The organism is uncultured Veillonella sp., from assembly GCF_937981445.1.
Lineage (GTDB): Bacteria > Bacillota > Negativicutes > Veillonellales > Veillonellaceae > Veillonella_A.
In genome coordinates, this window is record NZ_CALJON010000001.1 from 1 (window position 1) to 57,671 (window position 57,671).

Annotated in this window: 49 protein-coding genes (1 of these 49 running past the window's edge); 46 read left to right on the forward strand and 3 right to left on the reverse strand. The window is 40.1% G+C overall.

Features of this window, described 5'->3' with window-relative positions:
- Positions 1 to 167 precede the first annotated feature (167 nt).
- Positions 168 to 332: a YvrJ family protein gene (locus tag Q0376_RS00005; RefSeq protein ID WP_298702933.1), complete on the forward strand. Its 165-nt coding sequence runs from the start codon at positions 168 to 170 to the stop codon at positions 330 to 332.
- 257 nt (positions 333 to 589) lie between these two features.
- Here the strand turns inward: Q0376_RS00005 and Q0376_RS00010 are convergent, their stop codons facing one another.
- From Q0376_RS00010 to Q0376_RS00020, 3 genes are all read right to left on the reverse strand, one after another.
- The gene (locus tag Q0376_RS00010) at positions 590 to 1,132 is read right to left on the reverse strand and encodes a DUF805 domain-containing protein (RefSeq protein ID WP_298702934.1); all 543 of its coding nucleotides are present in this window, start codon (positions 1,130 to 1,132) and stop codon (positions 590 to 592) included.
- A gap of 202 nt (positions 1,133 to 1,334) precedes the next feature.
- On the reverse strand, positions 1,335 to 1,850 hold the full coding sequence (locus tag Q0376_RS00015) for an ECF transporter S component (RefSeq protein ID WP_298702935.1): 516 nt from the start codon (positions 1,848 to 1,850) through the stop codon (positions 1,335 to 1,337).
- Between the two features lie 2 nt (positions 1,851 to 1,852).
- Positions 1,853 to 2,713, reverse strand: a complete 861-nt coding sequence (locus tag Q0376_RS00020; protein WP_298702936.1) for a pyridoxamine kinase — start codon at positions 2,711 to 2,713, stop codon at positions 1,853 to 1,855.
- Between the two features lie 495 nt (positions 2,714 to 3,208).
- On the opposite strand from Q0376_RS00020, the gene Q0376_RS00025 reads away from it, so the two are divergent.
- From Q0376_RS00025 to Q0376_RS00245, 45 genes are all read left to right on the forward strand, one after another.
- Positions 3,209 to 4,138, forward strand: a complete 930-nt coding sequence (locus Q0376_RS00025) for an ABC transporter permease (protein ID WP_298702937.1) — start codon at positions 3,209 to 3,211, stop codon at positions 4,136 to 4,138.
- A gap of 11 nt (positions 4,139 to 4,149) precedes the next feature.
- Positions 4,150 to 5,043 (forward strand): ABC transporter permease, encoded by an 894-nt coding sequence (locus Q0376_RS00030; protein ID WP_298703007.1) that lies wholly within the window; start codon positions 4,150 to 4,152, stop codon positions 5,041 to 5,043.
- A complete protein-coding gene (locus Q0376_RS00035; RefSeq protein WP_298702938.1) occupies positions 5,040 to 6,188 on the forward strand; it encodes an ABC transporter ATP-binding protein in 1,149 nt (382 codons plus the stop codon). The genes Q0376_RS00030 and Q0376_RS00035 overlap by 4 nt, the downstream gene beginning before the upstream one ends.
- Positions 6,185 to 7,297 (forward strand): ABC transporter ATP-binding protein, encoded by a 1,113-nt coding sequence (locus Q0376_RS00040; protein ID WP_298702939.1) that lies wholly within the window; start codon positions 6,185 to 6,187, stop codon positions 7,295 to 7,297. Before Q0376_RS00035 ends, Q0376_RS00040 begins: the two co-directional genes overlap by 4 nt.
- 82 nt (positions 7,298 to 7,379) lie before the next feature.
- Positions 7,380 to 8,183: a serine hydrolase gene (locus Q0376_RS00045; RefSeq protein ID WP_298702940.1), complete on the forward strand. Its 804-nt coding sequence runs from the start codon at positions 7,380 to 7,382 to the stop codon at positions 8,181 to 8,183.
- Positions 8,184 to 8,192: 9 nt separating this feature from the next.
- Entirely contained in the window at positions 8,193 to 9,803 is a 1,611-nt protein-coding gene (locus Q0376_RS00050; protein ID WP_298702941.1) for a peptide ABC transporter substrate-binding protein, read from the forward strand.
- 245 nt (positions 9,804 to 10,048) lie between these two features.
- Positions 10,049 to 10,978, forward strand: coding sequence for an LD-carboxypeptidase (locus Q0376_RS00055; RefSeq protein ID WP_298702942.1), 930 nt, complete (start codon positions 10,049 to 10,051; stop codon positions 10,976 to 10,978).
- Positions 10,979 to 11,056: 78 nt separating this feature from the next.
- Complete coding sequence (locus Q0376_RS00060; RefSeq protein ID WP_298702943.1) at positions 11,057 to 12,244, forward strand: amidohydrolase; 1,188 nt, start codon at positions 11,057 to 11,059, stop codon at positions 12,242 to 12,244.
- A 94-nt stretch (positions 12,245 to 12,338) separates the two neighbouring features.
- Positions 12,339 to 13,895 carry an ABC-F family ATP-binding cassette domain-containing protein gene (locus tag Q0376_RS00065; RefSeq protein ID WP_298702944.1) on the forward strand — a complete coding sequence of 519 codons (1,557 nt, stop codon included), beginning with the start codon at positions 12,339 to 12,341 and terminating at the stop codon, positions 13,893 to 13,895.
- Positions 13,896 to 13,995: 100 nt separating this feature from the next.
- The gene (gene folE, locus Q0376_RS00070) at positions 13,996 to 14,586 is read left to right on the forward strand and encodes a GTP cyclohydrolase I (protein ID WP_298702945.1); all 591 of its coding nucleotides are present in this window, start codon (positions 13,996 to 13,998) and stop codon (positions 14,584 to 14,586) included.
- Positions 14,555 to 15,388 (forward strand): dihydropteroate synthase, encoded by an 834-nt coding sequence (gene folP / locus Q0376_RS00075; RefSeq protein ID WP_298702946.1) that lies wholly within the window; start codon positions 14,555 to 14,557, stop codon positions 15,386 to 15,388. Before folE ends, folP begins: the two co-directional genes overlap by 32 nt.
- A 1-nt stretch (position 15,389) precedes the next feature.
- Positions 15,390 to 15,752 (forward strand): dihydroneopterin aldolase, encoded by a 363-nt coding sequence (folB, locus tag Q0376_RS00080; protein WP_298702947.1) that lies wholly within the window; start codon positions 15,390 to 15,392, stop codon positions 15,750 to 15,752.
- Positions 15,752 to 16,267 (forward strand): 2-amino-4-hydroxy-6-hydroxymethyldihydropteridine diphosphokinase, encoded by a 516-nt coding sequence (gene folK / locus Q0376_RS00085; RefSeq protein ID WP_298702948.1) that lies wholly within the window; start codon positions 15,752 to 15,754, stop codon positions 16,265 to 16,267. Before folB ends, folK begins: the two co-directional genes overlap by 1 nt.
- A gap of 304 nt (positions 16,268 to 16,571) precedes the next feature.
- Positions 16,572 to 16,913 (forward strand): cell division protein FtsL, encoded by a 342-nt coding sequence (gene ftsL / locus Q0376_RS00090; RefSeq protein ID WP_298702949.1) that lies wholly within the window; start codon positions 16,572 to 16,574, stop codon positions 16,911 to 16,913.
- Positions 16,914 to 17,007: 94 nt separating this feature from the next.
- A complete protein-coding gene (locus tag Q0376_RS00095; protein ID WP_298702950.1) occupies positions 17,008 to 17,487 on the forward strand; it encodes a S1 domain-containing RNA-binding protein in 480 nt (159 codons plus the stop codon).
- Between the two features lie 53 nt (positions 17,488 to 17,540).
- Entirely contained in the window at positions 17,541 to 18,437 is an 897-nt protein-coding gene (locus Q0376_RS00100; protein ID WP_298702951.1) for a phosphatase, read from the forward strand.
- A gap of 54 nt (positions 18,438 to 18,491) precedes the next feature.
- Positions 18,492 to 19,940: a tRNA lysidine(34) synthetase TilS gene (gene tilS / locus Q0376_RS00105; RefSeq protein WP_298702952.1), complete on the forward strand. Its 1,449-nt coding sequence runs from the start codon at positions 18,492 to 18,494 to the stop codon at positions 19,938 to 19,940.
- Positions 19,937 to 20,476 carry a hypoxanthine phosphoribosyltransferase gene (hpt, locus tag Q0376_RS00110; protein WP_298702953.1) on the forward strand — a complete coding sequence of 180 codons (540 nt, stop codon included), beginning with the start codon at positions 19,937 to 19,939 and terminating at the stop codon, positions 20,474 to 20,476. Before tilS ends, hpt begins: the two co-directional genes overlap by 4 nt.
- A 135-nt stretch (positions 20,477 to 20,611) precedes the next feature.
- Complete coding sequence (gene ftsH / locus Q0376_RS00115) at positions 20,612 to 22,570, forward strand: ATP-dependent zinc metalloprotease FtsH (protein WP_298702954.1); 1,959 nt, start codon at positions 20,612 to 20,614, stop codon at positions 22,568 to 22,570.
- A gap of 79 nt (positions 22,571 to 22,649) precedes the next feature.
- Positions 22,650 to 23,633, forward strand: coding sequence for a biotin--[acetyl-CoA-carboxylase] ligase (locus Q0376_RS00120; protein ID WP_298702955.1), 984 nt, complete (start codon positions 22,650 to 22,652; stop codon positions 23,631 to 23,633).
- A gap of 1 nt (position 23,634) precedes the next feature.
- Entirely contained in the window at positions 23,635 to 24,402 is a 768-nt protein-coding gene (locus Q0376_RS00125; protein ID WP_298702956.1) for a type III pantothenate kinase, read from the forward strand.
- On the forward strand, positions 24,386 to 25,381 hold the full coding sequence (dusB, locus tag Q0376_RS00130; protein WP_298702957.1) for a tRNA dihydrouridine synthase DusB: 996 nt from the start codon (positions 24,386 to 24,388) through the stop codon (positions 25,379 to 25,381). The genes Q0376_RS00125 and dusB overlap by 17 nt, the downstream gene beginning before the upstream one ends.
- Before the next feature lie 237 nt (positions 25,382 to 25,618).
- A complete protein-coding gene (gene greA, locus Q0376_RS00135) occupies positions 25,619 to 26,092 on the forward strand; it encodes a transcription elongation factor GreA (RefSeq protein WP_298702958.1) in 474 nt (157 codons plus the stop codon).
- Between the two features lie 37 nt (positions 26,093 to 26,129).
- Complete coding sequence (gene lysS / locus Q0376_RS00140) at positions 26,130 to 27,656, forward strand: lysine--tRNA ligase (RefSeq protein WP_298702959.1); 1,527 nt, start codon at positions 26,130 to 26,132, stop codon at positions 27,654 to 27,656.
- Positions 27,657 to 27,826: 170 nt separating this feature from the next.
- The gene (gene serS / locus Q0376_RS00145) at positions 27,827 to 29,107 is read left to right on the forward strand and encodes a serine--tRNA ligase (RefSeq protein WP_298702960.1); all 1,281 of its coding nucleotides are present in this window, start codon (positions 27,827 to 27,829) and stop codon (positions 29,105 to 29,107) included.
- Positions 29,108 to 29,181: 74 nt separating this feature from the next.
- Entirely contained in the window at positions 29,182 to 29,826 is a 645-nt protein-coding gene (gene fsa, locus Q0376_RS00150; RefSeq protein WP_298702961.1) for a fructose-6-phosphate aldolase, read from the forward strand.
- A 105-nt stretch (positions 29,827 to 29,931) separates the two neighbouring features.
- The gene (gene glpX, locus Q0376_RS00155) at positions 29,932 to 30,897 is read left to right on the forward strand and encodes a class II fructose-bisphosphatase (protein WP_298702962.1); all 966 of its coding nucleotides are present in this window, start codon (positions 29,932 to 29,934) and stop codon (positions 30,895 to 30,897) included.
- A 194-nt stretch (positions 30,898 to 31,091) separates the two neighbouring features.
- The gene (gene murA / locus Q0376_RS00160) at positions 31,092 to 32,351 is read left to right on the forward strand and encodes a UDP-N-acetylglucosamine 1-carboxyvinyltransferase (RefSeq protein WP_298702963.1); all 1,260 of its coding nucleotides are present in this window, start codon (positions 31,092 to 31,094) and stop codon (positions 32,349 to 32,351) included.
- Complete coding sequence (locus Q0376_RS00165; RefSeq protein WP_298702964.1) at positions 32,323 to 33,498, forward strand: rod shape-determining protein; 1,176 nt, start codon at positions 32,323 to 32,325, stop codon at positions 33,496 to 33,498. The genes murA and Q0376_RS00165 overlap by 29 nt, the downstream gene beginning before the upstream one ends.
- 620 nt (positions 33,499 to 34,118) lie before the next feature.
- Positions 34,119 to 36,317 carry an ornithine decarboxylase gene (gene speC / locus Q0376_RS00170; RefSeq protein ID WP_298702965.1) on the forward strand — a complete coding sequence of 733 codons (2,199 nt, stop codon included), beginning with the start codon at positions 34,119 to 34,121 and terminating at the stop codon, positions 36,315 to 36,317.
- A gap of 22 nt (positions 36,318 to 36,339) precedes the next feature.
- Positions 36,340 to 37,668 (forward strand): putrescine-ornithine antiporter, encoded by a 1,329-nt coding sequence (potE, locus tag Q0376_RS00175; RefSeq protein ID WP_298702966.1) that lies wholly within the window; start codon positions 36,340 to 36,342, stop codon positions 37,666 to 37,668.
- Between the two features lie 328 nt (positions 37,669 to 37,996).
- The gene (locus tag Q0376_RS00180; protein ID WP_298702967.1) at positions 37,997 to 38,899 is read left to right on the forward strand and encodes a LysR family transcriptional regulator; all 903 of its coding nucleotides are present in this window, start codon (positions 37,997 to 37,999) and stop codon (positions 38,897 to 38,899) included.
- 86 nt (positions 38,900 to 38,985) lie between these two features.
- Positions 38,986 to 40,458: a lysine--tRNA ligase gene (gene lysS, locus Q0376_RS00185; protein ID WP_298703008.1), complete on the forward strand. Its 1,473-nt coding sequence runs from the start codon at positions 38,986 to 38,988 to the stop codon at positions 40,456 to 40,458.
- A gap of 213 nt (positions 40,459 to 40,671) precedes the next feature.
- Entirely contained in the window at positions 40,672 to 42,012 is a 1,341-nt protein-coding gene (locus tag Q0376_RS00190) for a phosphodiester glycosidase family protein (protein WP_298702968.1), read from the forward strand.
- A 110-nt stretch (positions 42,013 to 42,122) separates the two neighbouring features.
- Positions 42,123 to 42,425 (forward strand): biotin-requiring enzyme, encoded by a 303-nt coding sequence (locus Q0376_RS00195; RefSeq protein ID WP_298702969.1) that lies wholly within the window; start codon positions 42,123 to 42,125, stop codon positions 42,423 to 42,425.
- A 13-nt stretch (positions 42,426 to 42,438) separates the two neighbouring features.
- Positions 42,439 to 44,544, forward strand: a complete 2,106-nt coding sequence (locus Q0376_RS00200) for a SpoIVB peptidase S55 domain-containing protein (RefSeq protein ID WP_298702970.1) — start codon at positions 42,439 to 42,441, stop codon at positions 44,542 to 44,544.
- 243 nt (positions 44,545 to 44,787) lie between these two features.
- A complete protein-coding gene (locus Q0376_RS00205; protein ID WP_298702971.1) occupies positions 44,788 to 45,549 on the forward strand; it encodes an ABC transporter permease in 762 nt (253 codons plus the stop codon).
- 31 nt (positions 45,550 to 45,580) lie between these two features.
- Positions 45,581 to 46,336: an ABC transporter ATP-binding protein gene (locus Q0376_RS00210; RefSeq protein ID WP_298702972.1), complete on the forward strand. Its 756-nt coding sequence runs from the start codon at positions 45,581 to 45,583 to the stop codon at positions 46,334 to 46,336.
- Entirely contained in the window at positions 46,336 to 47,640 is a 1,305-nt protein-coding gene (locus Q0376_RS00215) for an MlaD family protein (protein ID WP_298702973.1), read from the forward strand. The genes Q0376_RS00210 and Q0376_RS00215 overlap by 1 nt, the downstream gene beginning before the upstream one ends.
- Positions 47,641 to 47,657: 17 nt before the next feature.
- Positions 47,658 to 49,145: a TolC family protein gene (locus Q0376_RS00220; RefSeq protein WP_298702974.1), complete on the forward strand. Its 1,488-nt coding sequence runs from the start codon at positions 47,658 to 47,660 to the stop codon at positions 49,143 to 49,145.
- 188 nt (positions 49,146 to 49,333) lie between these two features.
- Entirely contained in the window at positions 49,334 to 53,641 is a 4,308-nt protein-coding gene (locus tag Q0376_RS00225; protein ID WP_298702975.1) for a translocation/assembly module TamB domain-containing protein, read from the forward strand.
- A 58-nt stretch (positions 53,642 to 53,699) separates the two neighbouring features.
- Entirely contained in the window at positions 53,700 to 54,335 is a 636-nt protein-coding gene (locus tag Q0376_RS00230) for a sigma-70 family RNA polymerase sigma factor (RefSeq protein ID WP_298702976.1), read from the forward strand.
- A 334-nt stretch (positions 54,336 to 54,669) separates the two neighbouring features.
- A complete protein-coding gene (locus Q0376_RS00235) occupies positions 54,670 to 55,347 on the forward strand; it encodes a hypothetical protein (RefSeq protein WP_298702977.1) in 678 nt (225 codons plus the stop codon).
- A 59-nt stretch (positions 55,348 to 55,406) separates the two neighbouring features.
- A complete protein-coding gene (locus Q0376_RS00240; RefSeq protein WP_298702978.1) occupies positions 55,407 to 57,593 on the forward strand; it encodes an outer membrane protein assembly factor in 2,187 nt (728 codons plus the stop codon).
- Between the two features lies 1 nt (position 57,594).
- Positions 57,595 to 57,671, forward strand: the beginning of a protein-coding gene (locus Q0376_RS00245; protein ID WP_298702979.1) for a hypothetical protein. It continues 1,198 nt past the right edge of the window; only the first 77 of its 1,275 coding nucleotides appear in the window; its start codon is at positions 57,595 to 57,597; the stop codon falls past the right edge of the window.

Here is a 57,671-nt window from a genome sequence, read left to right on the forward strand (position 1 = left end):
CGTCCGCTACAGGACGCCTTTTTGCATTGTGCATAGTGTATAACTTGTATTGTGCATAGTGTATAACTTGTATTGTGCATAGTGTATAACTTATATTGTGTCATGGTGTATAGTTTATATAGTTGACAAAGTATTTCTTTTGTAATGTATATTACAGAGGAGGTGTTATGATGGAAGAGCTTTTGACGGCAGCGGCTAATTATGGATTTCCTATGGTAGTGGCATCGTATTTATTACTTCGCTTAGAGCAGAAAATGGACTCCCTCAGTGAATCGATTACAGAACTAGTTACTACCTTAAGGGCACAACAAGGCATGAGGCAAAGTAAGTAGAAATCCAAAGCAAGCAAGATGTGTAAGCATTGAGCGTTATAAGCAGGTAGGCGTTGAGCACATGGGGGTATAAAAAGCCCTAGATGCATTAGCTGTAATGTATCTAGGGCTTTTGTTGTACCTATATGAATAATTTTTGTGGTTAGATGTAATGTGCCAATGGGTCTAATGTACCAATGACTAATGTGTCATTGACTAGTGTACCAATGACTAATGTATCAATGACTAACGTGTCATTGACTAATGGATTGATGATTTTACGTATTAGCCGGTTTGCGCCGTGCTGTACGACGTTTTGGTTTATTTGAATTAGGCCAAGTTGGGGGCAAGCCATAAACATTGGGCTTAGGACTACCAGGAATGAATAAGAGGAAACCATTCACTGTCCAGGTAATGAGCAAGAATATAAAGTTAAAGGATTTTATATTGCTATATGGATAGGTGAAAGCCATGAGTAGGCACCAAAGGATACCTACAAGGCCGTGGATATTGAGGTCTTGAAAGCGACGTGCATAGAGCACGTAAAAAAATGTAAGTAAAATACAATGGCCGAAAAATGTGAGTGTTTTCACGGCATAATAGGAAGCCAACACAACTACATTTTCTGTCATAGTGGAGATTAAATTGTTAAAAAAGCCTGAAACTACAGTGAGGCCAATGAGTCCAATTAAGAATTGTAAGCGATTTAATCGACCTTGTAAGGCTAAAATTTTTATTTTATGCGTATAGGCCCAGCGTGTAATGGCTAAAGCCAGTATGCCCATCAAGAGGGTGAGACCTATATTTATCCAAATATCCATGCAATCGTCCTTTTCAACTATACTTTTAATTCTATAATTATAACATAAAATGAAGAACAGATAAAGAAAGGAGCACAGACCTAAGTCTGCGCTCCTTTTTGTGTATAGGAAAGATGGAATATTTTATTAAACGCACTGAATTTTAAACTGTTCGCTTCTGTTGTTGAGGGGCCAGCTTATTTTCCATTGCGAAACATCCGAATTATTTCCGATTACGAATGCTCCAAATAGCTGGGATTAAGAAGATGGAAACAAGAAAGCCCACCCCGCTAGTAATAAAGCTTGCTGGTAAGCGAACAATAGCCATTTCATAACTATTGTATACATCGGCCCAGGCTACGAAATATCCGGCAGCAGTCCAAATAGCACCTAGCACAATGGCGAGGATGATACGAGCAAAGAGTGCTTTGGTTAAGGCTTTCTTCTGAGGCCATAAGCCTATTACAATATAACCCACTAGAAGGCCACAAATACCTTTAATGACAATAGAATACAAGGTATACACATATTTGCCTGCAATCATATCGAAAATGGCTGATCCTAAAGCAGCGGAGATGCCACCATAGATACCGCCAAAGAGTGATGATATGGTGAAGAGTGCCGCCGATCCTAGATGTACCATGCCACCGGTAGGTAGGGGAATAAAAATAAATGTAGCCAACACCATTAAAGCAGAGAGCATACCAATATATACAATATCACGGATAGAGAATTTCATGATTATGCCTCCCGTTTAACGAGTTTTGTAAGCTCGCCTAGTAATGGTTCGAATAAGAGACCATTTCGCATGGATCCAATAGTATCATGAGTATATTTTACTGCATCAGTTGTAAAATTAGCAGCAATGGTAGCACTTTCATGGGTGGAATAGCCTTGTAATAAGCAGCCTGTTAATACAGCAGTAAAAATATCACCCGTACCATGAGCTTTTACTGGCACTAGCTTGGTGTTAATGAAGTCTAAGGAATTGGTTTCTCCATCGTAAATGGCCACGACTGCCTTATCTTCATGAGGTACACCAGACATGATGACATGGCGTGGTCCCATTTTGTGAAGGCGTTCACAAATCATACGAATTGTGTCATCGGTCACTTTTTTTGGTTCATATGGCAAGTCCAATAGGAAGGTTGCTTCGGTGTAATTAGGTTTAATAATTTGAGCATGGCTAATAAGCTTACGCATTTCTTCAATCATTGTTTGATTGTAAACGGAGTATAAATGACCATCGTCAGCCATAGCTGGGTCTACGATGATGGGTGTCTGTTCATTGCCAAAGCGCTCAATGGCTTCGATAACAATGTGGATTTGTTCAGGAGAGGCTAAGAAACCACTTTGAATGGCATCAAAGGTAATGTCATTTTTTACCCAACAATCCATAAATGCACGAAGATGTTCGGAAAAGTCGACCATTTCATAATGCTCATATTCTAAGTGATTACATAAAAGAGCTGTTGGCAATGGTGCTGCTTGAGACCCTAGGGCACTAATAATAGGCATGGCCACGGTTAGGGAGCAACGACCGATGGAGCTCATATCTTGGATAGATAATACCGTTGGAACTGGATTTTTAACTGAATTCATAATAAGCCTCATTTCTGTATGTTAAATTTCTATTAGTATTGTAAAAAACATAGTGTCATGTGTAAATATACAGAAAATTAAAAATGAATAGGACAGATTGGGGCAGTACAATAAATTTGAACGCCTTACTCAATGAAAGTATTACATATAAATGAAACTATTATATAGAGATGATACGCCTTATACATATGATAAAGGGTATATATACATATTAAGCAGTATGTGTAGCATTTAAAAAGTGCATGTAAATTTTAAGAAGTGAATGCAAAGGTATATGAAATGTATATATTATACAAAATTTTAAGTATACTGGAATCTTGAGGGAGTATTGTATAATAGGGAAGTGGATATAAATGATAATGGACGTAAATAATAATGGACGTAAATGATAGTGGACATAATTGATAGTGAGCATAAATGGAAATGTTCATAAATGACAATGTTTATAAATGACAATGACTATACTATAGTTAGGTATTGAGGAGTGTGACGCTTGTGGCACAATATATAGTTAAACGATTATTGGGGGCGCTCGTTGTAATGTGGGCGATTATTACCATTACTTTTTTGTTAATGAGAGCTATTCCTGGGGGACCTTTTACAGAGGAAAAGAAATTACCGCCTCAAATTAAGGCCACCATTGAAGCGACTTACCATTTAAATGATCCGCTGTGGCAGCAATATACAGATTATATGAGTCATGTGGCACAATTTGATTTAGGACCATCGTATAAATATATTGGGCGTAGCGTAAATGAAATTATCGGTGAAAGTTTTCCTATATCAGCTCAATTAGGTTTTGGTGCGTTAGCCTTTGCTTTAGTAGGGGGCCTCTTAGCTGGTATAGGCAGTGCCTTACGTCCCAACACTTGGCTCGACTATATTATCACCATTGGGTCCACCATTGGTATATCAGTACCGACCTTTATTATTGGTGCTGTGCTGGTGTATTGGCTGGGTTTTGTATGGCCCATTTTTCCTGTAGCCTTGTGGAAAGGGCCGGCTTACATGGTGTTGCCCATTATTACATTAGGGGCGCAGCCTATGGCTTTTATAGCACGTTTGATGCGGAGTACTATGCTAGATGTATTGCAACAGGAATATATTAAGACAGCTCGTGCAAAGGGCTTAAGTATGTACCAGATTATATGGAAGCATGCGCTGCGCAATGCCATTTTACCGATTCTTACTTATATTGGACCTTTGGCTGCCGCTCTTTTAACGGGGAGCTTTATTGTGGAAACCATCTTTGCGATTCCTGGTTTGGGGAAATATTTTGTAACCTCCATTTATAATCGCGATTATACCGTTATTTTAGGGGTAACCATTTTTTACAGTGCTTTAGTAGTCGGTTTTAACTTATTGGTGGATTTAATATATCCTTTAGTAGACCCACGGATTACTATGGAAGAGGAGGATGCATGATGAAATATACAATGGATGATTTTGCACCCTTAGGCGCTGTAGATCAAGACGATAATCAAGTATATATAAAGAGGCCTTCACCATGGCAAAGGCTTAAGCAAAATCGCTTGGCTTTAGTCGGTTTATGCATTATTGTGTGCATGATTGTGTTAGCTATTATAGGGCCGTGGTTTTCGCCTTATACCTATGCGGATCAAAATTTAGCTTTGGCTAATGAGGCGCCATCCAGTGACCATTGGTTTGGCACTGATACATTGGGGCGTGATATATATGTACGCGTTGTATACGGTGCGCGCATTTCCTTAGCTGTAGGCTTTGTGGCAGCGGCTATTAATTTAGTGATTGGTGTTGTTTATGGTAGCATTGCTGGCTATATGGGGGGCAAAGTAGACCGTCTTATGATGGGTCTAGTAGACATACTTTATGGTATTCCTTTGCTTTTGTATGTAATTTTACTTATGGTTGTTTTATCGCCTGGTTTGACATCTATTTTTCTTGCTCTTGGTATTGCCTATTGGCTTACCATGGCCCGCATTGTGCGAAGTCAGATTATGGCTCTTAAAAATGAAGAATATGTTTTAGCGGCGCGTGCTATGGGCGTGTCAAAATGGCGTATTTTATTTCGCCATATGTTACCTAATTGTTTAGGCCCGATTGTAATTACTATGACGCTAGCAATTCCAGAGGCTATTTTTACAGAGGCTTTTTTGAGCTTTATTGGCCTTGGTGTTAGTGCACCGATGGCCAGTTGGGGCGTACTTGCTGCAGAAGGGATTAACTCCATGCGATCCTATCCATTTCAGCTGATTGCGCCAGCCTTAGCAATTGGGATTACCATGTTAGGCTTCACTTTCTTTGGCGATGGCCTTCGCAGCGCATTAGACCCTAAGGAGGATGTAAAATGAGGAATATAGTCACCTTAGAGGATTTACATGTCACATTTAATACATTTTCAGGCCCTGTTTCAGCGGTTAGGGGCGTGTCCTTGCAATTGAGACCTGGTGAAGTACTAGGCCTTGTGGGGGAATCAGGTTGCGGTAAGTCGGTTACCTTACAGGCTCTAATGGGCCTCTTACCTCGCACGTATGCTAAACTGAATGTAAAACAGTTAGCCCTTGATAAACAAGATTTGACCGATGCTGATGAGCATACTTGGGAGCAGCTTAGAGGTACCACTGTAGGCATGGTCTTTCAAGATCCTATGACAGCGTTAAACCCTTTGCTTACGATTGGCACGCAATTAAAAGAGTCTGTGGCGCTATATAAAAACAGAAATCGCCAAACAATTAGTACTGAGTCAGCTAGTTATGAAGCGATTGAACCAGAACTTTCTAGTACGGAAGCAATTCGTGTTGACACAACTAGTACAGAAACTAGTAGTACCATGAACACTGATTCTACAGCTAGTGGCGGTGGTTCAGTTTCGTCTGGACTAACTGCGCAAAGTGATGACGAAATTTGCATAGACTTATTAAAAAAGGTGGGCATAGCTGATCCAGCGCGGCGGCTGAAACAGTATCCTCATGAGCTTAGCGGCGGCATGCGCCAACGCGTGGTTATTGCCATGGCCTTGGCGGGACGTCCTAAGCTATTGCTAGCTGATGAACCCACCACAGCCTTAGATGTTACTACAGAGGCACAAATTCTATTACTTTTAAAAGAATTAGTGGCGAAAGAACATATGGGGATGATTATTATTTCCCATAATTTACGAGTTATTGCACAAGTCTGTGAACGAATCGCTGTAATGTATGCCGGTCAAATTGTAGAATCTGGCTCTGTGGTGGAATTAATAAATGGACCTTTACATCCTTATTTACAGGGCTTGCTAGGGTCCTTGCCAACGAAGGACAAAAAAGAATTAATCGCCATTGGTGGACAGCCACCAGATAGTTTGCATTTACCTACAGGTTGTGCTTTTCATCCTAGATGCTCAAAGGCGATGAATATCTGCGCTAGGGAGATGCCTTTACTACAACATGTTAAGGGCGCTGGTGAAGAGCGGCAATTACGTTGCTGGTTGCAAGCTAAAGAGGAGGTGACGCCATGAGTGAAGGAATAAAAAATACGTATCAAAGTAGTAATGCCGAATATAAGCCTATGGACATGGGGTCTTTGAAGAATTCTAATGAGCGTCATGGACTACCTGGGAACCGAGGGCTGGACACTGCGTCTGAAGGGGGGCGCACTGCTTCGATTCATGAGACTTCTGGCTATATTTGGCGAACCGAATCGCTGTGTAAGCATTTTTTAGCGAAGCGTCATTTTTTTGATCGGTCCCCACAAGTAGTTCGCGCCTTGGAGCAGGTTAGCTTATATCAAAAAGTAGGTGAAACTTTAGGGATTGTAGGCGAGTCAGGGTGTGGTAAATCTACTTTTGGCCGCACTTTAATGGGCCTATATCCTAAAAGCAGTGGTCGCATTTGGGTAAAAGACCGTGAAATTATGAGTGAAGATGATGGGCGATTTGTGCTCCAACATATTCAAATGGTCTTTCAAGATCCCTATGCATCACTCAATCCACGTATGACAGTGCGACAAATTTTACGGGAGCCCCTTACGGTTCAGGGGGCCTGGTCTAGGGCAGAGCAAAATGAATTAGTAGAGGCTGTGTTACATGAAGTGGGGCTCTCTAAATCACAAGGCGAACGATATGCTCATGAGTTTAGTGGTGGTCAACGGCAGCGTATAGGTATTGGGCGTGCATTGATTAGCAATCCGGAATGTATTATTTGTGATGAACCCATTTCTGCATTAGATGTGTCTATACAGGTGCAGATTATAAAATTGCTGGCTCGTTTACAAGAGGAAAAGCAAGTGGGCTATGTTTTTATTTCCCATGATTTAAACATGGTGCGCTATATGAGTCAGCGCATTGCGGTTATGTATTTAGGTCATGTTGTGGAAGAAGGAACGACACAGGCGGTATACGAAAATCCACTTCATCCTTACACACAGGCTTTAATACGGCTTAATGCCCCTTTAGCGGCACCTATGACGATTGGGCCGGTCCTAGAAGGTGAAGTACCAAGCCCTCTTGATGAAGTAGTGGGCTGTCCTTTTGCACCGCGCTGTCCTGAAGCACAGCCTATTTGTAAAGAGAAAAGTCCTTCCTTAACATTGAAAGGGCCGCAACGAGTGGCTTGTTGGCAGCGATAGGAAGATAAATCGCTAAGAAGATAAATCGATAGGAAGATAAATCGATAGGAAGATAAAGGGATGGGAAATAATAGGAGACTGTATGAATGAAATGTTAAAGAATGCCCTAGACGAGGTCATTGAAACGATGGCTCCAACCGGGCATATATCGTATTTAGTAACTGAGCTGCATTCCGAGGGTGGCTTTACGACTCTTTGTGCACGGCAGGAAGAGGCGGTGCACGCTTCGGCGAGCATGATTAAAGTATTAATTATGGCTACCTTATTTCACCAAGCACGAGTGGGAGCACTTTCGTTAGATGAGGTAGTAGCTCTTCATGAAATACCCCGCGTCTTCGGTGGTGGGGCGCTGCAGGAATTAGGCGAGAATCACAGTTTTACATATTTAGAATTATGTCGATTAATGATGGTGCTCAGCGATAATTGGGCCACCAATTTACTGATTCATCGCCTAGGCTTTGATGTTATAAATGAGTATGCCCGTTCCTTAGGGCTAAATCAGACTCATTTAGAGCGTTTCATGATGGATGGAGCCGCTAGAGCGGCAGGTCTTGAAAATAAAATGACTGTTCATGATTTGATGATTTTGTATGAGACTTTGTATACATATCGCCAAGAACCATCTATTGGCAGTGAAATGTGGGCCATTTTAGGACGTCAGCAATTTCGTGATAAATTGCCCTTTTATTGGGGGGAAGAGCAAGTATTTCACCATAAGACAGGCTCTTTGGAAGAAGTGGAACATGATGGTGGACTTTTACCACTGGGGGCGCATATGTATGGAATGGCTGTGTTTATCTCGCAAGTGCCTAATGCAGAGGGGATACAATTAGGAGCTCGACTAGGGCGAATTATTAAACAATGGTTAGAGGCTAGGCTAGCATAGGAGGGGACGATGGATTCATATAGAAGAATTATGGCGCGGTGGGTCGTGCTGTTCAGTGCACTCTGTTTGTTAGTGGTCTTTTTAGGCGGCTGCCGCTCAAGTGATGCTGTACCGCCTAATACGCTGCGCCTCGCTTTAGAACAAGAGCCATCTACTTTAGATCCTGCAAAATCATCCACGTTACCAGAATCTATTGTAGAATTGGCTGTATTTGAAGGGCTCACTCGGTTAAATGATAAGGATTTGCCTGAACCGGCCATGGCGCAGTCATGGTCCATATCGGCAGATGGTTTAGTATATACATTTCATTTGCGACCAGACGCCACTTGGTCTGATGGTGTGCCCGTAACAGCTCATGATTTTGAATATGCTTGGAAGCGTGTTTTAAATCCTCAAACAGCGGCCGGTAATGCGTACATGCTATATGTGTTAAAAAATGGTGAAGCCTATAATACGGAGAAGGCCACGGCTCAAGAGGTAGGAGTAAAGGCGTTAGATGACCATACATTACAGGTTGTATTAGAAGCGCCAGCCCCTTATTTTTTAGGCCTGACGGCGTTTCATGCGTACTATCCAGTGCGCCAAGATATAGTGGAAAAGGCTCCTCACACTTGGGCTACTAAGGCGGATACCTTAATTGGCAATGGTCCTTTTGTGCTTACAAAATGGATACATAGTGGGGAACTTAATTTTGTGAAAAATGAACGCTATTGGGATGCTGGTGCTGTTAAACTAGCTGCCATGGATTGGCCTATTAGTGAATCTCAAAGTACGCGCCTAACTCTTGCTGAAGGGGGCGCTGTGGATATGATGGTGGAACCGCCCGTATTAGATCAAAAGCGATTAACGGAAGCGGGTTTGTTTAAAGTGTCTCCTTCTTTGGGCACGTACTATTATGTGTTTAATGTGACCGCACCACCTTTTGATGATCCGCGAGTGCGTAAAGCCTTTTCATTAGTTATTGATCGTCAAGTGATTGTGGATACGATTGTGCATGGTGGTAAAACGCCAGCCTATGCCTTTGTACCGCCGGGATTAATGGATGAACAGAGCAAGGTGGATTTTAGACAAGCTGGTGGAGATTTAGTGTCCCATGATGTGTCAGCTGCTAAGGCATTACTAAAAGAAGCGGGTTATGGCCCTAATAAGCCATTGCCGAAGGTGACAATTTTATATAATACTAATGAACTTCATAAGGCTATTGCTGAAGCAGTTCAAGCGATTTGGAAAAATGAATTGGGCGCTGATGTGGAATTGCAAAATCAGGAGACGAAGGTCTTTATGTCTAATCGTGAGGAAGGCCATTATCAGGTGGCTCGTGCATCGTGGGTGGGGGATTATGTTGACCCTCAAACCTTCTTGGATGTATTTTCTGATGAAGCCAATGATGCGCAGTATCACAGCGCGGCCTATAATGACATTATGGCACGAGTCCATAACACTACTAACCCTGTAGTGCGCCAGCAGCTCATGCATGAGGCGGAACAGATGCTGTTTGATGATGCTGTTGTAATTCCTATTTATTTTACAACTACCCCTTATGTGGCAAATGATTCTATTGGAGGTTATTTCTGGTCCAGTCTGGGCATTGTGGATTTTAAAACGGCCTATAGAAAGTAGTTTGTGCATAAACTGAATTTTGTTACGCACACTGTGGATAGAAAGTGGTTGGTGTATAAACTGCACATTGTTCATATATTTTGTGCATAGAAATTGAATTATGTATATATTGTTCATAAAAATGTGAATAAAATTATATTGTGAATATATGTTGTGTATAAATTTGTGTTGTGAATATATGTTGTGTATAAATACTGTGATTAAAAAACAGTAGTATTTTATTTAGTTTAGCGGTGAGGATGAGTATGGATTGGTTACAACCTAAGCGCTTAGCGCCTGGCATGGTATTGGGTTTTATTGCACCTGCATCGAGTACAGAGGAGGAACTTACCGCCATTGAGGATATAGCATGCGCTCGTGGGTATAAAGCTGTATTTGGCAAGACTTGTTATAACAAGGGACTCTATGGCGGTACACGGTCGGAACAAGCTGCTGAGTTTAATGAGTTTATGACAAACGACAGTTGTGATGCGGTTATTGCCCTTCGCGGTGGTTATGGCTGTGCACGATATGTGGATTTGTTAGACTATAAAGGGATTAGAAAAAAGCGAAAACCTTTTGTAGGTTATAGTGATTGTACGGCACTGCATTTGGCGTTACATCGTCATAGCCGTCTAATTACCTATCATGGCCCTATGGGCGTTGATTGGGTGCAGCCCAAACGTGAATCGGATTTAGATCATCTATTTGACCTTTTAGAAGGTCGTACTACCGTGATAGAGCCTTTGCCTGAGCCACCGCGCGGCTATATAGGGGCTCAAATGGCAGAAGGCCGTTTGCTCGGTGGTAATTTGGCTATTCTCTGTAGTTTAGGTGGCACAGCCTATGTGCCCACTGTATCGATGTGGAAGGATGCTATTTTATTTATCGAAGATATCGGAGAGCCTCCGTATAAAATCGATCGCATGTTACAACAGTTGCGTTTGCAAGGGATTTTAAAAGTTGTAAAAGGGGCCGTTATTGGGAATTTTATGAATTGCGAAGACCTTGATGATATGGATTATGATATAGGTGCTCATGTGTTAGCTTATATGGAACAAGATCGGCCGGGCAGTGAGGCTCAGCCCTTTGTGTGCTATGCTCCTACTGGACATGGCACGCCCCACTGGGCTTTGCCTTTAGGTCAATATGTGAGTTTTCGTGCCATATCTAATACATTGGTACTGGTGCCGTAAGGTCAAGGTAGTTTTTTAGTTTTCGTATAGCCCCGGCAAAGTCGTATTAATGTTTTAGTAGTAAGGATGGTCATACAAATGGATGAAATGAATCGATTAGGAGAGCTCACGGCTAATGAAGGCGTACAAGATAAAATCCGTATTGCCTGTGCCGCTATAGATGCTATAGGGGATGATTTAATTCAGGTCGGACAGTATTTGCATGCCAATCCAGAAGTAGGGCAAGAAGAGTTTAAAGCGGTGGCCTGTATTAGTGATTTTATGAAAGCGCATGGTTTTGCTGTTCATGAAGATGTAAGTGATGGGACCATTCCGGAGCTTCGCACCTCTTTAGGAGCGCATAAAGGCGATTTTAAAGGGGCTTTTAAAATGGCCTTTCTTGGCGAATATGATGCGTTACCAGATTTGGGGCATGGTTGTGGACATAATTTAATAGCCCCTATGAGTATGGGCGCTGCCATTGGATTTGCAGCCGCTGAACCAGGGGCTTTGACGACTTTTTTTGGATGCCCTGCGGAAGAGACCATCGGCGGTAAGGTATATATGGCAGAGGCTGGGGTTTTCAAGGGCTATGATGGCGCTTTGTTAACCCACCCGAGTGATGCTAATGAATTAGGTGGCTCTTCTTTGGCGAGCCATCCTTTAGAAGTGACCTTCTTGGGGCGGGCCGCTCATATTGCAGCGCCAAAGGGCAGTGGAATTAATGCTTTAACTTGTTTGGTAGATTATTATCAGCAGGTACATGAGTTAGTTGGCATCTGGGGTGATAAAGCTTTGGTAGGGACGATTATTACTGAAGGTGGGGTGGCGCCCAATATTATTCCTGAGCGCGCTACCGTACATATGACAGTGCGTGCTAAAACGGTAGAATTTTTAGAGCATACGATGATTCCTGCGTTAAAAGAATTAGCACAGCACTGCAGTGAAGTGCATGGCACGAAGGTGAAGTATCGTCATTATGAGCCTTTATTTAAGAATTTAGTGGAAGATGTAGGCTTGCAACAGATTGCCAAGTCGGTTATGACACTGTGGGGCGAAGAACCATCAATTTTGCCCCCTGATGTAGCAGAAGGCAGCACTGATGTGGGCAATGTATCTCACGAAATTCCTACGATTCAATTGAGTTTACAAATTGGACATCACATAGGTCTTCATACGCCGGAGTTTGTTGCGGCAGCACAGTCTGAGAGAGCGTGGCAACAACTTTTGAAAGGGGCCAAGATAATGGCTACTACCGCTATTATTCATAAATCCCTCAGATTTTGACAGGCCTATAAAATACATGTAAAATATAATCGTTAAAGCGAAGCCGTCTTTAAAGACGGCTTTTCCATTATGTGTATAAGTTGGGAGATGACGAATGAGCGTATTAACTGTGTCTCATGTGACCCATGGTTTCGGTGCCCGTCAGATTTTAGATGATGCATCATTCCGTTTATTAAAGGGCGAACATGTAGGTTTAATCGGTGCTAATGGTGAAGGTAAGTCTACCTTTTTAAATATTATTATTGGCAATATTTTGCCTGATGAAGGAACTGTTACTTGGTCTAATAAAGGTACTGTAGGGTACTTGGATCAGCATAGTGTACTTAGTGAAGGGCAAACGATTCGAGATGTATTGCGCGATGCATTCAGCGATCTTTTTGATTTAGAATCAAAGCTTCAAGATGCATATAATGAAATGACTGATTGTACGGAAGAGCGCATGAATGAACTCTTAGCGAAGACTGGTGAATGGCAAGAAGAGTTGGAGCAGCGCGGGTTTTATGAAATTGATGCCACTATTGAGCGCACTGCCCAAGGGCTGGGCTTAGTCGATATTGGATTAGACCGTTTAGTTAATGAATTAAGTGGTGGCCAGCGTACGAAAGTATTGCTTACGAAGCTTTTATTACAAAAGCCAACCATTTTATTATTAGACGAGCCTACTAACTATTTAGACGTAGAGCATATTGAATGGTTGAAAAATTACTTGCAAAACTATGAGAATTCTTTTATTTTAATTTCTCATGATATGGAATTTTTAAATGCTGTTGTCAATGTAATTTATCATATTGAGCAGGCAAAATTAACTCGTTATACGGGCAATTATGAACAATTTTTAGCAGCCTATGAAGTGCAGCGCGAACAGGCGATTAAAGCGTATGAACGACAACAACAAGAAGTGGCGCGTATGGAAGATTTCATCGCTCGCAATAAAGCTCGTGTAGCGACGCGTGGCATGGCTAATTCTAGGGCTAAGCGTTTGGAGAAGATGGAGCTATTGGAAAAACCAAAGGTGCATTTGAAACCATCTTTCGGCTTTAAAGAAGGCCGTACGCCAAGCCGCTTTATTGTGGAGGCTGAAGATTTGGTATTGGGCTATAATGAAGCCCTTACAAAGCCTGTAAAGGTTGTATTAGAGCGAGGTCAAAAAGTAGCTGTGCGGGGCGTTAATGGCCTAGGGAAGACAACACTATTAAAAACATTACTTGGCATGATTCCCGCTTTCTCGGGTAAGGTAGAGCGTGGTGATTTCTTGCAAGTAGGCTATTTTGCTCAAGAAGATGTGGCTAATAATGATGTGACGGCCCTTGATTATATTTGGAATGCCTATCCATCGCTTACGAATAGCGAAGTGCGGGCGGCACTTGCTCGTTGTGGTCTTACGAATGAACATATAACTAGCCAGATGCGCGTGTTATCTGGTGGTGAAAATGCTAAAGTGCGACTTTGTAAATTAATGCAAGATTCGTATAATGTATTAGTTCTTGATGAACCAACTAATCATTTAGATGTAGATGCGAAGGGTGAATTAAGCGAAGCCTTACGCCGATTTAAAGGAACGATTTTATTAGTTAGCCATGAGCCAGAATTTTATCGTTCTTGGATTACTGATGAATGGAATGTAGAGTCTTGGACTACTAAAATCGTGTAAGGTCTAAGTCGTTTTTTACATCGCAGCGAATGGGCATAGCAGAGAATAGGCATAGAGAATGGGCATTATATAGCAAGTATGCTAGAGAAGGAGACGGATTATGAATCAGCAGGCCCAAGAGGGAATTGCTCAATTTTTAACAGCATTGGGCATAGATATAAAATCAGAAGAGATGAATAAGACACCAAGTCGAGTGGCCGCTTTGTATGAATCCTTATTTGCCGGCTTAGGACAGTCCACCAAGGACGTGTGGGGTGATATATTTACATCTGAATCAAAAGGGCTTGTGGCCATTACGGGGATTAATTATTACTCCATATGTGAACATCATTTGATGCCTTTTTTTGGTACTGTTGATATTATTTACCAACCTCATGAAGGACAGGTTGCGGGCATTAGTAAATTTGGCGATGTAATTAATGTGCTAGCCCATCGACCGCAATTACAAGAGCGTTTAACCATGCAATTAGCCGATGCCATTGAACAGGAATTAGGGGCTGATGGCGTGCTAGTGAGAATGCGAGGGACCCATATGTGCATGCTTGTAAAAGGGGAATTTCCTCAAGGAACAGTAGTACAAACTTTAGAATGCCGCGGTGTATTAGGAAATGCAGGGCCGCTTCGCGATGAGGCGTTAGCCATGTTAGGAGGAACAGTAAATGCTCAAACGACGCAGTTATCAGTGGAGTGATGGAAGACGCTTAGAATTAAATAATCGGACTTTGATTATGGGAATCTTAAATGGTACACCGGATTCATTTTCTGATGGTGGCAAGTATAATACACCAGAAACTGCTGTAGCCCAAGCTAAAGCCATGGTTGCAGCAGGGGCGGATGTAATTGATTTGGGTGTAGAATCTACGCGACCAGGGCATACTCAAATTTCAATAAGTGAAGAGATTGAGCGCATGGAATTATTATTGCAACCTGTAGTGAATGCGTCTTCTGTGCCCGTATCAATAGATACGTACCGTGCCGAAACAGCTGATTATGCCCTCAGTCATGGGGCTCATATATTAAATGATATTTGGGGCTTACGTTATGACCGCGATATAGCCGCAGTGGCAGCAAAGCATAATGTGCCCGTTATTATTATGCACAATCAGGACAGCACTGATTACGGTGATATTATTGAGGATATGAAGGCATTCTTTTTCACTTCCATTGATTTAGCCTTAAAGGAAGGGATTAAACCGCAGAATATTTGGCTTGACCCAGGTATCGGCTTTGGTAAAACAGGGGAGCAAAATATTGAGGTTATGCAACGCCTCGGTGAGCTTACGGCATATGAATATCCCGTCTTATTAGCGGCGAGTCGCAAGCGTTTTATTGGGGCGATTTTACATGATTGTGCTCCAGATGAACGGGATGAAGGCACAGTAGCGGCCTGTATTACTGGTGTTATTCAAGGCGTTGATATGGTCCGAGTACACAATGTAGACATGCACAAAAAAGCTTTGTCTGTAGCTGATGCATTATTAAGAGGAGTGTAATATGGATAAGATTGTATTAAAAAACATGGGCTTTTATGGTTACCATGGCAATTTAGACTCTGAAAATTCGCAGGGACAGCGTTTTTTTGTGGATGTAACAGTTGTAACGGATTTAACGAAAGCAGGGCAATCTGATTCATTAGAAGACTCCATAAATTATGTAGAAATATATAATACTGTGGAAGCTATTGTTACGGGAACACCACAAAAGTTATTAGAACGGGTCGGCACTTTAATTGCCGATGGCCTTTGGAATACCTATCGTGGTATTGTAGGTCTTGCTGTATCGGTGAGAAAACCAGCTGTGCCCATTCCCGGCATGCTAGATTATGTGGAAGTAACAATTACAAGAGGCCAAATGTAGTGAAGACTTTTGAGAATGAAGCGGAGTTCTTAGGCAAGGCGGACTGTACATATTTTTTAAGTGTAGGATCTAATTTAGGCGATCGGGCGGCTTTTATTGAAGGTGCTGTAGCAGGCTTAAAGGCCCATCCGCAGATTCATAGGGTGGGGCATTCTTCTTGGTTAGAAACGGAACCTTGGGGGAATACAGACCAAGGAGCCTTTTTAAATGGTGTGATTCAATTAACTACAAATCTTACACCAGAGGCCTTGCTCAATTATATGCAAAGTTTAGAGCAGGCGGCCGGTCGGCAACGTATAATCCATTGGGGGCCTCGCACACTGGATTTAGATATTGTGTGGGCTCAGACCCTCGACGGTAAGCCCCTTAAGTATGAGTCAGAGCGCCTTACAATTCCTCATCCTTATATGTGGGACCGCACCTTTGTATTGGAACCCTTGATGGAGTTATATCCAACATTTCAATTACATGGCGAGACTATCAGAGAGCGCATCGCGTTCTTAAAGGAGCAGTAAATCCTTTGGGGGCTTGGCAGGTAGTGGTAGTTTATACGTTACTATAAAATGATGGTTTGTATAGTGGCATAGAGGTGATGGATTGTATAATGTCATAGAGATGATAGCTTGTATAGTGTCATAAAATTGATGGACTGTATAATGTTATAAAGATGATGGCTTGCGTAGTGCTATAAAATGATGGATTCCATAGTGTTATAAATTGGTTCAAATATTTGCCTGTGAAGGTGGATAAATTTATTAGAGAATGTATGAGTCCTATGCTATAATAAAAGCGCTAATAGTTTAACAATGAGGTGCTTTTATGTTAGATAAACAAAATCGAGAAACTCAACAAGAAAGCCCGGTAAAAAAACAAACTGCTGATCAGATGCATAATAAGCGCGAGCAATTTATGACCGTTTTAAATTGGATTGCCATTATTCTTGTTATTGCCGCCATATATTCTTTGGGGCGCACTGGCTATGAATGGTATCAGGTGGAGCAGCAGAAAAAAGAATTACAAGTGCAGATTGAAGAGTTAAAAAAGAAAAATGAACAATTAGAGCAGGAAAATGCCCAGTTACAGGATCCAAAGGCTATCGAAGCGGTAGCAAGGGAAGAATTAGGACTTGTTAAACCAGGCGAAGTTCCATATGTTAAATAATTGTTGACAAGGTTTTTTACTGACCTATATAATTAGTTTGCGTGCATAATTTGATGCAGTTGTATTATTAGAATTAGGAGGACATTGGGTTAGCATGGCCATTGAAGTTGGTAGTGTTTTAGAAGGCACAGTTACGGGAATTACAAAATTTGGGGCGTTTGTTGATTTAGGAAATAAACAAACAGGTTTAGTTCACATCTCTGAGGTTGCTAATGAATATGTTGAAAATATTCAAGATTTCCTTAAAGAGCAAGATACAGTCAAAGTAAAAGTTCTTAGTGTTGATGAGAAAGGCAAAATTAGCTTATCTATTAAGCAAACACAGCCTAAAGCGCAAGGAAGTCAACCAAAGGTTGAGCAACGAGATGTTCGTGAATTCCGTCCACGCCATAATGAAGGGCATAACCGCAACTCATTTGAGGGCAATCGTCGCAATGCGTCAGGCCGCAAGAGCAATGGACTTTCCTTTGAGGATAAAATGAGCCGCTTCTTAAAAGATAGCGAGGAGCGCTTAACTGATTTAAAACGTAATACTGAATCTAAACGTGGCGGTCGTGGAGGTCGCAGAGATTAAAAAACTGAGATGATGCGTAACGGCATCATCTTTTTTTCTATGGAGGAGACAATATGACAGACACTAAAGTGGCGATTATTGATTTAGGCTCGAATTCATTTCGACTCTTACTGGGGGAATATAAACATAATGAATGGCATAATGAGCCTAAAATACTTTGGCGTACTCGTTTGGGGGCGCGCCATGAAGATGGGCGCATTACTGAAGAGGCTTGGCAAGGCGGGCTCCAAGCATTGCAGGAGATACATAGTTTAATTGAGGCATTTGGTGCCACAAAGGTCATCGCTTTAGCTACGAGTGCCATTAGAGAGGCTCCGAATGGGGCTGAGTTTATGGAGGCTGCAGGTAAAATCTGTCCTATGGAAGGGCGTATTTTAACTGGTGAAGAAGAGGCTCAATATGGTTTTATAGGTGCTATTGGACAGCGCTTGCAAGATGGTCGTCATTATGCCATTATCGATATAGGCGGTGGCAGTACTGAAGTGGCTCTTGGCTTTTTAGATGAAGTATACTGGAGCCGCTCCTATCCCATGGGGGCGGTACGTTTGCAACAGGCTTCAGAAGAAGATCCGCAAGCTGTATGGCGTGAAACACAGCCTTGGTTTGATCCTTTGCCTATTAAGGGGAACTTTGGTGAATTTGTAGCCATTGGCGGTACGGCAACGACTTTGGCGGCCATGGATTTAAAGATGACGGACTATGACAGCAATAAAATTCAGGACCATCGTTTAACTCGTGAAGCGGTGGAACTAATGATTATGGATTTGCGAAATATGTCCTATGAAGAGCGTTGTAATGTACCAGGCCTACAACTGAGCCGTGCTGATATCATTGTAGCTGGTGCAGAGATTTTGACGTCCTTTATGGATACGTATGAAATTCCTTCTGTACTCGTTAGTGAGCGTGATGGCATGGAAGGAATTGAAGAAAGTTTAGTGGACCATAAATAGATTTATAGCTAGGTGGGATAGTTTTTTTGACCCGGGCTGAGGAGAGTGTTTCACTTGGATACGATTACAGACTTTAATCGAAAAGTATTGCAATATGAATTGCAGCATAAAACGGTGCCACCTCATAGTAGTGTACTAGTAGCTTGCTCAGGTGGCCCTGATTCGGTGGGCTTACTTTTTTGGTTGGCACAGTTTAAAAATAAAACAGCCCATGGCAATCTACGTTTAGGCATTGCTATTATAGACCATTCCCTTCGTGAAGAAAGTCGGTCTGAGGTAGAGCTAGTACAACAATATGGAGATGAATTAAATATTCCTGTATATGTGAAGGTCATTGATGCTCAAAAAGAGGCTCATGCGGCGCATAAATCAGTGGAAACAGTCAGTCGTGAGTTGCGATATGAATTTTTCGATTATATTATGGCTAAAGAAGGCTATGATTATTTGGCAACAGCCCATCATTTAGATGATCAAGCAGAAACGATTTTAGCTCATTTATTGCGAGGGAGTGGCACCAAAGGACTTACTGGAATGTATCCCTTATTAGGTCATAAGTGGCGGCCATTTTTAGGTGTAACAAAAAAAGAGATTCTTCAATTTGTCAATGCCTTAGGCTTAACGGTAGCCTTTGATAAAACTAATGAGGAGACCACGTATAGTCGCAATCGATTGCGTTTAGAAGGAATCCCCTATTTGAGACAGTATAATCCGAATATAACGGAAACCTTAGCTCGTCTTGGAGAAGCGGTGCAAGCTGATGAGGACTATTTAACATCGCAAGCGTTAAAAGCCTTAGATGACATAGTACTTCAAAGGCCTTTGGAAAGCCCAAGTACCAAATGTGGTTTAAAGAAGCGTCATAAAGCTGATGAAATCACCGGCAGCACACAGTGTCTGTGGACATTGAAACGAAGTGAGTTACATGATATGCCTGAATCCTTATACTATCGTATATGGCGTTATATTATGGAACAGCTTCACTTAGGTGGAACATTTAGTATGGCGCAAGTAAAACAGTTGCGTCAAATTACTGGAGGAGATTCACCGAAACAAATTCGTCTTGGACAGGTGAAGGTTGTGGCACAATATGGTATAATACAAGTTGGACATTTTACATCAGAAAAAATGAGTGCCACCTATTCGATTCAATCAAAACGATTGGTCCCTTGGCGTGGTGCTGAAGAAGCAGTCCCCCTTGCACAGGGAGAGGAAATTTTAATTCCCTCTACTATGGCTCCTGACGGGCCTATATTACGACGGCGCCGTGAGGGCGATCGCATAGCATTGCGACATAAAGATGGTCGCATTTGGGGGCATAAGAAGTTAAAAGATTGGCTCATTGATCGTAAAATTCCAAAAGAACAACGAGACCATATGTGGTTTTGTTGCTCTGAGCGTATCGTATTTGACAGTTTAGACAATGTAAAAACTAAGCCCCTCATTGTGTGGGATGAAGAAGCGACTACCTATTGGGCTTGTTCCATTAAGGAGGAACTATTATGATGGATTCAATTAAGGAAGTACTTATCTCTGAAGAGGCCTTACAACAACGCGTAAAAGAGTTGGCCAAACAAATTTCAGATGATTATAAAGGAGAAGAGGTTGTCCTCGTTTGTGTGCTAAAAGGTGCCGTTATGTTTTTTGCGGACTTAGCGCGTCATGTGGAAGGGGATGTGACCTTAGATTTTATCTCCTGTTCTAGTTATGGCAATAGCACTGTAAGCAGCGGTGTTGTGCGCATTATGAAAGATTTAGATAAACCAGTGGATGGTAAACATGTTATTGTTGTAGAAGATATTGTTGATACAGGCAATACGCTTCATTATTTACTTGAAAATCTAAAATCTCGTAATGCTAAATCAGTGCGCCTCGTAGCACTCCTTAATAAGCCAGATCGTCGTACGGCAGAAGTTAATGTGGACTACCAAGGCTTTGAAATTCCAGACTATTTCGTAGTTGGCTATGGTCTAGATTATGCTGAAAAATTTAGAAATTTACCTTTTGTAGGAATTTTAGATGAGAAAGTATATCAAGACTAAGTTAATAGATTGTATATCGAGTCAAATTGTGATAATATGATGGACAGATATATTTTACTGTTTTGTATGTAATTACTTGTATTTTGTAAGAGTAAAATCATATATGTTTTGATTTTGTTTGAAAGGGGTAAGAGATTGGGCCGATTTATGAAAAACGCGCTGCTCTACGTGTTGATTATTGTAGCGGCAGTTACAGTCATTAATTCGTTTGCCGGTTCGAATTCGACTAGGTCAGAAATTAGCTATACAGCCTTTATGAATCAGGTAAACTCTGATAAAGTAGCTAAAGTAACGATTACTGATAATCATGCGATTGTGGGGGCTTTGAAGAATGGCACGGAATTTAGTTCCTATGCGCCATCTGATGCTACCATGTTAACTACATTGAGAGAAAAAGGCGTTGAAATTACTGCAAAGCCATCAGAGCAACCATCTTGGTGGATGCAATTACTTAGCTCCGTATTGCCAATTTTCTTGTTAATTGGTGTATGGTTCTTCATTATGCAACAAACCCAAGGTAGCGGTGGTCGCGTGATGAACTTTGGCAAAAGTCGTGCGAAGATGCAAGGCGAAGGTAAAGTTAATGTAAGCTTTAAAGATGTAGCCGGTGCAGATGAAGCAAAACAAGAATTAGAAGAAGTAGTAGAATTTTTACGTAATCCAGGCAAGTTTAATGCCATTGGTGCTAAGATTCCAAAAGGGGTTCTATTATTTGGCCCTCCAGGGACAGGTAAAACCTTGTTGGCCCGTGCTGTAGCAGGGGAAGCGAAAGTTCCATTCTTTAGTATTAGTGGTTCTGACTTTGTGGAAATGTTCGTTGGTGTTGGTGCATCTCGTGTGCGTGACTTATTTGGTCAAGCTAAGAAAAATGCACCATGTATTATCTTCATCGACGAAATTGATGCAGTAGGTCGTCAACGTGGTGCTGGTCTTGGTGGCGGTCACGATGAACGTGAACAGACACTTAACCAGTTACTTGTAGAAATGGATGGTTTTGGTGCTAATGAAGGGATTATTACCATTGCAGCAACAAACCGCCCTGATATTTTAGACCCTGCATTATTACGTCCAGGCCGTTTTGACCGTCAGGTTACTGTAGATAAACCAGATTTCCGCGGTCGTGAGGCTATTCTTAAAGTGCATGCGCGCAATAAACCATTGGCGGATGATGTGAACTTACAAATTATTGCCAAGAAAACTCCAGGCTTTACTGGTGCTGATTTGAGCAATTTACTTAATGAGGCTGCTTTATTAGCTGCTCGACAGAATCGTAAGAAAGTGTCTATGGCAGATTTAGAAGAAGCTAGTGAAAAAGTAAGTTATGGTCCAGAACGTCGTAGTCATGTAGTGAGTGATAAAGAACGTCGCTTAACAGCCTACCATGAATCTGGTCATGCAATTGTGGCACATTTGTTACCGGAAGCTGATCCAGTACATAAAGTAACAATTATTCCACGTGGCCGCGCTGGTGGTTATACTATGATGCTACCAGTAGAGGAACAAAATTATATGACTCGTGGCCAATTATTGGCTCGTATTCGCGTTGCTCTTGGTGGGCGCTGTGCTGAGGCATTAGTACTTAAAGAAATTAGTAGTGGTGCATCGGGTGACTTACAACAAGTAACGAATATTGTACGTCATATGATTACTCGTCTTGGTATGAGTGATGAATTAGGCCCATTGGTGTTTGGTGAACATCAAGAACAAGTATTCTTAGGTCGCAGTCTTGGCCATGAGCGAAATTATGGTGAAGCTGTAGCTGAAAAGATTGATGCAGAAATGCATAAACTTGTTTCTGAAGCATATAATGATGTAATGCAACTTTTAGCAGATAATATTGATTTCCTTCACAATATGGCAAATGCCCTTCTTGAAGAAGAAACAATCGACCATACTCAAATTGAAAACCTTTATAATTATGGTACTTTGGATAATCCAAATCAAACAGAACCAGAAGATGAAGGCAAAAGTGAAGCTAAAAGCGCCCTAGAAGCAGCTGGCATTATTGTGCCAGACTCAATTAACAGTGGTGATGTTAAGTCCTCAGTAGATCCTACTGCAGGTGAACATAACACTGATAAATCATCATACTAGTCATAATAGCCTCATCGGTATACGCCGATTGGCATAGAGCCGCCGGTAGGCGGCTCTTTTTCTTAAAAGGAGGTTTCCTATGCGAGATGCGATTTTAGAATTATTGAAAGAGCATAAAGGGGAGTTTGTATCAGGTCAAACTATGTCTGATACATGTGAAATCTCGCGTACAGCGATTTGGAAACATATTGAAGTGTTGCGCCGTCACGGGTATGAAATAGAATCCTTTACAAAAAAAGGCTATCGCTTATTAAATGAGCCAGATTTAGTAGGACCATTAGAAGTGGAGCCCCATTTACAGACTAAGACTTTTGGGCGTCATTATGAGTATGCGGCCCAAGTGGAATCAACTAATTCAAAAGCTCGTGAATTGGCCATGGATGGCGCTGTAGAGGGCACAGTAGTAGTAGCAGAGGAGCAAGTTGCTGGTCGTGGTCGCATTAATCGGGGCTGGTACTCTCCCTATGGCAAGGGCTTGTGGTTTAGTTTGATTTTACGCCCGCCCTTTTTGCCTCTAGAAGCGCCTAAATGCACCCTTATGGGGGCAGTGGCCTTAGTAAAAGCCTTTAAGAAATTAGGCCTTACTACGGCGGGGATTAAATGGCCTAATGATATTTTAGTGGGGACACATAAATTAGTGGGTATCTTAACTGAAATGAGTGGTACCATGGACCAAATTACCTATATTATTATGGGCATTGGAATCAACATGAATAGCACTAAAGATGAGCTGCCAGATGAGTTAAAGGATGTGGCAACTTCCTTTGCGATTGAAGGTCTTACTGTAGATCGTCGAGAGGCCTTTGCTGTTATATTAAAAAGCTTAGAAGAACAATATAACAAGGTACTTAAGGAAGGTTTCGGTAGCACCTTAGAAGAGTGGAAACAGTTTAGTGTTACTTTAAATCAAAATGTAGAAGTGCGAGCCCCAGGGAATACCTATGAAGGTAGGGCGATTGATTTAGACCAAGATGGTAATTTATTAGTAGAACGATTAAATGGTAAAATTGAACGAATTGTAGCTGGCGATGTATCGATTCGCCCTGCAAAAGTTGGAGGATGACATGTTATTAGTTATTGATGTGGGAAACACCAATATTGTATTAGGCGTTTATAATAAGCAGGAATTAGTGGGCCATTGGAGAATCTCCACCAATAAGGCACGTACAACAGATGAATATGGCGTGCTTATTATGAATTTATTTTTCCATGACCAATTAGTGGAAGCGGCTAATATTGATTCTATTATTATTTCGTCTGTAGTGCCACCTTTGATGCCAACGTTAGAACGGGTGTGTTTACGCTATTTTAATGTAAAACCTATTATAGTTGGACCTGGTACTAAAACGGGGATGGCTATTAAATATGACAATCCACGCGAAGTTGGGGCAGACCGCATTGTTAATGCGGTGGCAGCGTATGAAAAATATGGCGGTCCAGCTATTATTATTGACTTTGGTACGGCCACAACCTATTGTGTTATTTTAGAAAATGGGGATTACATGGGTGGTGCCATTGCGCCAGGCATTCAGATTTCCGCGGAAGCTTTATTCCAACGGGCCGCTAAATTACCTCGTATTGAACTTAAAAATCCTGGTCATGTAATTGGTCGGGCAACGGTGAGTTCTATGCAGTCTGGCGTACTTTTTGGTTATGTAGGACAAGTGGAAGGCATTGTAAAGCGAATGAAAGCAGAACTTCCGGAACATACTAAAGTCATTGCTACCGGTGGTTTAGCACCACTTATTAGCAATGAAACGAATATTATTGATCACATTGAGCCTATGCTCACATTAGAAGGATTACGATTATTATATGAACGAAATAAATAAAACTTGGCACATTGGTAATGTGCCGATTCATGGGCAGGCTATTTTAGCGCCCATGGCAGGAGTAAGTGACATTGCTTACCGTTTGTTAGCCAAAGAATATGGGGCTGCTTTAGTTTGCACTGAAATGGTCAGTGCCATGGGGATTCAGTATAAAAACGAACGAACTGAAGACTTATTATTTATGGAAGCAGTAGAACATCCCGTGTCCATGCAAATTTTTGGCTCAAAGCCAGATGTTATGGCTAATGCGGCGCGCGTAGTTGCTGAGGCAGGGGCGGATATTGTGGATATTAATATGGGCTGTCCAGTGAAAAAAGTAGTCAGTTCTGGGGATGGCTCCGCACTGATGAAAACACCTGAGCTCGCTATGGCTGTAGCTAAGGCTGCAGTGGACGCAGTGGATGTACCTGTAACCGTTAAGATGCGCATAGGCTGGGACGAAAGTTCTATTAATGTAGTGGATTTTGCTAAGCGTATGGAATCTGTTGGGGTTGCTGCAGTTGCCGTGCATGGCCGAACGAGGGAGCAAATGTATATGGGCCGCGCCGATTGGTCTTATATTAAGGCTGTTAAGGAAGCACTTCATATACCTGTCCTTGGTAATGGCGATATTACTAGTCCTGAGGATGCTAAGCAAATGTTAGACGAAACTGGCTGTGATGCCATTATGATTGGTCGAGGAGCGCAAGGGAACCCTTGGATTTTTAATGAAATTAATCATTTTCTACGAACTGGTGAAACACTACCTAGACCGACAGCATTAGAGCGTCTTCGTATGTTAAAACGGCATTTTGAACTGCTCTGTAAATATAAAGGTGTAGATACTGGTGTGCGAGAAATTCGAACTCATGCAGGCTGGTACATAAAAGGCTTGCCTGATTCAGCTCATTGGCGGAGTAAAATCAATGTACTCCACACAGTTACATCATTTAATGCTCTTTTGGCGGATTATGAGGCGGCATTATTGGGTGAAAAGTAAGTTAGCATAAATAAATGGGGTACGTTATGGGAAGAGAAAAAATTTGAATGTCTATGACGAGTTGACTTTAGTATTTCTTATTGATATAATACTGTAAACAATCAGACAATAATATAGAAATTAAGAAGGTGTCAATTATTGGCACTTTTCTTTATAACTATTTTTATAAGTCATTGTATTTTTACTTAGTTGTTGGTATAATTATTTCAAGATTATATTAAAAGGGGTTATAAACTGATGGCAGAAGTTAAAGAAACTTTATTGACCGCAGAAGGTTTAAAGAAGTTGGAGGAAGAATTAGCATATTTCAAATCGGTACGTCGAATTGAAGTTGCTGAACGTATCAAGATTGCTATTGAGTATGGTGATATTAGTGAAAACTCAGAATATGATGATGCAAAGAATGAACAAGCATTCATTGAAGGTCATATTATTGAATTAGAAAATAAAATTAATACGGCAAAAATCATTGATGAAAATACCCGTAAAAATGTTGTGTCTGTTGGTAGCAAGGTTAAATTGCTCGACGTTGAGTTCGATGAAGAAGTGGAATATGTAATTGTAGGTTCCTCAGAAGCGGATCCATTTAACAATCGCATTTCTAATGAATCTCCATTGGGCAGTGCAATTTTGGGCAAGAAGAAAGGCGCTGAAGTCGAAGTTAACACTCCAGATGGTGTAGCGACTTACAAGATCTTAGCTATCAATTAAGCCATAAAAAACTTGTACTATGTTAGGAGGAAATCTTATGAGTGAAGAACGTGTATTAACCGCACAAGAACAAGAAAGAGAGTTGAACAGTCAAATGGAGGTTCGACGAGACAAGTTAGCTCAATATGAAGCTGATGGTATCTATCCATTTGGTCAACGATTTGTAGTACAATATCATGCTGAAGAAATCAAAAACGATTTCAAGAACTTTGATGGTCAACCTGTAACTATTGCAGGCCGCTTAATGACTATTCGTTCTCATGGTAAAACTGCATTCGCTAATCTTCGCGATTTGTCTGGAGATATTCAAGTATATTTCCGTGAAGATGAACTAGGTGAAGAAAGTTATAAGCATGTAAAAATGCTTGACATGGGCGATATCGTAGGTATCGAAGGTCATGTATTCCGTACCCATATGGGAGAAATTACTATTAAGGTTAATAAACTCACTCTTCTTTCTAAGTCACTTCGTCCTCTACCTGAAAAATGGCATGGTTTAAAAGACACAGAACTTCGTTACCGTCAACGTTATGTTGATTTAATTGTAAATCCTGAAGTTCGCGATACTTTTGTAAAACGTACAAAAATCGTAGCTAAAATGCGTGAGTACTTAACTAAAAACCACTTCATGGAAGTTGAAACTCCAATGCTTCATGCCATTCCTGGTGGTGCTGCAGCGCGTCCATTCATTACACATCACAATGCGCTAAATATGGATATTTATTTACGTATTTCTCCTGAATTACATTTAAAACGCCTTATCGTTGGTGGTTTAGAACGTGTATTCGAAATTAACCGTTCCTTCCGTAATGAAGGTGTTGATAATCGTCATAATCCAGAGTTCACTATGATGGAATCTTACCAAGCATATGGCAATGTAAATGATGCTATCGAACTCACTGAAAATATCATTGCATACTGTGCACAAGAAGTACTTGGTTCTACTAAGGTTAACTACCAAGGCACTGAAATTGAATTCCGTCCACCTTGGAATCGTATTACAATGCAAGAAGGGGTTAAAAAATACACTGGCGAAGACTTTGATGCTATTGAAACCATTGAAGAAGCTCGTGCTATTGCAGACCGCTTAAATGTGGAATACCAACAAGCTGATGGCATTGGTAAAATTCTTAACTACTGCTTCGAAGAATATGTAGAAAAGAATTTAATTGAACCAACTATCGTATATGGTCATCCAGTAGAAATTTCACCTCTTGCTAAACAAAATCGTGAAAAACCATTAACTACTGAACGTTTCGAAGCCTTCGTTTATGGTCGCGAAATTGCTAATGGTTACTCCGAGTTAAATGACCCAATCGATCAGTTACAACGTTTTGAAAAACAATTAGAAGAACGTGAAGCTGGCGACGATGAAGCGCATCGTATGGATCATGACTTCGTAAATGCCCTAGAATATGGCTTGCCTCCAACAGCAGGTTTAGGCATTGGTATTGACCGTATGGTAATGTTCTTAACTGACTCACCATCTATTCGTGACGTATTGTTCTTCCCATTGATGAAACCAGAAGATGGTTCTGCAAGAAATGGTGGCGAAGAAGAATAATTAACTTATTATATCCGAGCCCTTTGGGGCTCGGATTTTTGTCTTTTCTAAAAAACTATTGGTGTTTACCTGTCTTTAACATGGTAAAATCTTAGTAGATGTGGTATGATGAAGTGTAAATAAATATTATTTTATATAGTAAAATTGTCAATATGTAAGAGGTTAGGACTATGTTAGATTTACGTTTTGTTCGAGAAAATTTAGACTTAGTACAACAAAATTTAGATAATCGTCATACAAAAGGTGATTTAGAGAATTTTGCAAAATTGTACGATTTGCGTAAAGAATTAATTCAAGAAGTTGAACAATTAAAGGCAGAACGCAATACTGTAACTGCGGAAATTAGCGTATTAAAACGAAACAAAGAAAATGCAGATGATAAAATTGCGGAAATGAAAAAAGTAGGCGATCAAATTTCTGAACTAGATAATAAAGTACGCGACACAGAAGAACAACTTGAACAGATCGCTCTAATGTTGCCTAACATGTGTGATGCCTCGGTGCCAGTGGGGGCTGATGAAAATGATAATCCAGAAATGCGCCGTTGGGGGAAACCAAGAGAATTTGATTTCCCTATTAAAGCACATTGGGACTTAGGAGAAAGCCTCGATATTTTAGAATGGGAACGAGCTGCTAAAGAAAGCGGTGCTCGCTTTACTATTTATAAAGGCTTAGGTGCGCGATTGGAACGTGCTCTTATCAATTTCATGCTTGACTTACATTGCGATAAACAAGGCTACACTGAAATGATGACACCATATTTAGTAACGCGCCAAACTATGACTAATACAGGGCAACTTCCAAAATTTGCTGAAGATATGTATAAGGTAGAAGGGGAAGACTATTACTTAATTCCTACAGCTGAAGTAACTTTGACTAACCTACATAGTGGGGAAATCTTGAGTGCTGATGAATTACCTAAGTATTATACGGCCTTTACTGCTTGCTTCCGTGCTGAAGCTGGTTCAGCTGGTCGCGATACACGTGGTCTTATTCGTCAACATCAGTTTAACAAAGTAGAAATGGTTAAATTTGCTAATCCAGATACTTCATTTGATGAACTCGAAACCTTGACTGACAATGCGGAAGAAGTATTGCGTTTATTAGAGTTACCTCATCGCGTAATCACTCTTTGCACTGGTGATATTGGTTTTGGTTCGGCTAAAACATATGATGTGGAAGTTTGGATGCCAGCACAAGGTTGCTACCGCGAAATTTCTTCTTGCTCTAACATGACTGATTTCCAAGCACGTCGTGGGAATATTAAATTCCGCCGTGAAGTGAAAGGTAAACCGGAATTTGTACATACATTAAATGGTTCTGGTTTAGCTGTTGGTCGTACTGTAGCGGCTATTCTTGAAAATAATCAAGAAGCTGATGGTTCCGTACGTATTCCAAAAGCATTGCAGCCTTATATGGGGGGCGTGGAAGTACTTAAACCAGTGGAATAAAACAGTTGGCTCATGAGGGTTGACTATAAATATACTTAATTCTATGTATTATATTTCAATAAAAAGGAGATCTTATGAAAATCTTTATTGATACTGCCAATTTTGATGAAATTAAAGCCGCTTATGACATGGGCTTCATTGCTGGGGTAACAACAAACCCATCTTTAATTGTTAAGGAAAAACGCGATTTAAAAGAAGTCATTAAACAAATTGCAGCCCTTGTAGAAGGTCCTGTAAGTGCGGAGGTTATTTCTACTACAGCTCCTGAAATGGTAAAAGAAGCTCATGAGCTTGTAAAATTGGGTTCCAATGTAGTTACTAAAGTTCCTATGACTGAAGAAGGCTTAAAAGCAGTAGCTGTACTTGCCAAAGAAGGCATTAAAACTAATGTTACTTTAATTTTTAATGCTAACCAAGCATTGTTGGCAGCTCGTGCTGGTGCTAGCTTTGTAAGTCCATTCGTTGGTCGTATTGATGATATGAGCATGGACGGCATTACACTTATTGAAGATATTGCTGAAATCTTCATGATTCATGATATTAAAGCAGAAATTATTGCTGCTAGTGTACGTACACCAATGCATATGATTCAATGTGCAAAAGCTGGTGCACATATTGCAACCGTACCTTATAAAGTGTTGACTGCCTCACTTAAACATCCATTGACGGATGCTGGGTTAGCTAAATTCTTAGCTGATTGGGAAGTTGCCAATAAATAATTATCCCATATACATGAGGAGCCTAGAAGGCCACTTATATATAACGTTTACTAAGCATTACAAAAAGTATTTAGGTAAACGTCTCATTTTAAGGAGGAATAAACAGTGGATAGAACATTAGCATTGGAATTCGTACGTGTAACAGAAGCAGCGGCACTTCGCAGTGGTCGTTTATTAGGTCGCGGTGAAAAAGATGGGGCCGATCAATTAGCTGTAGACGCTATGCGTCAAACATTTGACACAGTACCAATTTCAGGGACTGTAGTAATTGGTGAAGGTGAAATTGATGAAGCACCTATGCTCTACATCGGTGAAGAAGTAGGGGCCGGTGGAGAACCTGTAGACATTGCTGTAGATCCTATTGAAGGAACAAATCTTATTGCAAAGGGCCAAAATGGTGCTATTGCAGTTCTTGCTATTGCTCCTAGAGGTGGTCTATTACATGCACCTGATATGTATATGCAAAAACTTTGCGTAGGACCTCGTGCTAAAGGTGTTATTGATTTAAATGCTAGTGTGGCTGAAAATCTTCGTCGCGTTGCGGAAAAAATGGAACGTGGGATTGATGATTTAACTGTAGTTATGCTTGATCGTCCACGTCATGAACAAATTATGCGTGAATGTCGTGAAGCTGGTGCCCGTATTCGTCTCATTACTGATGGTGATGTAAATCCAGCTATGGAATGTGGTCTTGAAGGCTCAGGCGTTCATATGGTAATTGGTACTGGTGGCGCTCCAGAAGGTGTTTTAGCAGCGGCTGCCTTAAAATGTACCGGTGGTGATATGCAGGCTCGTTTGTTGCCTGAAAATGAAACAGAAGTTCGACGTTGTCATGCTATGGGCATCACTGACTTAAATAAAGTGCTTACTATTGATGATTTAGTTCATGGTGAAGATGTTATTTTCTCCGCTACAGCAATTACAGAAGGTAATATTCTTTCTGGTATTAAGTATTTTGCTGGTGGTGCTCGCACTGAATCTGTAGTAATGCGTTATAAAACAGGTACTGTACGCTTTGTAGATACAATTCATCGTTTAGATCGCAAATTGAAATCTATGAAAGTTAAATAATTTTCTGCTAGAAGCTATTAATTTAGTCAAGAAATATTGAGTAGGCGGTTCAGACTCTTTGGAGTTCTGAACCGCTTATTTCTATGCTCGCCCTTGAAGTTGAGGGGCTATTTATAGTATATTATAGAGTAGGATTTATATAAGAAGATTAAAGTGTAATTGCCTGAAATAGATTAGTAGTTGGAGGGAATATTTTGGAAAAGCTCATCATTAACGGTAAAAAGCCGTTGAATGGTCGCGTACGTGTTAGTAGCGCTAAAAATGCGGTGTTGCCTATTATTGCAGCCACCATGTTGGCATCTACGCCAAGTCGTTTAGTAGAGGTTCCTCATCTCGAGGATGTACATACAATTTGTGAGGTTATTTCCTCTTTAGGTGTAAAAGTAAGTCATGAAGGTAATGACGAAATTGTTTTTGATGCAAGTACTATTACGGCAACAGAAGCACCATATGAATTAGTACGTCGTATGAGAGCATCTTTTTTAGTTATGGGGCCATTGCTTGCTCGCCGCGGTGAAGCTCGCATTTCCTTGCCTGGTGGATGTGCCATTGGTAGTCGTCCTATTGATTTACATCTCAAAGCATTTGAGGCGCTTGGCGCTGTTATTGAAATGGGTGATGGCTATGTGCAGGCTACAGCGCCTAATGGCCTTAAAGGGACTCAAATTTATTTAGACTTCCCAAGTGTAGGAGCCACTGAGAATATTATTATGGCTGCGTCTATGGCAGAAGGTAAAACAGTGATTGAAAATGTGGCTCGGGAGCCTGAAATTGTAGACTTAGTTACATATTTAAATAGTATGGGGGCAGATATTCGTGGCGCTGGTACTAATGTGATTCGCATTCAAGGCGTTAAAGAACTTAAAGGTGCGACTCATACTGTAATTCCTGATCGCATTGAAGCTGGTACCTATTTAATTGCAGCAGCTATGGCTGGTGGCGATGTGTATGTAGAAAATGCCTTGTCAGAACATTTAAAGCCTGTTGTAGCTAAACTTAAAGAAGCGGGTGTGGCTGTATATGAAGATGTAGATGGCATTCGTGTTGTGTCTGAGGGAAAAGTAAAAGCTGTGGACATTAAAACACTGCCATATCCAGGATTTCCTACAGATATGCAAGCTCAATTTATGGCCTTTACCACCATTGCAGAAGGAACAAGTACGGTGATGGAAACAGTATTTGAAAATCGTTTTATGCATGTGGACGAGCTCAAGAAAATGGGGGCTAAAATTCGCATTGAAGAACGCCGTGCCATTGTTGATGGTGTGCCGACCTTAACAGGTGCTAAAGTGCGTGCTACTGATTTGCGTGCTGGGGCAGCCTTAGTTTGTGCAGGACTAGCAGCAGAGGGCGTTACAGAAGTGACACAACTGTCCCATATTGATCGTGGGTACGACAATCTAGTGGGCAAATTAAAAAGGTTAGGTGCTGACATTGTTCGGGTGGACGAGTAAAAAAACAGTGACTCGCGCTGATGTTAAGAAAAAGCGTGAAGCGCGTCGCAAGAAAAGTACACAGCCGATAGCGACAACTACGCCTAAAAGCCCTAAAATGGTAAATAATAACATTTCTATTTTTGAACGAATTGCTCTTTGGTGGGCCTATGATATTGGCATAGACTTGGGTACAGCGAATGTACTTATTTATGTGAAGGGCAAGGGCGTTGTTTTAGATGAACCTGGCTATGTAGCTTGGAATTCACGGACTCATGAAGTGGTTGCTGTTGGCGATGATGCTCGAGTTATGCTTGGGCGTACACCAGAAGAGATTGAAGTAATACGTCCTTTACAAGATGGGGTTATTACTAATTATGATATGACGGAGTTTATGCTTCGCTATTATATTAAGAGTGTTTTGCCTTCCTCGTCTTTATTTAAGCCTCGTATTGTGGTATGTGTGCCATCAGGGATTACACCAGTAGAAAAACGAGCTGTTATTGAAGCTGTATTGCAAACAGGGGCTCGTAAAACGGTACTTATTGAAGAACCTTTGGCGGCGGCCTTAGGTACAGGCCTTGATAAGGCAAAATCTGCCGGTGCTATAGTTGTTGATATTGGCGGTGGCACTACAGATATTGCGGTGCTTTGCAATACAGGTATCGTTGTGAGTAAATCATTGCGCATGGGTGGCGACAAGTTTGATGAAGCCATTATTGCTTATATTAAACGCCGGCGTAAAATGTTAATTGGCCATCGCACGGCGGAAGAAATAAAGATTGCCGTAGGTACAGTTGACCGAAAAGCACCTGTAGAAGAAATAAAGGTGCGTGGCCGTGATATTGTATCTGGTTTGCCACAAACTATAACTGTTACTTCAAAAGAAGTACAATTAGCCTTAGAAAAACCAATTGGTATTATATTGGAAGGCATTAAGGATATTCTAGAAAAGACACCCCCTGAATTAGTAGCGGAAATTGCTGATCATGGCATTCTACTAACAGGTGGTGGCGCATTAATTAGTGGGTTAGAGCGTTTAGTGTCTCGGTCCATTGGAGTGGCTGCGTATTTAGTAGATAATCCTCGTTATTCTGTAATTCAAGGAACAGGGCGGGCCCTGCAAGAAATGGATAAACTTCAAGATAGTTTAGAAGAGTTACAGTAAAATTAAATATTTATAGTTCATACCATGAAATATATGGCATGGTTAAACAAATTATATTTGTGTTTGTTTATTGTGCCACATATTTCATGGTATTTTTAATTTACTTTAAGTATGAATAAAATAGATAATTAAGAAATTCATATATAATTACAATCCTCTTATTAGTGTCGCCTATATATAAATTTATGTCTTCTACAAGAAGATTTGGGAGTGGGGATTATATAAAATCAAAAGTTGAAGAGAGTAAAAGCGCATGTATTAAGCTATTTATAGGTCAAATAATATCGAAATAAACTAATATAGATTCAATGAAACTCATTTAGTTTTAGATTTAATTAAAGAAGTTACATCTAACATATACGAAAAATTAAGAAGTAAAAAATGATCGAACATTATCTAAATGCATGTATAGCTTGCATTTTTGTGATACTTATATAGAGTTCTTATAACTTTAATATAACTTCATATTTTTAAGTATTATTCAAGTCGTTTGAAATTGGCTATACTGAAGTCAAAGGAATGGCTTACCCCGGGAGCAAGCCATGGAAATACATTTTAAATATCTTCTGAGTTGTATAGGGCTCCTTAAGAAGATACATTGACATTTGGAGGTCATAAAGATGGATGCATTGAAAATTGTATGTAGTAGTGAAGCGGCAAAACATTTTGATATTTCTTGCAGCAGACCGCAAGAATGCTTAGATACTATTTTAGGTCAATTTGAACCAGATTTCACTGCCACTGGTGCGGTAGTTGTTACAGACCAAGAATTAGACAAACTACCTCCTGTAATTGAAACTTTATTAGATATTCCAACATTTATTATTCGTACAACAAAAGATAGCGAAATTCCTTTAGACTTATTAACTAAAGGGGTACACGTAATCGATGTTAACCAATTCGACCGCTTATTATTTAGCCGTCAAATCGAAGATGCAGTAGTAGCTTACGAAGAAAAGATTTTACCACCATTCTTCAAAGAATTAGTTAAATATGTTGAAACTGGTAATATGACATTGGCAACACCAGGTCACCATGGTGGTCAATTCTTCCGTAAACATCCAGCAGGTCGTTATTTCTATGATTGGTTCGGCGAAGCGTTATTCCGTTCTGATATGAGTTCTTCTGATGTTCGCATGGGCGACTTATTAATTCATGAAGGTGCTCCATATGATGCAGAAAAACATGCTGCTGAAGTATTTAATGCAGACTTCACATATTTTGTATTAAACGGTACTTCTTCTGCCAATAAAGTAGTATGTAATGCTTTAATTAAACCTGGTGATGTAGTTTTATTTGACCGCAATAATCATAAATCTTTACATCATGGTGCTTTAGTACAGGCTGGTGCCACACCTGTATATGTAGAAACTTCCCGTAACCCATTTGGTTTTATCGGTGGTGTTGATGATCACTGCTTTGATGAAGCATATTTACGTGAACGTTTAGAAAAAGTAGCGCCTCATAAAGCAAAAGAAAAACGCCCATTCCGTGTAGCATTAATTCAATTGGGTACTTATGATGGCACAATTTACAATGCTCGCCAAGTTGTTGATCGTATTGGACATCTTTGCGATTACATCTTATTCGACTCCGCTTGGGTAGGTTATGAACAATTTATTCCTATGTTACGTGACTGCAGCCCAATGTTATTAGAACTTGGACCTGAAGATCCTGGTATCTTTGTAACTCAATCTGTTCATAAACAATTAGCAGGTTTGTCTCAAGCGTCTCAAATTCATAAAAAAGATAGCCATATTAAAGGCCAAGCTAGATACTGTAATGATGACTGCTTCAATAATGCTTTCATGTTACATGCTTCTACATCCCCTTGCTATCCAATCTTCGCATCTCTTGACGTAAATGCTAAGATTCATGAAGGTAAAGCAGGTCGTAAATTATGGGATGAAACTGTAAAACTTGGTATTGAAACTCGTAAAGCAATTAAAAAAGCTTGTCATTACATTAAACCATTTATTCCTGAAACAATTGATGGAAAAGCATGGGAAGATTATGATACAGATGTAATTGCAGCAGATAATAAATTCTTCAAATTCGACCCTGAAGCTGATTGGCATCAATTCGAAGGATATGCCAAAGATCAATACTTAGTAGATCCTTGCAAATTATTACTTTACACTCCAGGGATTGATAAGAAAACAAGAAAATATGAAGACTTTGGTATCCCAGCTGGCTTGTTATCCAACTATTTACGTGAGCATGGTTTAACTCCAGAAAAGAGTGACTTAAACTCCATTTTATTCTTGATTACTCCAGCTGAAACTGAAACTAAGATGAAAAATCTAGTATCTTTATTAGCTCGTTTTGAACAATGCTTAGACGAAGATCTTCCAATGCAAGATGTATTGCCTAAGATTTACTACAACAACGAAGAACATTACAGAGGATATACAATTCGTCAACTTTGCCAAGAAATGCACGATTTCTATAAATCCCATAATGTTAATACATTACAAAAACGCTTATTCCGTGAAGAATATATGCCACCAGTAGCAATGAGTGCTCAAGCAGCAACTTATGAATTCATTGCAGGTAATTATGAAGAAGTGACATTAGATCAAATCGAAGGTCGCATTGCACTTGAAGGTGCTCTTCCTTATCCTCCAGGAATTATTACTATTGATCCAGGTGAACGTTGGAGCGAAAACGTAATTGCTTACTTCCGTGTATTAGAAGCTACTCTTAACGAACTTCCTGGCTTTGCTGGCGAAATTCAAGGTGTACACTTCAAGGAAATTGATGGTCAAATCAAAGCAGTTGCTTATGTATTAAAAGACGAATCTGTAATCAAAAAATAATAAAGATAGGACGTGAAAATAAATGAGTGATACTAGCAGCAAAAAGATGGGTGTAGTCCAACTCACCATTATTACAGCTGTTAACATGATGGGCTCCGGCATCATCATGTTACCAGCTAAGCTGGCTACCGTAGGTACAATATCTGTATTGTCCTGGCTAGTAACAGCAGTTGGCTCTATGTGTTTAGCATATTGTTTTGCGCAATGTGGTATGTTTAGTCGTAAAAGTGGCGGTATGGGGGGGTACTCTGAATACGCTTTCGGTAGAAGTGGTAGCTTCTTATGTAACTATACCTATGCATTCTCTCTAATCATTGCAAACGTAGCGATTGCAATTTCTGCAGTAGGTTATGGTACAGAATTTTTGGGCACTCAATTAAGTGCACTTGGTGTAGGTTTAGCAACTATTGCTATTCTTTGGATTACTGGTGTTCTTAACTTTGGTGGTGCTGGCATTACTGGTAAATTAGGCTCCGTTACTATTTGGGGGGTATTGATTCCAGTATTTGGTATTAGTATTCTTGGTTGGTTCTGGTTTGATCCAGGTACATATGTAGCAGCATGGAATCCTCATAATTTACCATTCTTTGAAGCTGTGTCTACATCAATTACCTTAACACTTTGGGCATTCTTAGGTTTAGAATCTGCTTGTGCTAATAGTGATGCTGTAGAAAATCCTGAAAAGAATGTACCAATCGCAGTACTTGGTGGTACATTAGGGGCTGCAATTGTATACATCGCGTCTACTAATGTAATGAGTGGTATCGTACCAATTGAAGAATTAGCAGCATCTAATGCACCATTTGGTTATGTATTTGCTCAAATGTTTAATGAAACAATTGGTCAAATCGTAATGGGCTTAATGTGTATTGCATGTCTTGGTTCCTTGTTAGGTTGGCAGTTTACAACAGCTCAAGTATTAAAGAGCTTGGCTGATGAAGGCTACTTCCCTAAAATTTTCGCTAAAGTTACTAAAGCCAATGCACCAATTGCAGGCATGATTATTATGATGATTATTGAAACCATCATTGGTTTTACAACAATTAGTCCAAGTCTAATGGAACAATTTAATGCTATTGTTGAGTTGGCCGTTGTAACAAACTTGGTACCATATGTATTATCGATGGCTGCATTGCCAATCATTTTACATGAAGCAAAAGTAAACAAGAAAAAAGTAGGATCAATCTTATTTATCAATCTGTTATCTGTATTGTATAGTTTCTATGCACTATATGCGTGTGGCGAATTTGCTCTTGCCTATGGTGGTCTCGTTACCTTCTTAGGTTGGGTATTCTACGGTTATATTGCATATAATAACGAAACTAGTGCAGAACCTCAAAGCATATCCTAAGATATGACCTCTTATTAAAATAGTTTGTAAAATTAGGACAGTATCTTAGATGCTGTCCTAGTTTTACATTGTTTAAGTGTGTTTATTGTAGAAATAAATTTAAATTTTAGGGGTAGTATTAATCGTTTGAATATACTTCAAGTCGTTTAATAGTGATATTCTATCAAGAAGTTGCTATAATCATTTGCTTATTATTTTATTTGAATGGGTAATAAACTTGGGGATTTCATATTTCTGATTGTTATATATGATGAAATCAGATTGTGATAGGTGTGAAAATTACGCTGTAATGCAAGTGTAATTGGATTTATGAAAGGAAATTATTTCTATGGATTTTGAGGTTTGTAGAAATTATGTATGTATAGCTGAATCCTATACAATTAGTGAAGCTGCTAGGCAATTGAATATTGCACAACCTGCACTAAGCTTGCAAATTAAAAATTTAGAAGCATATTATGGAGTTCAATTAATTAAAATGCGCCAAGGCAGTCGTCATATTGAATTAACTACCGCCGGGGATTTATTATATCGTCGTATCAAACATTTGCTAAACCAAGAAGAATTACTTCGTAAAGAAGTAAGAAAAAGTGCATCTGAAGAAGCCGATACCATTGCCATTGGGACTACGCCTGAATTAGCATGTATCGTAAATGACTATATTACAGATTTTAAAAAAGAAAATCCTAAGGGAAAATGGAAAGTTATATTTAATGATCTAAGAGTAATCACTGATTATTTAGAACGTGGATTGTTAAATTTAGTAGTTACACCTACCATACCGCCTCACAAGCATTTGTATGCTTTTGAAGGCGCGGGCACTCGGGAATTAGTTGTATTAGGGCCTAAAGGGCATCAATTGCTAGAAACACGTAGCTATATAAAATTAAGTTCCCTTGATGGCCAGCAAGTAGCAGTTATGAGTGATTTAGAAAATTCTTTATTACGTGTATGCCGTGAAAAGGAATTGGATATTTCATGTTCTATTAATAGTAATTCACTGATGTTTATTCTTGATGTAGTGGTTCAATCGGGTTCATTAGCTATAGTGTCAGGTGTTATTCCTAAATGGGTTAAAGAACATGTAGAATGTACACCATTACGATGTAAGGAACTTAATAAATCGCAACGTATTTTTACATATAAGGGCGGTCAAAAGACTAAATTAGTTAAAGAGTTTTTAGCTTATCTTAAAGATAGACCGGATATTAGTGATACAGATACTGGTAATTAGCAAGGAGACGTATTATGGACCTTTTCGAAGGATTAGATACATTTACGTATCTAGGAGATGATGATTCTGATATAAGTTTTGCTCGTATGGAAAAATTACAAAAATTATATGAATTAGATGTATATCCATATGGGGATAAATTTGAATGGAGTCATTATTCACAAGATGTGATTCAACAATTTAATACATTAGTGAATACTAAAGTGGCTGTGTCAGGGCGCATTATGGCGAAACGGGACCATGGAAAAACTATTTTCTTTACACTTAGAGATTCAAAAGGAGATATTCAAGTTTTTTCGCGTAAAGATGAGTTAACTAATCTTGAAGGTGAATTGCTTGATTTGCTTGATGTAGGCGATATTATCGGCGTAAATGGCATCGTATTTAAAACTGATAAGGGTGAAATTAGCATTCGTACTACACATATCGAATTGTTGACTAAGTCGTTAAAACCACTACCTGACAAATGGCATGGCTTAAAAAATTCAGAGTTTAGATATCGTCATCGTTATGTTGATTTAATTATGAATCCGAATGTACGTGATGTATTTCAAAAAAGATTTAAAATTATAGCTTGTATTAGAGAATGGTTGTTAAAGCATAATTTTATGGAAGTAGAAACGCCTATGATGCAAAATTTATATGGCGGTGCTGCAGCACGTCCATTTATAACATATCATAATGCTCATAATATGGATGTGTATCTTCGTATCTCACCTGAATTATATTTAAAACGCCTTGTAGTTGGCGGATTTGATCGAGTATTTGAAATCAATAGAAATTTTCGCAATGAAGGAATTGATAAAACTCACTATCCTGAATTTACAATGGTGGAAACATATCAAGCCTACGCAAATTATGAAGATATGATAAAGCAAATTGAAGAGTTGGTTCGATATTGTGCAGAAACTGTTGTAGGCTCTAGTAAGGTTATGTACCAAGGAACCGAGATTGACTTTTCAAGCCCCTGGCAGCGAATGACAATGGTTGAAGCTATAAAAAAATACTCTGGGAAAGATTTTGATGAAGTAGAAACCTTAGATGACGCTCGTGAATTTGCCGATAATTTAGGAGCTGAATATACAGAGCATGATGGAATTGGCAAGGTAATGAATGCTTGTTTTGAAAAAGTGGCGGAGCACAATTTAATTCAACCAACTATTATTACTGGACATCCTTTAGAGATTTCACCTTTAGCCAAGCAGAGTAGAGAAAAGCCTTGGCTTACTGATCGATTTGAGGCATATATTTTTGGCCGTGAATTAGCAAATGGATTTTCAGAGTTGAATGATCCATTTGATCAACGTACTCGATTTGAACAACAAATGAGGGAACGCGAATTAGGCGATGAAGTGGCTCATCAAATGGATGAAGATTTTATCGATGCGTTAGAGTATGGATTACCACCAACCGCAGGATTAGGGATTGGTATTGATCGATTGGTAATGTTTTTAACAGATAGTCCATCTATTCGTGATGTTATTTTTTTCCCACTTATGAAGCCTGAAGAAGGACGACAAGTATATAGTGAAGATGATGATCTTAAAAAATCAGAATAAAACTATACAGTATACACTTTACGAAATAAAGTGAGTTAGTGATTACATGAAAGTATATATCTTATATACAAATACATTTTGCAATACGTAGTTAAAAATAAAAGCTATTAGTAGAAAGTCGGATACTCTACTAATAGCTTTTATTTTCAATTGCCCTTCAGGTTCATGTTATAATATAAAGAGTGTTATAATTTATTTTTACAAGGAGGCGCTATGACAGGGAAGAAAAAAGCATTACTCGCAATGGCCTTAATTATGACTTTGAGTGTGTCAGCTGCCCTAGCTGCTGATGTGACAAATTTAAGAGCACTTAATGAAACCGGACATACAAGAATTGTATTTGATATGAAGGGCCTTCCTGATGGATGGAGCTCTATTTATAATGATAAAAGCCAAGAGGTAAAAATTCATTTACCCAGTACTACTAATATGACGTCAAATCCTGTGTCGTATAATCGGCGGGATACAGGCGTGCTTCGCGGAGTGGCCTTAGATACGCAAGGTAGTGATTTAGATGTGACCTTGTCGGTAAATCAATCCATTCATCATAGAATTTTTACATTAACATCACCTGATCGCTTAGTAGTGGATTTGTTTACTGATTATGACCAAAAAACATCGCGAAAATTAAGTGAAGGGGTAAGCTTCTCTAAATGGGATACAAGTAGTCCTAATGGTCGTTTAAAAGCCTTTGTTTTAGAAGCCGATTCATCAGTTCCTATGCGTGTAGGGAATGCAGGAGCTAATGGTAAGTTGCTTCAAAATGTACAGGCTCCTTATGTAGCTGCTCTTGGCGTAAAGGAAAGTACGGCGCAGCGCATCGCTGGCAGAGTGGCCGAATCAGACCTATTAGGTAATCAATGGGAGCCTAAATCAGAATTAAAATATGTGCCAGGTAAAGGATATAGCTTGCAATTTACAACACCTATAATTGAAGTTCATGAGCATGATAATGTCTTATCAGTGAGCGGCGTCAATCGGGAGCGCCAAGAAGATGAACTGATTTTATTTACTCCTAAATTTGGTAAATCCACACATACTAATGTGTATGGTCAAGAGGTAATAGTTAAAAACAATGCAGTTGTAAGTAAAGTAACCAATGACGCAGCATTACAGAAGGGAACTATCGTTTTATCTGGTCATGGTAAAATGGCTAAAGCTCTTGACAAACTTAAGGTCGGTGATACGGTGAGCATTGCGTTGAAGCCAGAGATTGCTAAAATAAGTAATCATGCTGCGGTAGTATATGAAGGGGGACAGACTGTGCTAGCAAAGAGTTCGGTTCTCGGTACTGACAATGGACATCTTCAAGGCCGTAGCTTTATTGGCGTTGATAGCTCAGGTCGTTTACTTGTTTTAGTGGTAGATAATAGTCAAGGCCTTTCAATTGGTGTTAGCACAAAAGAAGGGGCGCATATGCTTAAGGAATTAGGTGCCACCGATGGAATTGAACTAACTGATCAAGGGGCTATAGATATGTATAGTACCATGTATTTACATGTGGGGGCACCAGGTACGCCGAAGAAGTATGAAGAGATTTTAGTACTCGGATAATTGGTACTGGAAAAGGGAAAATATTTTATTTTACCTTATCAAAATAGTTTATTTCATGCTATAATAGGTATACCACCTCTTAGCAAAGAGGTTATGAAGGAGGTAAGTCGATGAAAAAATATATGAAATATACCATGATGACTATGCTTGCAACAGTGATGTTAGTAGGCTTTGTATTTACAGCATCAGCTGCAAGTGTTAATCAAGAATCAGTTTTAACCGGTAAAGTAGTATCTACTGTAGGTGTAGGGACAGTGGTTAAGCAAGGGGATGTACTTGTAAGCATTCAATCCTTAACAGGCCCAATGCCTGCGGCACGGGCCACTGTTGATGGAGTGGTATCATCCGTAGCTGTTCATGAAGGTGATCAAATTAAACAAGCCCAAGTCGTTGCAGTAGTTAACGGTAATTAGAAGGGAGATATGAATGAAATTATTTCGTTCATCGCGCCGGTATAAGAAAGGTGTACTGGCGCTTTTCTTTTGCAGTGCCTTAGCTGCACTGCCTTATGGAGGACAGGCAGTTGATTTTTTGCCTGTCAATGAAGTGCATACTGGCATGGAAGGCCATGCTGATACAGTTGTAGAAGGAAGCACTATTTCTAGTTTCAATGTTAAGGTTTTGGGGGTCATGAAAGATCGAGGCCCTTCAGGCGATTTGATTTTGGCTAAATTTTCAGGGCCTATTATAGATGAAACCGGTGGTATTGTGCATGGCATGAGCGGTAGCCCTGTGTATATTAACAACAAATTAGTAGGTGCTGTAGCCTATGGTTGGGGCTTTGCTGATGGTACAATTGGCATGATTACACCAATTGAAGATATGGTAAAACTTTGGAATATACCATATGAGCAAGCGGTAGCAAATCCTTGGAAGGACAGCCATTTGGTGCCCTTAGGGACGCCGTTGATGGCCTATGGTTTTGATGCGAATGCCTTGACCTATATGAAGGATAAGCTTCCTGATTATCAATATAGTACCTATGATACGGCCGCTGCGGATGGTGATGAGGTGGCTAAACCGCTTCAAGCAGGTGGCTCAGTGGCAGCACTACTTGTGGATGGTGACCTAAAATTAGGTGCTATTGGAACGGTAACCTATGTAGATGATGATCAACTTGTCGCTTTTGGACATCCATTTTTAAAGCGTGGCTCAGTGGGCTATTTTATGCACAATGCGTCTATTTTTACAGTAGTTAAAAGCGTGGATTCTGGGTTTAAGCTTGGTTCCATGGGCGCTGAAGTGGGGACCGTAACGGAAGATCGCGGTGCTGGTATTGCCGGCAAGACGGGACAAATTATGAGCGGTATCCCTATGGCGATTACGATTCGCGATTTAGATATGAATAAGGAGCAAGTGGCGGCAGTTAAAATTGTAGATGCTAATGAACTAAGCCCGACTTTGGCTGCTACTTCAGTGTATAGCTTCTTGAACAAAACATTAGATAGAAATGGTGAAGGTACGGCAACCGTTGCTGTTAAGATTCAACCGCGTGATGGTAAAATTCCCGACTTAGAACGTACCAATATGTTTTATTCTTCAGAGTCTATCGGGGTGAAGAGTGTTGATGAATTTTATAATATTGTTGACGCTCTTATGAATAATCGCTTTATTAATTATGATATTGCTGGCATCGAAGTAGAAGCGGATGTAACAAAAACACCGCGCACAGCCTTGATTAAGGATGCCACATTGACTCCAGGTGTTGCCTCACCAGGTGATACCATTGTTATTGAAGTAACGCTTCAGCCTTTTAGAGGGGAAGAAATAAAAAAGGAAATTTTTTATACAATTCCTAAAGATCAGCCATTAGGCAAAGCTACCTTAGAAGTTCGCGGTGGCGGTGTCGTGCCATTGCCTTATTTATTAGAAAAGCAAAAATATAATTTAACTGATGAAATTATTCGCCGTTTGAAGACATACAAAGATTTTGACGAGTTCTATAAAGAGCTTCGTAAAGCGGATACAAATAATCAGATTGTTGTTGAAATTTTAGAAGATGGCATTAGCATGGTTGATTCCGGCGATGGGGATACGGTGAAAAAAGCTAAACTAGAGAATGTAGAAGAAAACCCTATTCCAGGTACAGTGGCTAAACCTAAGACTAAAGGCAATTTGCCTGGTGTAGACCCTGAGGATGATAAAGAACATTATTCTGCTAAGATTGATACAGAATATGTAATTCGTGGTGATGGTCAATTTATCTTAAATATAATGACACCAGCAGAGCGCGATAAGACTAAGGCTAAGATGGCTAAAGCACAGGCTAAAGAGAAAAAAGAGCAAGCCTTAAAGGATAAAGAAAAAGCGTTGAAAGACAAAGACGCTGCATTAAAAGACAAAGATGATACGCTAAAAGATAAAGAGGGCGTGTTAAAAGACAAAGATGAGGCGTCAAAAGATAAAGATGATACGCTAAAAGATAATGATGGTGCATTAAAAGATAATAATGAAGCGTCAAAAGATAAAGACGATGCCTCAAAAGACGAAGAAGATACTTCAAAGGATACAGTGCAAGCTTCAAAAGAGTAAGATATGAATTGAAGTTTGTTAGTGTAATTTTATATAAGCTAGATAAACCTTACTTTACGATTTTCGTGAAGTAAGGTTTTTTTGTAAAAAAAGCCCTATATTTCCTTATGGTACTGATGACAAGGGCTAGGGTTTTGTGCTAAAATGAGGGGTAGTATTTGTAGATAATATAAATCATTTTTTACTATATTATGTATGTATTATAAAGAGGGATTCTTCATAAATTAGTAAGGAGGTACATCTTTGCAGTGGTTAGAAGCGATAGGTCGCTTTGTTATACTTTGCTTATCGCGATGTGGTGAAGCTACCATATTGATTTGGCAAACCATAAAGCAATTAAAGAATGCGAATTGGCGACATGTTATTTTTCAAATGGCTCATTTGGGGGTAGATTCACTGCCCATTATTAGTTTGACCTTACTATTTGCAGGGGCTGTAATGACTTTGCAAATTACAGATATTTTAATTCGCTATGGTGCACAAGGCACTGTAGGGGGCATTATGGCCATTGCCATGGGCCGCGAATTAGGGCCTGTGCTTGTAGGCGTTGTCTTAGCTGGCCGTGTAGGTGCGGCCATTACGGCTGAACTGGGCACGATGAAGGTAACCGAACAGATTGATGCCCTTAAAGTTATGGCTGTTAATCCTATTGGGTATTTAGTGGTGCCACGGATGCTAGCCTGCATGATTATGGTTCCCATTTTGGCATTATATGGCGTTCTTATTGGCATTGGCGGTGGCTATGTGGTGGCCACCATTGTTAAAGGACTAGCAGGGGCAACCTATATTGACTCGATTCAGTTATTTGCTGTTACTAGCGATTTAACATTTGGCTTGATTAAGGCTAGTGTATTTGGTGCCGTTATTGCCCTTGTAGGTTCCTATAAAGGCATGTATACAAAAATGGGCGCTGCCGCAGTTGGTAATTCCACTACAAGCTCGGTAGTTACCAGCATTATTTTAGTATTTGTATTAAATTATTTCTTATCAGTCTTGTTATATTAAGGTAAAATAAGAGTATTGAGGACATTGCTTCATGATAGAGTTAAAAGATGTGGTGGTTGCATATGATGATCGCGTCATTTTAGACCATGTGGATTTGACAATTGAAAATGGTGAGACTTTGGTTGTCCTAGGCGGCAGTGGTGCTGGTAAAAGTACTATATTGCGTCTTGTCATAGGCCTTCAACGGCCTACAAGCGGTCAGATTTTAGTTGATGGCGTAGATGTAGTGGGCCTTAGCGAAGATGAGTTTAATACAGTGCGAGAGAAGATGGGCATGGTGTTTCAGTATTCTGCTCTATTTGACTCTATGACAGTAGGTGAAAATGTAGCCTTTGGGTTACGTCAGCATACAGAGTTAAAATCTCAGCGCATTCACGAGATTGTAGCTGAAAAGCTAGCGCTCGTAGGTCTTCCCGGCACAGAGGCGTATATGCCAAGTGAATTATCTGGGGGGATGAAAAAACGTATTAGCCTAGCTCGTGCTATTGCGCTTAATCCAAGTATTGTATTATATGATGAACCAACCTCAGGGCTTGATCCTATTACGTCGGGCACGATTAGTAAATTGATTCGCAGTATGCAGCATCATTTAAAATGCACGTCCATTGTAGTAACACATGATATGCAATCAGCCTTTTATGTGGCGGATCGGATTGCATTATTAGATAAAGGAAAATTTGTGGAAGTTTCAACAGCAGAAGAGTTTAAGAAGTCCAAGAACCCCGTTGTACAACAATTTATTCACGGTGGGGATGAACTGGAAGTAATAGATGGGGGGACAATATAATGAAGTGGTCTACAGAGGCCAAAGTAGGGTTATTTACCGTAATCGGTATAGCACTCTTTGCAGCTTGTGTAATATTTTTAGGGCGTTTGGAGTTATTCCAGCCGCCACAAATGAAAATACATGGTGAGTTTCAATCTGTAACAGGTTTAAAAACAGGCAATCAAATTAAATATTCTGGCGTAGCTGTAGGGCGTGTGACAGATATGGAAGTAACGTCTAAGGGCGTTACATTGACCATGGAAATCGCAGAAGATACAGAGATTCCTGATGATTCAGAATTTGCTCTTGCCAATGATGGCATTTTAGGGGATAAATTTATACAGGTTACACCTGGACGCTCTAAGACCTTCTTAAAAGATGGTGACACTGTATATGGCGATGGTCAAAGCGAAATTGATAAGACCATGAAACAGGCTACAGTATTAATGGCAGAGGCGAATAAGACTTTAGAGTCCATCAATCATATCATTGGTGATGAACAGACTCAAAAATCACTTCAAAATGCTCTTCGCACGACTGAAGTCATTGCTAATAATACGGCCAATTTAACAGGTCAAATGAATGCTATGTTAGCCGATAATCAAGGCAATTTACAAGCTATTACCTCTAATATGGTAAATATTACGCGCAATATGGATGATATTACAACACAATTTGACTCTACCATGAGTCAATTTAATAGTGATGGGCAAGCTGGTCAAGAGATGCGTGCTATTGTAGATAATTTACGAACTACAACGGACAGTATCAATCGCATGGCTACATCTATGGAAGGTGTTGTAACCGATCCACAGAGCAGTCAAGATATTAAAGAAACTTTACATAATACAGCACAACTTACAACAAAGTTAAATCGTCTAACTGGTGGAGACGTGGAAGGAAGGGATTCTGGAAAAAAGCTCCCTTTTAAAGTAGACTCTGGCGTGGAGCTGCTTTATAATACAACTAACAAGGATATAGCCGCTAATGGTGATATTCGCTTCTTCGCTGGAAAACATATACTCACTTTAGGTGCCACTCAATTAGGCGATGGCAGCCATTTAGAACTTACATATGGACAGCGTTTAGCCGAAAAATTCATGTTACGTGGCGGTCTCTTTGATGGTGATGTAGGTGTGGGCTTGGATTATGGTTTAGGAGGCCCCTTTTCCTTATCCGCTGCTGTAATGGATATAAATGATTATCGCTATCGGATTCGCAGTGAAATACGCTTAGCCGATGACACATATATGATTGCTCAAATTATTCGACCTATGAGTGCAGAAAATGGTGGTAATTACTTTGGGCTTCGTCAAGCATTTTAATTTTGGAGGTAATAGTCATGATAAATAAAAAAGCACTTTCCTTAGCAGTCATTTTAGCTTTAACAACAACTGGCGTGTGGGCTGCTAGTCCTCTTACTGATGATTCAAAAGATGCAAAGTTAACTAAATTTCAACAAGCCGCTCTTGTAACTACACAAGAGGCGGTAGCAAATAAAATTTCTACTGATCAAGAAGTAGGTAGCAAAGTATCCTTAAACTTGCCACGTACAGTAGAATTAGCATTAATGAATAATCGCTCTGTACGTCAATCAGAATGGCAATATGAAGCTGCTAAAGCTCAGGTTGGTGTTGCTGCTTCAGCTAAAAACCCAACAGTAAGCTATTCCTATGCTGGTGGACGCGGTAGCTCTACCAATGCGCTGACCGGTAATTCTGTAGTTGGTGAGTCAGCTAGCAACACATTTACTTTAGCTGTGCCTATTTATACTGGTGGCAAAGCCGAGTCTGCTATTGATTCCGCTCGTTATTCCCGCGAAGGCTCTAATGCGGCTTTAGAAGTAGCGCGTCAAGGAGCTAAATTGACAGCCGCTACTAATTACTATTCCCTCATTATGGCTCGCAATAAAGTAGATATTGCAGAGCAATCTGTAAAAGATTATGATGGACATTTAACAAATGTTAATCAACAATATAATGTAGGTATTGTTGCTAAGTCTGATGTACTTTCTTCTGAAACATCCTTAGCTAATGCTCGTACAGCCTTAGTAGAGGCTCAAAATGCAGCTGACTTAGCAGAAGCTCAGCTCAATAATTCCATTGGCTTACCTGTTACTACTTCAGTGGCTACTGCTGATTCATCCTTAGGTTACGCACCATATAATGTAACCTTACAAGAAGCTCAGGCCTATGCGGTGCTTCATCGTGCTGACCTTGTACAAACTACAATGGCTGTGAAATCTGCTGAAGAATCTGTAAAATCTGCTAAAGCAGGCTATATGCCAACCTTGAGTGCTACGGCGGCCCAAAAATGGAATGGTGATGATTGGGGCGGTACTGACAATGACAACTGGACTATTGGTGCTGGTGTATCCTGGGACTTATGGGATGGCGGTGCTACTAGTGAAGGTATTAAAGTAGCTAAGGCCAATTTAGAACGTGCAAAAGAAGCTAATTATGCTATGATGGACACTGTAAATCTTGGCGTACGTCAAGCGTATCTCAATATGAAATCTGCTGAGCAGACAATTGAAAGCACACGTACAGCAGTGGCTTCTGGTCAAGAAAGCTTCCGTATTGCTACACTTCGTTACCGTGCTGGTGTTGGTACTAACCTTGATGTGCTTGATGCGGAAACAGCCCTTGAAACGGCACGCAATAATTATGTAGATGCATTATTTAACTACAATATTGCCGTAGCAAGTTTAGAAAATGCTATGGGAGTACCTTTAGAAACTCCTATTGGTGGCGGGGCAGCTCTCGTTAATGAAGCACAATCCAGTGCACAACTTACTACTTTAGTGCAAAATGCGGCAACAACTAAGTAGTATATTAACTATTAATTAAGCATATTAACTTATAAGTGCGTCCTTTAATTTATAAGAGAACAATTTAACTTATAAATCAGTTTATTAATTTAAATATATGGATGCGTATTTTACAGTACATTTAATTTCAGTCTCGTCATCGAATCTATCTTAAGTCTTAGTTATTGTGTGAGGAGTTGAGTCGTCAAATGAAAAAGGGGCAACGTAGGAGCTTAGTAGCGTTAGCCGTGGCTGCGACCCTTTTTGGGGGTGCCCAATTATTACGACCCGTAGGTGAACAGTATGTTGGTCCTATGGTACATGAACAACTAAATACAGCGATTAATGGGACTGCCACATACAATAACTTTGAGATTGGCTGGGATGGTACTGTGCGCATTAAGGATTTATCCATTCATGATAGAGCGGGCGCTGTAGTCGCTGATGTGCCAGAAACAGAAGTGTCTCTCGATGTGGTTGAAGCTATTAAAATGCCATTTTCTAATGCATCGGCTTTACATTTAATACGTAGTGTAACGCTTAAGGACCCTACGGTGTATGCCGTAGAGCAAACTGACAAGTCTTGGAACATTACATCCCTTGTTAAAGAGCAAGACTCAGAGAGTGAAATGGATTTTCGTGGCTATGTAAGTGTTGACAATGGGACGGCTTATATTTCATGGCTCAATGGCCGAAAAACAAAAGTTGATACTATAGATGCTACCGTTAAACTAGGAGAGTATCCAAAACTTGATGGGGCTTTGACCGCCAATGTGGATGGACAGGCTGTGAAAGTAAGAGGATCCTACAGTAATGACGATGATGCAGATTTCAATATGTTTATTGGTGCTGATCCTCTCTCCTTACAATATGGTAATGACTTAATTCCTAAGGATGTAAAGGCACACATTGTAGCGGGCGATTTAGAGCAAGTGGCTTTAACGATTAAGCGCAGTGATGGGAAATATAGCTTTGAAGGTGGCTTTGATGTAACCGGACTTGATGCTGATTATAGTAATGCATCTGTTAGCGATAATCCATTTACCATTCGTCATGGCGGAGCTCATGTGACATTACAGGATACGAATATTTCTATAACTAATGCTAAGGCGGTGGTTAATGACCAACAATTCTTTGGCTTTGGTAATGTGAATATTGCCAATACAGACAATCCAGACTTAAACTTAACCCTCAGTGGCACTGAATTAGAAGTAGAAAAAATAATGCCTATTGGTGTTTCCGGTATTATTGGGGGCACGGTGCATGTTACGGGTCCAGTGGATGACTTGGCTGCTACCGGTGAACTAGAGGCGCGCAAGGTAATGTATGATGGGATTGTAGTTGAAGAAGGTAGTACTCATTTTACTTATGAAAATAACATCGTAAATTTAGGTGATATTGCGTTACAACTCAATGGTGGTCATGCTGTTGGCCGCGCTAGTTATAATTTAGATAGTGAAGAGTATGAAGCGACCTTAGAAGGTCAGGACATACCATTAGGGCTCATTGGACAGGCTCTTAATCAGCCAATTTACGGCACCATCAATGGACAGGCCTATGTAAAAGGCCGAGGCACCGAATCAGCTCCTACTGTTACAGCTGTATTCGAAGGCACTCAGGTCGGGTATGACTCTATTACTTTAGATACTGTAGCAGGGCAAATCAATGGTGCTGATGGTACCTATGTGATTAAATATTTAAATGGTACTGTAGGAGATGGTAAATTTACTGCTTATGGTGTGGCTACAGGCGATACGATAGCTCTTAATGTAAGTGGTAAGGACATACCACTTGGCATGATTGGTTCCTATGTGGGCCAGCCTATGGACGGTAGTGCTACGGTGGCTGGCTCTATTGAGGGGGCCTTTGATAATCCGAAAGCACATCTTACGGTAACGACTGAAGGTGGTCATGTAGCAGGTTTTCATTTTGACAATACATACTTAGATGTGGACTTAGAAAATCAGGTGGCTACCATTAATAAAGGCTTTGTACAGGATGGTCATGGCTACTATGATGTGAAGGGGAATGCCCAGTTACGTGGTGATAAAGCCCTTGATTTAGATGTAATGGCGGAAACAGTGCGCATTGAAAATGTAGCCTCTATGGCCACTGATTTCCCTATTACAGGTTGGCTCTCCTTGCGCAGTAAAGTCAATGGTACCATGGATAATCCTGTGGTGCGTGGCTATGTACATGCTTGGGATGGTTCCGTACAAGGCAAACTATTTAGTGATGTACATTTTGGGTTCCGCTATGCTAATAATTTCTTTGGTGTTCGGGATTTAGTCGCTAAGGCTTATGGAGCTACCTTCTATGGACAAGGTAAAATGGTTAACAATGAATTAGATTTTACCTTCTTTGGTGATACCATTTACTTAGAGCCTTGGCTTAAAGAATATAGCGATGTATCTGGCTATATGACTATTGAAGGGACTCTTAAAGGAAGTATAGATAAGCCGATTGTAGAAGGTACTATTGGATCTAATTCTGTAGTAGTTAATGGTATGCCATTAAAAAATATACGCGGCAATATTTACGCTGACCCATCAGTGGTGAACTTACGTAAAGTAAGTTTTGATGATAGTGACACTGGCCATTTCATGGTAGATGGCGGCATGACCTTAGATGGGCAGCAACGCCTCTTCGGCTATGCAATCATTGAAAATGGCAATCTTAATAATTTCTTAAAATTAGCTAAGACTCCTGTAGAGAATATGCAAGGCGCTATTAATGGACGTCTCGATCTAGGCGGTACCTTAAAAAATCCTGATATGGGGTTAAAAGGTACGATTGACAATATTTCAGTGGGAGACACCCTTTGGGGAACGGCTAAGGTAGATGTAAGCTTGGCTGATAAAAAATTGACTATTAAACAAGGTGAGTTACCTATTGGTGATGGCATGATTGCGGCTGCAGGGACAGCTGATTTAAATGGCGATTCGGACATTCAAATTGCAGCGAATAATGTGGCCCTAGGGTACTTAACACCATTAGCTAAAGAACCTATAGCGGTGACGGGGGATTTACATTTTATAGCCAATGTAACTGGTGAAACGTTAAATCCTCATGTGGAAGTCTCTGCTGAAGTTGTTAATGCTAATTATAATGGTGTCGGACTTGATCGTGTATATGCTATGGCCTCTATGGACGATAAGGTCATTCATGTGCAACAGTTAGTGGGCCAGCGAGGTCAGTATAAAGCCCGGATTAGTGGTGATATGCCATTGGCTGCCATTTATACATCGGGGTATTTACCACCAGGTGATAAATCAGCCATGGATTTGACTTTAGACGTTAATGAAGCTGATTTGGCAGTATTGCCATTAATGACACCGATGATTACGGAAGGTGTCGGGGCCTTACAAGGGTCCGTTCATATTACCGGCACATATGATCAACCACAAGCCAATGGTATGATTAGTGTGAAAGATGGCACTATACATTTTAAAGGTGTGAAAAAAGATTTAACTGGTGTATTTACGCAATTAATCTTTAAAGGTCAGCAATTAGAGATTATTGGTGGCGCTACTATGGGCAAGGGCAATGTAGGTCTATCTGGACAGGTAAACTGGACCGGTACTACTTTAAACAACTACAGTGCGGTGGCCCAATTCAATGCCCTAGATATAGAAAGTGATTATTTCTCAGGCCCATTGAATGGCGAAATCGGCGTATTAAATAAAGATGGTTTACCAACTGTAGCAGGCCATGTAGATTTAGACAATAATACAATTGCTATTCCACTTAGCTTGACCTCTTCTGAGGGAGGTAGTCCTATTGGTCTTGATGTAAATCTTAATATTGGCAAGAAAGTTAGATTGTATAGTGCAGGACTCTATGATATTATCCTTGACGGTGGTGCTCATATAGGTGGCACAACAGTACGACCAGATATTGATGGTGGCTTTGAAGTAAAAGAAGGTACTGTAAAATATTTAAACAATACGTTTAAGATTATTAATGGTAAAGCAGACTTTGTGCCGGGCAGCTTTATGCCAATTCTCCATGTAGAGGCAGAGTCGCGCGTACAGTCATATAATGTGAATCTTGCAGTTAATGGCCCAGTGGAGCAGATGGACCTTCGGTTAACTTCTGAACCGCGTTTGGATGAGCGACAAATTATATCTTTATTGACCTTTGGTTATAGTAATGGTAATGACTCGAGTTTATCCTCAGATGATGCCAACGCTTTATTAGCTGCCGGAGTGCGTTCTGCATTGGCAGGCTATATTGAAGGGACCTTAAAAAATAGCCTTGGTCTTGATCGTATCAATATTACGTCTGGGGCCTTAGATCCGAATGAAGACGCGTCTGATACTACGAATGGATATTATAATATTGAAATTGGTAAATACTTACTGCCTAATTTGATGGTAACTTATAGTCAAGGCTTAAATAATGATGTACAGGCCTATGGTGTTCAATATGATATTAACAACCACTTCAGCGTCAATGGGTGGATGAATAGTAATGATCACTCATACTTTGGGGCACAATGGCGTTCGGAATTTTAGAACGTTTTACATGCAATTCAGTTTGTAAATACTATGATAAGGTAAGGAGAGGAGGGCTATGATGTGGGATTCATATGTATCGGAATTAGAAAAAATTGAATTACTAACAATTGAAGACGAGCGCGCTTTATGGCAGGCGTATCGTCAAGATGATGATGAATCAGCCCGCACAGCCCTCATCGAGCATTATCAGCCTTTAGTCTTTCGTGAGGCTATGAGCTATCGCAATAGCGCTGTTGATGTGATGGATTGTGTGCAAGAAGGAACCGTTGGATTAATTGAAGCGGTAGAACGTTTTGATTATACAAAAGGTATTGCTTTTTCCCTCTATGCCGTACATCGTATTCGCGGTCGAATTTTAGACTATTTACGTAAAGAAGGTAAAGGAGGCGTTCTTTGGACAAGCCCTAATGAAGAAGATGGTGATTGGTGGGATCAATTGCCTGATGAAGGTCCGTCCATTGAAAATCGCATTGAAACGCAGGCCTTTCAGGCTGTTGTGAATGAAGCGATTGGACGTTTGCCAAGTAATGAGCGACATGTAATGGAACAAGTATACTTAGAAGATCGCTCTATTGCTTCTGTAGCCGGTGAGCTTGATACTAGTAATAGTTACATTCATCGCTTGCATCGCCAAGGTATAAAACGTTTGCGCGGTATGCTCAGCCGCACTAAAAAGATTTGGAATGAATAAAAGTAAAAAAAGAATGAAATCTTACAGGGCATGAAATATTACAGCAAGTAAGTTGTGACAGTGAATGAAATGTCATAGTGAGTAATATTTTATAGTAAATGCAATATAAAGTAGCTCTTCCTAGGGAATAATTTTTTAGGAAGAGCTATTTTTTTTACTTATAAGGTTTAGGAATTCTAAAATTTTTACTAAAATACGATAAAATAAGGATGAAATTGAAACAAATTGTTAATAAAAACCTTGCAGTATGCTATAATAAAAACGATTTAATTGCTTTTAAGAGTTCACAAATCCCTTCTTTCTAACGATTATATAGTTAAGAAAGGAGGCCGTTATGAATCAAACAAGTAAATCAATGGAGAAGAAGATTCGCTCAGTAAAGACTTGGCTTGACCGGGCTGAACAAGCCTATGCCGATGATTCTACTGCAAAGGGACAATTGCAATTAATGCTAGCAAAGGCCGAAATGCAACATTTAGATGAACAGCAAAATGCATCTAAACGGTATAAATTGTATCTTATAGGCTGCTTAGTCTTTGTAGTGTTAATTTCATTTGCCCTGTATATGACTAAGAGTTCCTTATTTAATCATATGATGAGTCCTACTGATTCTCAGTTTACTACGACGAATACAGTGCCTGGTGTAGATACGACTAATGGAGTTACAGGTGTTTCAGGAAATGGTGAAGCAAGTACTTCCACAGAACTTAATCGAACTGCAGGGGAACATAAGGATGCATCAATACAAGAAAACATAGTCAATACAGAAGCGACGGTTCCTATGTCTTCTGATTCAGGTCCTATGAATGGTACTGAATCGGTAAGGGCGAATGAAAGCGCTGATTCTTCTGAGCCAGTGGCACCCTATGAAGGCGAAGGTAATGCCGGAGATGGTATGACTCAGGCGGCTCCTGAAAGTAAAAAGGAGGACATAGTGACTGAACCCGTTATAAGCAATTCTCAGATTCAAGAAGCTGTGCGCGAAGGGGGACGAAGCTTACGAGGTCAATAAAAGAGATTTAAGTTTCTTTTACATATTATAAAATAACAGTATCTAGGAGGAATTATTAAATGACAAACAAACGAGCCTATAAAAAGTTTTTGGCTGTAGCGGTAATGACGGCTCTAGGCAGTACCAGTGTATGGGCTGCTGATGTAACAACTACAAGCACTACAGATGCAACAACTAATCCAGCAGTAAGTGCATCTGATATTTCTACCAGCAATATACAGACTACGGTAACTACACCAGTAGCTGAAACACCTGAAGATGCAGCGGCACAAGATGCTATTAGCGCTGCTCGTGGTGGTATTGAAGAAGCACAAAAATCTGACGAACAAGAAGCAAAACGTCAAGAACTTGATAACTCTTCACTAGCAACACAAAATAAAGATGTATTGATGGTAGCTAAAGGGGAAGGTGCTAAATTAGAACAGCAACAAGCGGCTGGTATGCAGCAAGCTGTTAATACTCCTGATGCTCGCTATTTCTCAGGTGTTACTGATGAAGCCTTACAACCTTATGTGGGCAAAACAATGACAGGTTTTTCTGTGGATGGTTTGCCAGCTGAGGTGCAGGGCGAATACTTAGCTTTATTAAAAAGTCATATTGGGGACCAACTAACAGTGGATGCCATTCGTGCTGATATTGCCGCATTGGGGGCTTCTGGCTATTTGTCCGAAATTAATCCTGTTATCACAGAAGTTCCAGAAGGGGTAAAGGTAGCTTATAAAGTAACAATTAACCCAGTGGTAAAAGCAGTTCAATTTGAAGGCAATACTGTATATAGTAGTGAAATGTTAGCTAATTACCTTAATGTGGCACCTAATAGTGTACTTAACACTGTGCAGGTTGGGGAACGTATTCAAGGTATTAATGCAGCCTATAATCGTGATGGCTATATTTTGGCTCATGTAAATGATCTAAATGTAGACCAAGATGGGGTGCTACATATTTCCATTACAGAAGGTATTGTTGAAGATATTGTGCCACATGGCAATAAAAAGACGAAAGATTATGTAATTTTACGTGAATTTAACCAAAAGAAAGGCCAGCCTTTCAATAAATTCTTAGTTCGTCGTTCTGTAGAAAAAGTATATAACTTAGGTTATTTTGATGATGTTAACGTACGTTTACTTGAAGGTTCTACACCTGACAAAGTAGTTATTGAAATTGACGTATTGGAGCATAAAACAGGCACTATTACTTTAGGTGCTGGTTATTCTGATTCTGATGGTTTCGTAGGTATCGTTGAAGTTGGGGAAGACAATTTACGCGGTACAGGTGATAAGATTAAAGTTCACTGGGAATTTGGTGGCACCGCAGGTTACAAAAACTACTCTGTATCCTACTTGCGCCCATGGATCGATGACAAGGCAACATCTCTTGGCTTAACAATTTTCGACCGTGAAGATACTTATACAGACTATAACTCTGATGGTGATGAAATTTCCGAATATGTAAAAACTCAAAAGGGCTTTAATATTTCCTTAGGGCGTCAAACTGGTGAATACACTCGTGATTACTTGACTCTTGAAACAAGAAAAGACGGCTGGAAGTTTGATGATGATGAAAACAGTGGTTACAACTATGCTGCAGGGGCAGGTCAAGGTCCAAAAACTCAGGAAGAAGCCGATCGATTCCCTGGTTATTCTTGGGACAATGGTAAATATGATTTTGCCGGTGAAAACTACATTGATAACAACTTCGGTCGTACCAACAGTATTACTTGGCAAAAAGTATATGACTCCCGCGATAATATTTATGATCCAAAACGTGGTAAACGTATTTCCGCTACAGTACAGTGGGCAGGTCATGGCTTAGGCGGTGATTTTGATTACTATAAATTCACTGGCGAATATCGTAATTATAAACAAATTGGAAACGACCAAGTTATTGCCTTCCGTGGCCGTATTGGTTGGGCTCAAGGGGATGTACCTTATAGTGCCTTATATACATTAGGTGGCGCTGATACACTTCGTGGTTTTGAAGATGACCAATTCCGTGGTAAGAAAATGTACAATGCAACCCTTGAATATCGTGTGCCAATCTTTAATAAAGTTACTGGCGTAGTCTTCACAGATATGGGTGATGCTTGGGATGCACCACATGTAACTTGGTATGATGATGATAAATCCTTCAACATCTCCGTTGGTGCTGGTGTGCGTATTTCCACACCAATCGGGCCAATCCGTCTTGACTATGGTGTAAGCAAAGACGATAAGAAATTCCACTTCAGCTTTGGTGGTCAATTCTAAGATGAAACAATTTGAGCTCAAGTTAGGGGCGGCTATGTGTATAGCCGCCATGACTTTGTCAGTGGCTTCGGCTGAACC

Excerpts from the sequence above, each read along its gene's own strand:
- Q0376_RS00060 (WP_298702943.1), top strand. The coding sequence starts at position 11,057 with ATGGATGAAATGAATCGATTAGGAGAGCTCACGGCTAATGAAGGCGTA.
- Q0376_RS00195 (WP_298702969.1), top strand. The coding sequence starts at position 42,123 with ATGAAAAAATATATGAAATATACCATGATGACTATGCTTGCAACAGTG.
- Q0376_RS00095 (WP_298702950.1), top strand. The coding sequence starts at position 17,008 with ATGGCCATTGAAGTTGGTAGTGTTTTAGAAGGCACAGTTACGGGAATT.
- dusB (WP_298702957.1), top strand. The coding sequence starts at position 24,386 with ATGAACGAAATAAATAAAACTTGGCACATTGGTAATGTGCCGATTCAT.
- Q0376_RS00035 (WP_298702938.1), top strand. The coding sequence starts at position 5,040 with ATGAGGAATATAGTCACCTTAGAGGATTTACATGTCACATTTAATACA.
- Q0376_RS00240 (WP_298702978.1), top strand. The coding sequence starts at position 55,407 with ATGACAAACAAACGAGCCTATAAAAAGTTTTTGGCTGTAGCGGTAATG.
- speC (WP_298702965.1), top strand. The coding sequence starts at position 34,119 with ATGGATGCATTGAAAATTGTATGTAGTAGTGAAGCGGCAAAACATTTT.
- Q0376_RS00230 (WP_298702976.1), top strand. The coding sequence starts at position 53,700 with ATGATGTGGGATTCATATGTATCGGAATTAGAAAAAATTGAATTACTA.
- Q0376_RS00220 (WP_298702974.1), top strand. The coding sequence starts at position 47,658 with ATGATAAATAAAAAAGCACTTTCCTTAGCAGTCATTTTAGCTTTAACA.
- Q0376_RS00020 (WP_298702936.1), bottom strand. The coding sequence starts at position 2,713 with ATGAATTCAGTTAAAAATCCAGTTCCAACGGTATTATCTATCCAAGAT.
- folB (WP_298702947.1), top strand. The coding sequence starts at position 15,390 with ATGGATAAGATTGTATTAAAAAACATGGGCTTTTATGGTTACCATGGC.
- Q0376_RS00050 (WP_298702941.1), top strand. The coding sequence starts at position 8,193 with ATGGATTCATATAGAAGAATTATGGCGCGGTGGGTCGTGCTGTTCAGT.
- Q0376_RS00200 (WP_298702970.1), top strand. The coding sequence starts at position 42,439 with ATGAAATTATTTCGTTCATCGCGCCGGTATAAGAAAGGTGTACTGGCG.
- lysS (WP_298703008.1), top strand. The coding sequence starts at position 38,986 with ATGGAAAAATTACAAAAATTATATGAATTAGATGTATATCCATATGGG.
- Q0376_RS00100 (WP_298702951.1), top strand. The coding sequence starts at position 17,541 with ATGACAGACACTAAAGTGGCGATTATTGATTTAGGCTCGAATTCATTT.
- Q0376_RS00225 (WP_298702975.1), top strand. The coding sequence starts at position 49,334 with ATGAAAAAGGGGCAACGTAGGAGCTTAGTAGCGTTAGCCGTGGCTGCG.
- Q0376_RS00180 (WP_298702967.1), top strand. The coding sequence starts at position 37,997 with ATGGATTTTGAGGTTTGTAGAAATTATGTATGTATAGCTGAATCCTAT.
- serS (WP_298702960.1), top strand. The coding sequence starts at position 27,827 with ATGTTAGATTTACGTTTTGTTCGAGAAAATTTAGACTTAGTACAACAA.
- potE (WP_298702966.1), top strand. The coding sequence starts at position 36,340 with ATGAGTGATACTAGCAGCAAAAAGATGGGTGTAGTCCAACTCACCATT.
- greA (WP_298702958.1), top strand. The coding sequence starts at position 25,619 with ATGGCAGAAGTTAAAGAAACTTTATTGACCGCAGAAGGTTTAAAGAAG.
- lysS (WP_298702959.1), top strand. The coding sequence starts at position 26,130 with ATGAGTGAAGAACGTGTATTAACCGCACAAGAACAAGAAAGAGAGTTG.
- Q0376_RS00125 (WP_298702956.1), top strand. The coding sequence starts at position 23,635 with ATGTTATTAGTTATTGATGTGGGAAACACCAATATTGTATTAGGCGTT.
- Q0376_RS00065 (WP_298702944.1), top strand. The coding sequence starts at position 12,339 with ATGAGCGTATTAACTGTGTCTCATGTGACCCATGGTTTCGGTGCCCGT.
- folP (WP_298702946.1), top strand. The coding sequence starts at position 14,555 with ATGCTCAAACGACGCAGTTATCAGTGGAGTGATGGAAGACGCTTAGAA.
- Q0376_RS00010 (WP_298702934.1), bottom strand. The coding sequence starts at position 1,132 with ATGGATATTTGGATAAATATAGGTCTCACCCTCTTGATGGGCATACTG.
- Q0376_RS00120 (WP_298702955.1), top strand. The coding sequence starts at position 22,650 with ATGCGAGATGCGATTTTAGAATTATTGAAAGAGCATAAAGGGGAGTTT.
- Q0376_RS00040 (WP_298702939.1), top strand. The coding sequence starts at position 6,185 with ATGAGTGAAGGAATAAAAAATACGTATCAAAGTAGTAATGCCGAATAT.
- Q0376_RS00190 (WP_298702968.1), top strand. The coding sequence starts at position 40,672 with ATGACAGGGAAGAAAAAAGCATTACTCGCAATGGCCTTAATTATGACT.
- fsa (WP_298702961.1), top strand. The coding sequence starts at position 29,182 with ATGAAAATCTTTATTGATACTGCCAATTTTGATGAAATTAAAGCCGCT.
- Q0376_RS00055 (WP_298702942.1), top strand. The coding sequence starts at position 10,049 with ATGGATTGGTTACAACCTAAGCGCTTAGCGCCTGGCATGGTATTGGGT.
- Q0376_RS00215 (WP_298702973.1), top strand. The coding sequence starts at position 46,336 with ATGAAGTGGTCTACAGAGGCCAAAGTAGGGTTATTTACCGTAATCGGT.
- ftsL (WP_298702949.1), top strand. The coding sequence starts at position 16,572 with ATGTTAGATAAACAAAATCGAGAAACTCAACAAGAAAGCCCGGTAAAA.
- Q0376_RS00045 (WP_298702940.1), top strand. The coding sequence starts at position 7,380 with ATGAATGAAATGTTAAAGAATGCCCTAGACGAGGTCATTGAAACGATG.
- Q0376_RS00210 (WP_298702972.1), top strand. The coding sequence starts at position 45,581 with ATGATAGAGTTAAAAGATGTGGTGGTTGCATATGATGATCGCGTCATT.
- Q0376_RS00015 (WP_298702935.1), bottom strand. The coding sequence starts at position 1,850 with ATGAAATTCTCTATCCGTGATATTGTATATATTGGTATGCTCTCTGCT.
- Q0376_RS00030 (WP_298703007.1), top strand. The coding sequence starts at position 4,150 with ATGGATGATTTTGCACCCTTAGGCGCTGTAGATCAAGACGATAATCAA.
- folE (WP_298702945.1), top strand. The coding sequence starts at position 13,996 with ATGAATCAGCAGGCCCAAGAGGGAATTGCTCAATTTTTAACAGCATTG.
- Q0376_RS00235 (WP_298702977.1), top strand. The coding sequence starts at position 54,670 with ATGAATCAAACAAGTAAATCAATGGAGAAGAAGATTCGCTCAGTAAAG.
- hpt (WP_298702953.1), top strand. The coding sequence starts at position 19,937 with ATGATGGATTCAATTAAGGAAGTACTTATCTCTGAAGAGGCCTTACAA.
- Q0376_RS00005 (WP_298702933.1), top strand. The coding sequence starts at position 168 with ATGATGGAAGAGCTTTTGACGGCAGCGGCTAATTATGGATTTCCTATG.